The 56,402-nt window shown below is 69.5% G+C and carries 58 protein-coding genes and 3 tRNA genes (2 of these 61 running past the window's edge); 46 read left to right on the forward strand and 15 right to left on the reverse strand.

Going from position 1 to position 56,402, the window contains the following annotated elements; all coding sequences use genetic code 11:
- The 24 genes from HWX58_RS07950 to HWX58_RS08060 form a co-directional block, all read left to right on the forward strand.
- On the forward strand, positions 1-1,821 hold the 3' portion of the coding sequence (locus tag HWX58_RS07950) for an Ig-like domain-containing protein (RefSeq protein ID WP_175986758.1). It extends 4,263 nt beyond the left edge of the window; the window shows 1,821 of its 6,084 coding nt (coding positions 4,264-6,084); its start codon lies beyond the left edge, outside the window; its stop codon occupies positions 1,819-1,821.
- A gap of 26 nt (positions 1,822-1,847) precedes the next feature.
- Positions 1,848-2,819, forward strand: a complete 972-nt coding sequence (locus HWX58_RS07955) for an AAA family ATPase (protein WP_175986760.1) — start codon at positions 1,848-1,850, stop codon at positions 2,817-2,819.
- The gene (locus HWX58_RS07960) at positions 2,819-4,078 is read left to right on the forward strand and encodes a DUF58 domain-containing protein (protein WP_175986762.1); all 1,260 of its coding nucleotides are present in this window, start codon (positions 2,819-2,821) and stop codon (positions 4,076-4,078) included. Before HWX58_RS07955 ends, HWX58_RS07960 begins: the two co-directional genes overlap by 1 nt.
- The gene (locus HWX58_RS07965) at positions 4,075-6,474 is read left to right on the forward strand and encodes a transglutaminase-like domain-containing protein (RefSeq protein WP_175986764.1); all 2,400 of its coding nucleotides are present in this window, start codon (positions 4,075-4,077) and stop codon (positions 6,472-6,474) included. Before HWX58_RS07960 ends, HWX58_RS07965 begins: the two co-directional genes overlap by 4 nt.
- Complete coding sequence (locus HWX58_RS07970; RefSeq protein ID WP_175986766.1) at positions 6,471-7,769, forward strand: RDD family protein; 1,299 nt, start codon at positions 6,471-6,473, stop codon at positions 7,767-7,769. Before HWX58_RS07965 ends, HWX58_RS07970 begins: the two co-directional genes overlap by 4 nt.
- On the forward strand, positions 7,766-8,581 hold the full coding sequence (locus HWX58_RS07975) for a PP2C family protein-serine/threonine phosphatase (RefSeq protein ID WP_175986768.1): 816 nt from the start codon (positions 7,766-7,768) through the stop codon (positions 8,579-8,581). The genes HWX58_RS07970 and HWX58_RS07975 overlap by 4 nt, the downstream gene beginning before the upstream one ends.
- The gene (locus tag HWX58_RS07980; RefSeq protein WP_175986770.1) at positions 8,581-9,915 is read left to right on the forward strand and encodes an FHA domain-containing protein; all 1,335 of its coding nucleotides are present in this window, start codon (positions 8,581-8,583) and stop codon (positions 9,913-9,915) included. The genes HWX58_RS07975 and HWX58_RS07980 overlap by 1 nt, the downstream gene beginning before the upstream one ends.
- Positions 9,912-11,219 carry a serine/threonine-protein kinase gene (locus HWX58_RS07985; protein ID WP_250646150.1) on the forward strand — a complete coding sequence of 436 codons (1,308 nt, stop codon included), beginning with the start codon at positions 9,912-9,914 and terminating at the stop codon, positions 11,217-11,219. Before HWX58_RS07980 ends, HWX58_RS07985 begins: the two co-directional genes overlap by 4 nt.
- Positions 11,159-11,554, forward strand: coding sequence for a hypothetical protein (locus HWX58_RS15065; protein WP_250646151.1), 396 nt, complete (start codon positions 11,159-11,161; stop codon positions 11,552-11,554). Before HWX58_RS07985 ends, HWX58_RS15065 begins: the two co-directional genes overlap by 61 nt.
- A 35-nt stretch (positions 11,555-11,589) precedes the next feature.
- Complete coding sequence (locus HWX58_RS07990) at positions 11,590-12,864, forward strand: RDD family protein (RefSeq protein ID WP_175986772.1); 1,275 nt, start codon at positions 11,590-11,592, stop codon at positions 12,862-12,864.
- Positions 12,865-12,889: 25 nt separating this feature from the next.
- A complete protein-coding gene (locus tag HWX58_RS07995) occupies positions 12,890-17,449 on the forward strand; it encodes a type VII secretion EssC family protein (protein WP_175986774.1) in 4,560 nt (1,519 codons plus the stop codon).
- 81 nt (positions 17,450-17,530) lie between these two features.
- A complete protein-coding gene (locus HWX58_RS08000; protein ID WP_250646152.1) occupies positions 17,531-17,809 on the forward strand; it encodes a WXG100 family type VII secretion target in 279 nt (92 codons plus the stop codon).
- A 100-nt stretch (positions 17,810-17,909) separates the two neighbouring features.
- A complete protein-coding gene (locus HWX58_RS08005) occupies positions 17,910-18,134 on the forward strand; it encodes a hypothetical protein (protein ID WP_175986777.1) in 225 nt (74 codons plus the stop codon).
- A 10-nt stretch (positions 18,135-18,144) separates the two neighbouring features.
- Positions 18,145-19,821: a periplasmic substrate-binding domain-containing protein gene (locus HWX58_RS08010; protein ID WP_175986779.1), complete on the forward strand. Its 1,677-nt coding sequence runs from the start codon at positions 18,145-18,147 to the stop codon at positions 19,819-19,821.
- A gap of 91 nt (positions 19,822-19,912) precedes the next feature.
- The gene (locus HWX58_RS08015; protein WP_175986781.1) at positions 19,913-20,614 is read left to right on the forward strand and encodes a WXG100-like domain-containing protein; all 702 of its coding nucleotides are present in this window, start codon (positions 19,913-19,915) and stop codon (positions 20,612-20,614) included.
- Positions 20,614-21,198, forward strand: a complete 585-nt coding sequence (locus tag HWX58_RS08020) for a scabin-related ADP-ribosyltransferase (RefSeq protein ID WP_175986784.1) — start codon at positions 20,614-20,616, stop codon at positions 21,196-21,198. Before HWX58_RS08015 ends, HWX58_RS08020 begins: the two co-directional genes overlap by 1 nt.
- Positions 21,195-21,788, forward strand: coding sequence for a type VII secretion system-associated protein (locus HWX58_RS08025; protein ID WP_175986786.1), 594 nt, complete (start codon positions 21,195-21,197; stop codon positions 21,786-21,788). The genes HWX58_RS08020 and HWX58_RS08025 overlap by 4 nt, the downstream gene beginning before the upstream one ends.
- Positions 21,785-22,201 carry a hypothetical protein gene (locus tag HWX58_RS08030; protein WP_175986789.1) on the forward strand — a complete coding sequence of 139 codons (417 nt, stop codon included), beginning with the start codon at positions 21,785-21,787 and terminating at the stop codon, positions 22,199-22,201. Before HWX58_RS08025 ends, HWX58_RS08030 begins: the two co-directional genes overlap by 4 nt.
- 128 nt (positions 22,202-22,329) lie before the next feature.
- Complete coding sequence (locus HWX58_RS08035; protein WP_175986791.1) at positions 22,330-23,031, forward strand: WXG100-like domain-containing protein; 702 nt, start codon at positions 22,330-22,332, stop codon at positions 23,029-23,031.
- A gap of 2 nt (positions 23,032-23,033) precedes the next feature.
- Entirely contained in the window at positions 23,034-23,696 is a 663-nt protein-coding gene (locus tag HWX58_RS08040) for a hypothetical protein (RefSeq protein WP_175986794.1), read from the forward strand.
- Between the two features lie 124 nt (positions 23,697-23,820).
- Positions 23,821-24,492, forward strand: a complete 672-nt coding sequence (locus HWX58_RS08045; RefSeq protein ID WP_250646153.1) for a WXG100-like domain-containing protein — start codon at positions 23,821-23,823, stop codon at positions 24,490-24,492.
- Entirely contained in the window at positions 24,492-25,112 is a 621-nt protein-coding gene (locus tag HWX58_RS08050) for a DNA/RNA non-specific endonuclease (RefSeq protein ID WP_175986798.1), read from the forward strand. The genes HWX58_RS08045 and HWX58_RS08050 overlap by 1 nt, the downstream gene beginning before the upstream one ends.
- A 20-nt stretch (positions 25,113-25,132) precedes the next feature.
- Entirely contained in the window at positions 25,133-25,522 is a 390-nt protein-coding gene (locus HWX58_RS08055) for a hypothetical protein (RefSeq protein ID WP_175986801.1), read from the forward strand.
- Positions 25,523-25,680: 158 nt separating this feature from the next.
- Entirely contained in the window at positions 25,681-26,391 is a 711-nt protein-coding gene (locus HWX58_RS08060; protein ID WP_175987057.1) for an FHA domain-containing protein, read from the forward strand.
- 10 nt (positions 26,392-26,401) lie between these two features.
- Here HWX58_RS08060 and HWX58_RS08065 read toward each other — a convergent pair whose 3' ends face one another.
- Both HWX58_RS08065 and HWX58_RS08070 read right to left on the reverse strand, forming a co-directional pair.
- The gene (locus tag HWX58_RS08065; RefSeq protein ID WP_175986803.1) at positions 26,402-26,848 is read right to left on the reverse strand and encodes a recombinase family protein; all 447 of its coding nucleotides are present in this window, start codon (positions 26,846-26,848) and stop codon (positions 26,402-26,404) included.
- A 41-nt stretch (positions 26,849-26,889) separates the two neighbouring features.
- Positions 26,890-27,879 (reverse strand): malate dehydrogenase, encoded by a 990-nt coding sequence (locus HWX58_RS08070; protein WP_175986806.1) that lies wholly within the window; start codon positions 27,877-27,879, stop codon positions 26,890-26,892.
- A gap of 46 nt (positions 27,880-27,925) precedes the next feature.
- On the opposite strand from HWX58_RS08070, the gene ypfJ reads away from it, so the two are divergent.
- Together ypfJ and pip are read left to right on the forward strand one after the other, a co-directional pair.
- Positions 27,926-28,801, forward strand: coding sequence for a KPN_02809 family neutral zinc metallopeptidase (gene ypfJ / locus HWX58_RS08075; protein ID WP_175986808.1), 876 nt, complete (start codon positions 27,926-27,928; stop codon positions 28,799-28,801).
- A gap of 106 nt (positions 28,802-28,907) precedes the next feature.
- The gene (gene pip / locus HWX58_RS08080) at positions 28,908-29,873 is read left to right on the forward strand and encodes a prolyl aminopeptidase (RefSeq protein ID WP_175986811.1); all 966 of its coding nucleotides are present in this window, start codon (positions 28,908-28,910) and stop codon (positions 29,871-29,873) included.
- Positions 29,874-29,875: 2 nt separating this feature from the next.
- Here pip and HWX58_RS08085 read toward each other — a convergent pair whose 3' ends face one another.
- The 3 genes from HWX58_RS08085 to HWX58_RS08095 are packed head-to-tail and all read right to left on the reverse strand — an operon-like array spanning position 29,876 to position 32,125.
- Positions 29,876-31,624 (reverse strand): aldehyde dehydrogenase family protein, encoded by a 1,749-nt coding sequence (locus HWX58_RS08085; protein WP_175986813.1) that lies wholly within the window; start codon positions 31,622-31,624, stop codon positions 29,876-29,878.
- A 29-nt stretch (positions 31,625-31,653) separates the two neighbouring features.
- Positions 31,654-31,812: a hypothetical protein gene (locus tag HWX58_RS08090; RefSeq protein ID WP_175986815.1), complete on the reverse strand. Its 159-nt coding sequence runs from the start codon at positions 31,810-31,812 to the stop codon at positions 31,654-31,656.
- A 49-nt stretch (positions 31,813-31,861) separates the two neighbouring features.
- Positions 31,862-32,125 carry a glutaredoxin family protein gene (locus HWX58_RS08095; RefSeq protein WP_175986817.1) on the reverse strand — a complete coding sequence of 88 codons (264 nt, stop codon included), beginning with the start codon at positions 32,123-32,125 and terminating at the stop codon, positions 31,862-31,864.
- 187 nt (positions 32,126-32,312) lie between these two features.
- Between HWX58_RS08095 and HWX58_RS08100 the strand changes: the two genes are divergently transcribed.
- The 8 genes from HWX58_RS08100 (at position 32,313) to HWX58_RS08135 (ending at position 39,243) form a co-directional block, all read left to right on the forward strand.
- On the forward strand, positions 32,313-33,476 hold the full coding sequence (locus HWX58_RS08100; protein ID WP_438268249.1) for a glycosyltransferase: 1,164 nt from the start codon (positions 32,313-32,315) through the stop codon (positions 33,474-33,476).
- 240 nt (positions 33,477-33,716) lie between these two features.
- On the forward strand, positions 33,717-34,583 hold the full coding sequence (locus HWX58_RS08105; protein WP_175986822.1) for an intradiol ring-cleavage dioxygenase: 867 nt from the start codon (positions 33,717-33,719) through the stop codon (positions 34,581-34,583).
- A 30-nt stretch (positions 34,584-34,613) separates the two neighbouring features.
- Positions 34,614-34,865 carry a twin-arginine translocase TatA/TatE family subunit gene (locus tag HWX58_RS08110; RefSeq protein WP_175986824.1) on the forward strand — a complete coding sequence of 84 codons (252 nt, stop codon included), beginning with the start codon at positions 34,614-34,616 and terminating at the stop codon, positions 34,863-34,865.
- A 3-nt stretch (positions 34,866-34,868) separates the two neighbouring features.
- Positions 34,869-35,687, forward strand: a complete 819-nt coding sequence (gene tatC, locus HWX58_RS08115; protein WP_368356415.1) for a twin-arginine translocase subunit TatC — start codon at positions 34,869-34,871, stop codon at positions 35,685-35,687.
- Positions 35,668-36,090, forward strand: a complete 423-nt coding sequence (locus HWX58_RS08120) for a twin-arginine translocase TatA/TatE family subunit (protein ID WP_175986827.1) — start codon at positions 35,668-35,670, stop codon at positions 36,088-36,090. Before tatC ends, HWX58_RS08120 begins: the two co-directional genes overlap by 20 nt.
- 211 nt (positions 36,091-36,301) lie before the next feature.
- On the forward strand, positions 36,302-36,571 hold the full coding sequence (locus HWX58_RS08125) for a hypothetical protein (RefSeq protein WP_175986829.1): 270 nt from the start codon (positions 36,302-36,304) through the stop codon (positions 36,569-36,571).
- 208 nt (positions 36,572-36,779) lie between these two features.
- Positions 36,780-37,808: a fatty acid desaturase family protein gene (locus HWX58_RS08130; RefSeq protein WP_175986831.1), complete on the forward strand. Its 1,029-nt coding sequence runs from the start codon at positions 36,780-36,782 to the stop codon at positions 37,806-37,808.
- A gap of 28 nt (positions 37,809-37,836) precedes the next feature.
- A complete protein-coding gene (locus HWX58_RS08135; RefSeq protein ID WP_175986834.1) occupies positions 37,837-39,243 on the forward strand; it encodes an amidase in 1,407 nt (468 codons plus the stop codon).
- Between the two features lie 281 nt (positions 39,244-39,524).
- Here the strand turns inward: HWX58_RS08135 and HWX58_RS08140 are convergent, their stop codons facing one another.
- The 7 genes from HWX58_RS08140 to HWX58_RS08170 all read right to left on the reverse strand — a co-directional run bounded on the left by HWX58_RS08140 (position 39,525) and on the right by HWX58_RS08170 (position 43,574).
- The gene (locus HWX58_RS08140; RefSeq protein ID WP_175986836.1) at positions 39,525-40,925 is read right to left on the reverse strand and encodes a threonine/serine exporter family protein; all 1,401 of its coding nucleotides are present in this window, start codon (positions 40,923-40,925) and stop codon (positions 39,525-39,527) included.
- A 58-nt stretch (positions 40,926-40,983) separates the two neighbouring features.
- Complete coding sequence (locus tag HWX58_RS08145; RefSeq protein WP_175986838.1) at positions 40,984-41,403, reverse strand: DUF6630 family protein; 420 nt, start codon at positions 41,401-41,403, stop codon at positions 40,984-40,986.
- Positions 41,400-42,029, reverse strand: a complete 630-nt coding sequence (locus HWX58_RS08150) for a hypothetical protein (RefSeq protein ID WP_175986841.1) — start codon at positions 42,027-42,029, stop codon at positions 41,400-41,402. The genes HWX58_RS08145 and HWX58_RS08150 overlap by 4 nt, the downstream gene beginning before the upstream one ends.
- A 38-nt stretch (positions 42,030-42,067) precedes the next feature.
- Positions 42,068-43,168 (reverse strand): hypothetical protein, encoded by a 1,101-nt coding sequence (locus HWX58_RS08155; RefSeq protein WP_175986843.1) that lies wholly within the window; start codon positions 43,166-43,168, stop codon positions 42,068-42,070.
- A gap of 87 nt (positions 43,169-43,255) precedes the next feature.
- Positions 43,256-43,328: transfer RNA gene (locus HWX58_RS08160), tRNA-Phe, on the reverse strand.
- A gap of 72 nt (positions 43,329-43,400) precedes the next feature.
- Positions 43,401-43,474: transfer RNA gene (locus HWX58_RS08165), tRNA-Asp, on the reverse strand.
- Between the two features lie 27 nt (positions 43,475-43,501).
- A tRNA-Glu gene (locus tag HWX58_RS08170) sits at positions 43,502-43,574 on the reverse strand.
- A gap of 750 nt (positions 43,575-44,324) precedes the next feature.
- Between HWX58_RS08170 and HWX58_RS15390 the strand changes: the two genes are divergently transcribed.
- Positions 44,325-45,194, forward strand: a complete 870-nt coding sequence (locus tag HWX58_RS15390; protein WP_368356416.1) for a peptidoglycan DD-metalloendopeptidase family protein — start codon at positions 44,325-44,327, stop codon at positions 45,192-45,194.
- 58 nt (positions 45,195-45,252) lie between these two features.
- Here HWX58_RS15390 and ppa read toward each other — a convergent pair whose 3' ends face one another.
- A complete protein-coding gene (gene ppa, locus HWX58_RS08180) occupies positions 45,253-45,744 on the reverse strand; it encodes an inorganic diphosphatase (RefSeq protein ID WP_175986846.1) in 492 nt (163 codons plus the stop codon).
- Positions 45,745-45,891: 147 nt separating this feature from the next.
- Here ppa and tilS point away from each other — a divergent pair, with 147 nt between their 5' ends.
- Entirely contained in the window at positions 45,892-46,881 is a 990-nt protein-coding gene (gene tilS, locus HWX58_RS08185; RefSeq protein WP_175986848.1) for a tRNA lysidine(34) synthetase TilS, read from the forward strand.
- Between the two features lie 151 nt (positions 46,882-47,032).
- Here the strand turns inward: tilS and HWX58_RS08190 are convergent, their stop codons facing one another.
- The gene (locus HWX58_RS08190) at positions 47,033-47,608 is read right to left on the reverse strand and encodes a DUF937 domain-containing protein (RefSeq protein ID WP_175986851.1); all 576 of its coding nucleotides are present in this window, start codon (positions 47,606-47,608) and stop codon (positions 47,033-47,035) included.
- A 103-nt stretch (positions 47,609-47,711) separates the two neighbouring features.
- Between HWX58_RS08190 and hpt the strand changes: the two genes are divergently transcribed.
- From hpt to HWX58_RS08240, 10 genes are all read left to right on the forward strand, one after another.
- On the forward strand, positions 47,712-48,263 hold the full coding sequence (hpt, locus tag HWX58_RS08195) for a hypoxanthine phosphoribosyltransferase (protein ID WP_175986853.1): 552 nt from the start codon (positions 47,712-47,714) through the stop codon (positions 48,261-48,263).
- Positions 48,264-48,327: 64 nt separating this feature from the next.
- Positions 48,328-50,343 carry an ATP-dependent zinc metalloprotease FtsH gene (ftsH, locus tag HWX58_RS08200; protein ID WP_175986855.1) on the forward strand — a complete coding sequence of 672 codons (2,016 nt, stop codon included), beginning with the start codon at positions 48,328-48,330 and terminating at the stop codon, positions 50,341-50,343.
- A gap of 2 nt (positions 50,344-50,345) precedes the next feature.
- Entirely contained in the window at positions 50,346-50,933 is a 588-nt protein-coding gene (gene folE, locus HWX58_RS08205) for a GTP cyclohydrolase I (protein ID WP_175986858.1), read from the forward strand.
- Entirely contained in the window at positions 50,930-51,763 is an 834-nt protein-coding gene (gene folP / locus HWX58_RS08210) for a dihydropteroate synthase (RefSeq protein ID WP_175986861.1), read from the forward strand. The genes folE and folP overlap by 4 nt, the downstream gene beginning before the upstream one ends.
- Positions 51,764-52,132 carry a dihydroneopterin aldolase gene (gene folB / locus HWX58_RS08215; protein ID WP_175986863.1) on the forward strand — a complete coding sequence of 123 codons (369 nt, stop codon included), beginning with the start codon at positions 51,764-51,766 and terminating at the stop codon, positions 52,130-52,132. It abuts the gene before it with no gap.
- Positions 52,133-52,140: 8 nt separating this feature from the next.
- Positions 52,141-52,677 (forward strand): 2-amino-4-hydroxy-6-hydroxymethyldihydropteridine diphosphokinase, encoded by a 537-nt coding sequence (folK, locus tag HWX58_RS08220; protein ID WP_250646154.1) that lies wholly within the window; start codon positions 52,141-52,143, stop codon positions 52,675-52,677.
- A complete protein-coding gene (locus HWX58_RS08225) occupies positions 52,674-53,156 on the forward strand; it encodes a DUF3180 family protein (protein ID WP_175986868.1) in 483 nt (160 codons plus the stop codon). Before folK ends, HWX58_RS08225 begins: the two co-directional genes overlap by 4 nt.
- Entirely contained in the window at positions 53,113-53,700 is a 588-nt protein-coding gene (locus HWX58_RS08230) for a PH domain-containing protein (RefSeq protein ID WP_438268247.1), read from the forward strand. The genes HWX58_RS08225 and HWX58_RS08230 overlap by 44 nt, the downstream gene beginning before the upstream one ends.
- On the forward strand, positions 53,697-55,532 hold the full coding sequence (locus tag HWX58_RS08235; RefSeq protein WP_250646155.1) for a PH domain-containing protein: 1,836 nt from the start codon (positions 53,697-53,699) through the stop codon (positions 55,530-55,532). The genes HWX58_RS08230 and HWX58_RS08235 overlap by 4 nt, the downstream gene beginning before the upstream one ends.
- A complete protein-coding gene (locus HWX58_RS08240) occupies positions 55,522-56,211 on the forward strand; it encodes a Rossmann-like and DUF2520 domain-containing protein (protein ID WP_175986646.1) in 690 nt (229 codons plus the stop codon). The genes HWX58_RS08235 and HWX58_RS08240 overlap by 11 nt, the downstream gene beginning before the upstream one ends.
- Positions 56,212-56,238: 27 nt before the next feature.
- Here HWX58_RS08240 and HWX58_RS08245 read toward each other — a convergent pair whose 3' ends face one another.
- Positions 56,239-56,402, reverse strand: the end of a protein-coding gene (locus HWX58_RS08245; RefSeq protein ID WP_175986870.1) for a DUF2207 domain-containing protein. It continues 1,630 nt past the right edge of the window; only the last 164 of its 1,794 coding nucleotides appear in the window; the start codon falls outside the window, past its right edge; it ends in the stop codon at positions 56,239-56,241.

The following is a 56,402-nucleotide window of genomic DNA, read 5'->3' on the forward strand; positions in this document are numbered from 1 at the left end:
GTGGGCGACCAGGTGCAGGTCACACCGGGAGCGCAGTTCGTCGGGCAGCTCGTGCTCCGCTACACGATCGAGGACGCCACGGAGGACCCCGACCGCCACGTCGACGGCCGGATCGTCCTCACCGTGCAGGGCGTTCCAGACGCCCCGGGGCGGCCGCAGGTGACGAGCGTGCAGGACCGCACCGTCGTGGTGTCGTTCTCGGCACCGTCGAACAACGGAGCCGAGATCACCGGCTACACGGTCACGAGCACCTCGGGCAGCTCCTACAGCAAGGAGTGCGCGACGACCACCTGCACCCTGGACGGTCTGACCAACAACGTCGAGTACACGTTCCAGGTCACCGCGCACAACCGCGTCGGAGAGTCGGATCCGTCCGGTGCGTCGGAGGTCGCGCGCCCCGACGCGCGACCGGACACCCCGGTGCCGCCGACGCTCGTGTTCGGCGACAAGTCGCTCAAGGTGGCGTGGAAGACGCCGACGACGCCCGGATCCCCGGTCGAGTCGTACAACCTGCAGATCTCGCCGGCCCCGCCGTCCGGCGTCACCGAGAAGACCGGTGTGACCGGCAACTCGCTGACCTGGGAGGGGCTGGAGAACGGCACGTCCTACCAGGTGCGCGTGCAGGCGGTGAACCGCGCGCCGGAGCCGTCGAGCTGGAGCGAGTGGTCGCTGGCCGAGATCCCGGCAGGGCCCCCGATGCAGGCCGCCGCCCCCACGACGGCCGAGCTGACGCCCGTCGGCGACCAGGCGCAGATGCAGGTGAGCTGGGTCGCACCGAACAACAACGGAGCCCCGATCACCGGCTACCAGCTGCAGGTCCTCGAGGGCGGAACCACGGTGCGCACCATCCCGGTGCCCGCGGGGCAGACGAGCCAGGCGGTCGTGGTCCCCACGTCCGAGGCGGCTTACTCGTACATCGTCCGCGCTGAGAACAAGGCGTCGTGGGGCCAATGGAGCCCGGCGTCGGCCGAGCGTCGCGGTGCCATCCGACCGGATGCCCCGACCAAGCCGACGATCTCGGCCGGCGATCGGTCGATCACGATCACCTCGAACTACACCCTCACCGCCGAGCAGCGAAACGGCGCCAGGGCATCCGAGATCACGTATCAGTACCTGCTCAACGGCGGTGGCGGCTGGAAGAACCTCACCAGCAACACGATCGGCGGACTGAGCAACGGCAACGACTTCTCGCTGCAGATCCGGGCGCTGTCGAACACCGGCACCGGCAGCTACACCGGCGTCGCCTCTGCGGCGTCGAACACGGTGACGCCGTTCGGCATCCCGCCCACGCCGAACGCGAGTGCGCGCAACAACGGCGGCAACATCACGATGAGCTGGAGCAGCAACGGCAACAACGGTGCCGCGATCCAGATGCAGATCCGCATCCGCGACCACAACGGCAACTGGACGGGCTGGCAGGACGTCGCCAACAGCGGCAGCCGCAACGTCGGCGGCCAGTACTCGCAGACCTGGGTGATCGAGGCTCGCGCGACGAACAAGGCCGGCACGTCGGGCGTGGCCAGGGACTCGGCGACGACGGATGCCAAGCCGCAGCCGACGGCGAAGACGGGCAAGGGTGCAGGGGGCTACTGGCCAGGGGAGTGCACCCATTCCAGCTGCGCGTACCTGACGGTCACCGTGGCCAACTTCCCTGCGGGCGACTACCGCCTGTACTGCGACGACGGCGGGCGCTTCGGCGGGGCTCGCAAGTACGTTCCGGCCAACGGCACGGTCCAGCTCGGCTGCTTCTACGGCATGCCCGGCAAGTCGATCCGCGTGTACATCGAAGGCTGGGGCTACGCGGACCCGATCACCTGGTGACGGCGAGAGAGAAAGAGCATCACGACATGACAATGACCCCCGAACAGGCGAGCTGGTTCCAGGGCACCTTCACTCGCCTCGTCGAGAACATCGACAAGGCCGTGCAGGGCAAGCACGAGGTCGTCAGTCTCGTCCTGGCATCCATGCTGGCCGAGGGTCACGTGCTCCTCGAGGATGCGCCAGGAACCGGCAAGACGAGCCTCGCGAAGGCGCTCGCGGCGACCGTCCAGGGCACGAGCTCTCGCATCCAGTTCACGCCCGATCTGCTGCCCTCCGACGTCACCGGTGTGACGATCTACGACCAGCAGTCGCACAAGTTCGAGTTCCACAAGGGCCCGATCTTCGCGTCGATCGTGCTGGCCGACGAGATCAACCGCGCCTCCCCGAAGACCCAGTCGGCGCTGCTGGAGGTCATGGAGGAGTCCAAGGTCACCATCGACGGCGTCACCCACGAGGCCGGCCGCCCGTTCCTCGTGATCGCGACCCAGAACCCCGTCGAGCAGGCCGGCACCTACAAGCTCCCCGAGGCGCAGCTGGACCGCTTCCTCATCAAGACCTCGATCGGCTACCCCGACCTGGCCGTGACCGAGAGCATCCTCGCCGGGGCATCCGACCGCAACCCGTCGTCGCACCTGACCGCGATCATCACGACCGGTGCCGTCGCCGACATGGCCGACCTGGCCTCGACCGTCCACGTCGAGCCCGCCGTGCTGCGCTATGTCGCAGAGCTCGCCGAGGCGACGCGTGAGGATGCCGGCGTGCGACTGGGCGTCTCCGTCCGCGGTGCCATCGCGATGGTCCGTCTGGCGAAAGTGTGGGCGGCAGCGCGCGGGCGCCACTACGTCCTGCCCGACGACATCAAGGCGCTCGTCGCGCCGGCATGGCAGCACCGCCTGATGCTCGACCCCGAGGCCGAGTTCTCGGGTGTCACGGCCGACGTCGTCATCAGCCGTGTGCTCGAGCGCGTCGCTGCACCGCAGGCCAGAGCGGCGGCTTGATGACCGCAGAGGCGCTGCGCGTCGCACCCGAGACCGCCCGCGACGCCGGCTGGCGCGACATCGCGGCGCTCATCGCCGTGCGCATCGGCAACCGTCTCCGCAAGGTCGCGGCCGTCATCCGTCCGCTCGCCTGGATCCTCATCGCCCTCGCCGTCGTTTTCTGGATCGTGGGCCTGAGCCTCGGTTGGCGCGAGCTCATCGTCACCGCGGTCGTCGTCACGATCACGCTGCTCATCTGCTCGGTGTTCCTCATCGGCCGGACCGAGTACGACGTGAACCTCGACCTCGCGCGGACGCGTGTCGTCGTCGGGGAGCGCGCCGTGGGAGCGCTGACGCTGGCGAACCCGGGCAGCCGCGCGATTCTTCCGTCACGGGTCGTGCTGCCCGTCGGGAACGGGCGCGGCGAATTCGGCATCCAGCGCCTCGCGCCCGGAGAGAAGGCCGAGGAGCTGTTCGCGATCCCCACCCAGCGCCGCGGGGTCGTCCAGGTCGGTCCGGTCAGCGTCGTCCGCGGCGATCCGCTCGGGCTGTTCGAGCGCGCGCACCGCCGCGACGAACCCGTCGACCTCTTCGTGCACCCGCAGACCGTGCTCTTCGACGGCCAGTCGCTCGGCTTCCTGCGCGACCTGGAGGGTCTGCCCGCCGCGGACCTTTCGCGCGACGACGTCTCGTTCCACGCGCTGAACGAGTACCAGCCCGGCGACGACCTGCGCCACGTGCACTGGCGATCGACCGCGCGCACCGGCATCATGATGGTCCGCCAGTACGAGGAGACGCGGCGCTCCCACTTCGTGATCGGACTGTCCACCTCGACCGGCGACTACGCCGACCCGGCGGATTTCGAGTTGGGCATCTCGGCCGCCGGCTCGATCGGGCTGCGCGCCCTCCGCGACTCGCAGCGCGTCGACGTCCGCGTCCAGGGGCGCGCGCTGCGTGCAGACACCGGCAAGCAGCTGCTGGACTCGCTCGCGGCCGTCGACGGCAGCAGGCCGCGCGAGGGCGGCATCGCCGAGCTCAGCGGCGTGATCGCCGCGACCATGCCGCTGGCGAGCGTGGTCGTGCTCGTGTGCGGTTCCAAGGTCTCGAACGAGGATCTGCGGGTCGCCTGCTCTCGGCTGCCGTTCGGCGCCCGCGTCATCGCCGTCGTCACCGACACCGCCGTCGAGGTTCCGGCGCTGCGCCGCATCGGAGACGCCGACGTCGTCAGCGTCGGTGCGCTCGACCAGCTCCCCCTCGCACTCCAGAAGGTCCTCGCATGAGCGCCCCCGCACCGTCGGCATCGATCCGCGAGCTGCCCCTGCGCCGCTGGGGTCTCGACATCGCCGCCGTGCTCGTGCTGCTGGGAGCAGCGGCCGTCGGGTTCTGGCCGAGCTTCGCCGGCCCGAGCTTCCTGGGCGCTGCGATCGGTGGGGCGGTGATCGGCATCGCCATCGCGGTCGTCGCAGCCTGGCGCCGGTGGGGGATCCTCATCATCACCGGGCTCACCGTCGCGGCGTACTTCGTCTTCGGCGGCGCGCTGGCCCTGCCGCACACCGCGATCCTCGGGTTCATCCCGTCGCTGGAGACCCTGAAGCAGCTGGCATTGGGCGTCGTCACCTCGTGGAAGCAACTGCTGACGACCGTCGCGCCGGTCTCGGGCGCCGACGGGCACTTCATCGTCCCGTTCCTGCTCCTGCTCGTGACGGCGGTGCTGACCGCGTCCCTCGCGCTGCGGCTCACGCAGCCGGCGTGGGCGCTCATCCCCGCCGGCGTCCTGCTCGCCACCGTCATCGCACTCGGGACGCCCGACCCCGCCACGCCGTTGATCCAGGGAGCGGTGTTCGCCGTCGTCAGCATCGCCTGGCTCGCGGTGCGTCAGATCTGGATGCCGCAGAACGCCGCGGTCTCGGTCAGCGAGATCGACCCGGCGCGCGCGAACCACATGCGGATGCGCCGGATCGTCGCCGGCGGCATCGTCCTCGCCGCCGCCACCGGTGCCGGCGTCGCGACGACCGCGTTCACCGCACCGGGCGAGGTGCGCCACGTGCTGCGCGACACCATCATCCCGCCGTTCAACATCCGCGACTACCCGAGCGCCCTGCAGTCGTTCCGCGGAATCGTCCGCGACGACAAGGACTCCACGCTGTTCACCGTCCAGGGGCTCCCGGAAGGCGCCCGCATCCGCCTGGCGGGAATGGACGAGTTCGACGGCCAGGTCATCAACGTCGTCGACGGCGGGCCGGGCACCTCGAGCGCGTTCGCGCCGATCCGCTCCAACATGTCGCCGGATGCCGAGGGGCTGCCGGTGACGATGCAGGTCGACATCGGCGACTACACCGGCGTCTGGGTGCCTCAGGCCGGCCTCGTCTCCGAGATCCGGTTCGCGGGCGCCGACGCCGACGAGCTGCGCCGCGGAACGTACTACAGCAACGGCTCCGCGACAGCGGTCGCGACCACGGGCCTGCACAGGGGCGACAGCTACACCGTCCAGACCACGATCCCCGCCGAGGTCACCGACAAGCAGCTCGGCGACGCCGAGTTCGGCAATGTTCGGATGCCGAAGAACAAGAACGTCCCCGAGGAGCTCACGACGCTCGCCGGCGAGATCGTCGCCGAGGCCGAGACGCCTGCCGAGCAGGCGCAGGCACTCGCCGACTACCTGTCGGAGGAGGGCTTCTTCAGCCACGGTCTCGAGGGCGAGGTGCTCTCCCGCGCCGGCCACACCGCCGAACGCATCTCGACGCTCATCGGCGGCGACCAGATGGTGGGCGACGACGAGCAGTACTCCGTCGCGATGGCGCTGCTTGCCGGCGAACTGGGCATCCCGGCACGTGTTGTGATGGGCTTCTACCCCGATGAGAAGGATGCGGGAGCCTCGTCGTTCGTCGCGAACGGCGACAACCTGCGCGCCTGGGTCGAGGTGAACTTCGACGGGTTCGGGTGGGTGCCGTTCGACCCGACGCCGCCGGAGGACCAGGTCCCCAACGATCAGAACACCAAGCCGCGCGCCGACCCGAAGCCGCAGGTCCTGCAGCCGCCGCCCCCGCCGCAGGAGCCGGTCGACCTGCCGCCCACGCTTCCGGACGATCGCGAGGGCGAGGACGAGTCGCTGAACATCGGCGGCATCATCCTGGCGATCCTCGCCATCGGTGGCATCTCGCTGGCCGTCATCGCGCTGCTCATGTCACCGTTCATCGTGATCGGCGCGTGGAAGGCGTCGCGGCGACGTGCGCGCCGGTCGGCCGATCGCACGGCCGACCGGATCGCCGGCGGCTGGGACGAGCTCACCGATCGCGCGGTCGACTACGGCGCCCGGCTGACGCCCGGCGCGACCCGCGGCGAGGAGGCGGTGCTCGTCTCGGACGCGCTCGCCGTCCCGACGGTGACGGCGCTCGCCGACCGGGCGGACGCCGAGGTGTTCGGCCCGCACGACCCGAGTCAGGACGACGTCGACGCCTTCTGGAAGGAGGTCGACGGCATCGTCGTCGGCCTCGGTGCCGAGGCAGGATTCTGGAAGCGGATGAAGGCGCGGCTCAGTCTGCGATCGCTGCTGGGAGGGTCCGCGATCCAGTCCGGTTTCCAGGGACTGAAGGATGCCGCGGCCGCGCGCATCCGGCGAGAACCTGGCACCATCGACAACAGCACGACAGAAGCATCCGAGAGCGAGACATCATGACGCAACCGACATTCGGCACCGTCGCCCCGACCTCCCGTCGCGCCGTGGCGTACATCATCGATGCGGCGATCGCCGCGGGCATCGGGATCGTCCTGAGCATCCTGCTCGTCGTGTTCGCCGTCCTCGCCGGGACGGACGGGATGCTGGCCGTCATCGGCGTCGGCGCACCGCTGATCTGGCTCGTGCTGCTCGGCTGGTTCGTGTTCTACACCGTCATGCAGGTGGGCAAGGGCTCGATCGGCATGCGGGCGCAGGGGCTACGGCTCGTGCGCGAGGACGGTGCACCGCTCGGATTCTGGAAGGGTCTGCTGCGCAACATCATCTTCGGGCTCGCGGCATCCATCGTCGTGGGGTACTTCACGCCCCTGTTCGACGGATCAGGCCGGTTCCAGGGCTGGCCCGACAAGGTCGCCCGTTCGCTCATGCTCGACGCGCGCGCCGGCGCGCAGGCGAGCACGGTTCCGCCGACCGTGGACCTGCACGTGCCGCCGCGCCCCGGCACTCCGAACGGCGCACCGCCGATCCCCGGGCTTGCCACGCCCAGCGGATCCTCGTCGTTCGCCGCCCCGACCCCTGCTGCTCCGGGGCTCCGCGCGAACCCCGCGTTCCCGCCGGCTCCGGCCATGCCCGCGTCCTACGCGGCTCCGACCGCGCCGGCAACGCCGAGCGCGCCAGGCACGCCTGCTCCGTCGGTGTTCGACGAGACCGTGCGGGCGCCTGAGCCCGCCCGTCCGCAGGCGCCGTCGCACGCCGACCTCTCCGCCCCGGTCGCGGGAGAGGGATCGCTGATCGCGTTCGTCCCCGGCATCACGCAGGACGGCCCGCCCGAGCGCAGCGTCCAGGAGCCTGTCGTGCCGCCCGTGCCCGAGATCCCCGCGACCCCCGCTGCCGCGGCACCCGCTGAACCCGCAGAGCCGGCCCCCGCGTCCGATGACGCCGGTGATATCGAGGACACCAGGATCAGCATCCCGGGACACCGTCTCGTGTTCACCTGGGACGACGGCACGCGGGTGACGGTCTCGCGTCGCACGCTGTTCGGACGCAACCCGGCACCCGAGGACGGGGCGACCGTCGTGTCGGTCCGCGACGAGACGCTGTCGCTGTCGAAGACGCACTTCGAGGCGGTGGCCGAGACGTCCGGCGGCTGGATCATGGACCGGCATTCGACGAACGGGACTGCGATCGTGCGCGACGGCCACCGCATCGTCTGCGAGCCGGGCGAGCAGGTGCGCATCCGCCTCGGAGACGCCATCGAGATCGGCGACCGCATCGTCACGGTCGGGGGCTACGCATGACCGTACCGCTCATCGTCTCGGCGGGGTCGGCGACGCACGCCGGCCTGCGCCGCACTCTGAACGAGGATTCGCTGCTGGCCAGCGCGCCGATCTTCGTCGTCGCCGACGGCATGGGCGGCCACGAGGCCGGTGAGCGTGCGAGCGCAGCCGTCGTCTCGGAGTTCTCACGGCACATCGGACGCGAGAGCCTGGAACTCGACGACGTGCTCGACGTGCTCAGCCGCTCGCGCGACGCCGTCGATGCGCTCTCGGTCTCGGCGATGGGCCGCGCCGGCACGACCCTCAGCGGTCTCGTGCTCGCCGACGTGGACGGCATGGGCTACTGGCTCAGCTTCAACATCGGCGACTCGCGCACCTACCGGTTCGCGGACGGCGAGCTCGAGCAGATCAGCGTCGACCACTCGGTCGTGCAGGAACTGATCGAGTCCGGCGAGCTGAGCGTCCTCGAGGCCGCGTCCGACCACCGGCGCAACATCATCACGCGGGCGATCGGAGCGGGCAGCACCGGCGACGCGGACTTCTGGATGTTCCCGGCCGAGCTCGGCGACCGGATGCTGATCTGCTCCGACGGGCTCTCGTCCGAGGTGACGGATGCCAGGATCGCCGAGATACTGACCGCCGAATCCGACCCGCAGACCACCGCGTCCGCACTCGTGCACGAGGCCGTGAATGCCGGCGGGCGCGACAACATCACCGTGGTGATCGTGGATGCGATCTCGGTCGCATCCCGGCCCGGCGTGCGCATGCGCGCGGATGACGACATCGACGAAGACACCAGACCGCGTGAGGCGGTCGCCGGAGGGATGAGCTGATGCAGACTGCATATCGACCCGGGCAGTGGTACACCCTGGTGGCACCTGGCGCGCTCATCGCCCTGGCGCCCGAGGCGCCGGCCGAGCTCGTGCAGCGGCTCTGGGAGCGTCAGAGCGGCGGGGGCGACCTCGCAGCCGTCATCGATGCGCTGACCGAGCACGCAGGCGGCTCGTTCACCGCGATGCTCCCGTTCGCTGCGATCGTGCTCGAGGGCCCGAACGCCCGCATCGCGGTGCGCGGCGAGGTGACGGCGCGGGTCGAGGGCGAGGGCGGTGCGGAGAGCTTCACCGGCTCGAACGTCACCACCTGGAGCGAGCGCTTCGTCGAAGGCGCGAGCCGCATCGCCGTCGCCGCCGACGACGCCGACGACGTGTCGCTCCCGATCGCGGGCGGCATCGTGCGCGCAGCCGAGGCCACCGCCGAGATCGAGCCGTCCGACATCGCCGCGCTCGAGGCGGATGCTGCGCCCGAGATGGATGCTGCGCCGAAATCGGATGCTGGCATCGAGGCGGATGCCGCCGTCGCCGTGAGCGCCCCGGAAGCGATCGAGTCGGAGCCCGCTGAGGAGTCGGAGCCCGCTGATGTCGCCAAGCCGGTCGACGAGCCCGCGCCGGTCGACGAGCCCGCGGCCGAGCCCGAGACCGAGCCGATGGACAGCCCGGTCGCGGAAGCAGAAGACGCCGCCGAATCGGAGCCCGAGGTCGTGAAGGCGCCCGAGCCGGCCGATGAGGACGGCGCCGTGAACGGCGCCACGCTCACGCCCGACGAGGTGACCTACGCATCCGACGCCGACGAGTTCGAGCAGCTGTTCGGTGCGACGATCGCGGGCCCCCGCTCTCCCGCCGCACCGCCGATGCCCCCGGCGCCCGCCGCAGCGGCCGGCGACCACGACGGCGAGACCATCTCGGTCGCCGAGGCCCGTGCTCTGCGTCAGAGTGCACCCACCGCCGGCCCTGACGCGCCCACCGCTGTGCTCCCTGTCGTCTCCAGCGGCACGGGCCGTGTGCGCGTGTCGACCGGTCAGGTCGTGGGGCTCGACCGCACGGTCATCATCGGACGCCGGCCGCGCTCGACGCGCGCCAGCGGCGCCGACATGCCGCACCTCGTCGCTGTCGAGAGCCCCCAGCAGGACATCTCGCGCAGCCACCTCGAGATCCGTCCGGAGGGCGACACCGTCGTCGTCGTCGACCTGCACACCACGAACGGCTCGACGCTGCTGCGCCCCGGCGCCGACCCGCTGCGCCTGCACCCCGGCGAGCAGACGCTTGTGCTCTCGGGCGATGTCGTCGATCTCGGCGACGGCGTCACCGTCGTCTTCGAGGATCTCCCGTGAGCAGACCCCCCTCGCAGCCGCCGGAGCTTCCCGGCTTCACCTACATCGAGCCGCTGGGCGCCGGCGGCTTCGCCGACGTGTTCCTGTACGAGCAGCAGATGCCCCGGCGCCGTGTCGCCGTGAAGGTGCTGCTCGCCGACCGGATCTCGAGCGGGTCGGCGAAGGAGTTCGCCGACGAGGCGAACGTGATGGCGATGCTGTCGACGCATCCGGCCATCGTCACGATCTATCAGGCGGGCATGGCCGGCGACGGCAGGCCGTACCTGGTGATGGAGTACTGCCCGCGCCCGAACCTGCAGGTCCGCGCGCGCAAGGAGCCGTTCTCGGTCGCCGAGGCGCTGCGTGTCGGCATCCAGGTCGCGGGTGCCGTCGAGACCGCGCACCGCGCAGGCGTCCTGCACCGCGACATCAAACCGGCGAACATCCTCGTCACCGAGTACAACCGCCCCGCCCTCACCGACTTCGGCATCGCCTCGACGACGGGGGCCGTGAGCGAGGCTACCGGCATGTCGATCCCGTGGTCGCCGCCGGAGTTCTTCGCCGAGCCGCCGCAGAGCGGTCCGCGCTCGGACGTGTTCGCGCTCGGCGCGACGCTGTACACGCTGCTCGCGGGCCGGTCGCCGTTCGAGCGGCCCGGCGAGCGCAACACCAGCGCCGACCTCATCGAGCGCATCGAGCGCGCGCCGCTGCCGCCGGTGAACCGTCCCGACTCGCCGGGCAGCCTTCAGCAGGTCCTTGAGCGGGCGATGGCGAAGAGCCCCGACGCGCGCTACCCCAGCGCCGTCGCGTTCGCGCGCGCCCTGCAGAAGGTGCAGATCGAGCTGGCGCATTCCGTCACGCCGATCGACATCGTCGACGACCACCCACTCCCGGAAGACCTCGAGGACGAGGACGAGGGCCTGACGCGCGTCCGCGACATCGTCAGCATCGAGCCGGATGCCGGCAGCACCCGCCCGTCCGCCACGACCCGCCCGTTCGGCTCACCGCGCTACGCGCGTGCACCGGTGGGGACCCCGGCCCTCGCTTCGACCCGGGAACATCCACGTCGGCATCCGCGGTCGAGGACACCGTCATGCGACCCGGCGCGGCGGCGCCCGCTCCCGCACCCGTCGACGAGGACCGGACGGTCCTGCGCGGCCCGCGCACCCTCTCGCCGGAGGCGCCCGCGGTGCCGTTCCCGCAGACCGTCGGGGACGCACCGGAACCTGACCCGGCTGAGACGAAGCCGAAGCCGCGGGTGGGCATGTGGATCGGAATCGCGGCGGCCGCCGTCGTCCTCGTCGGCGGCACGATCATCGGCGTGAACCTGCTCCAGGGAACGGGCGAGCCCGACCCCGTGGCCACGCAGCAGGGGGCGGTCCCGAAGGATCCCATCTCCGACGCGGTGCCCGCCGTCGATGACCTCGCCGGCACGCGCGACGGCACGACCATCACCTTCACATGGACGAACCCGGCCGAAGAGGACGGCGACCTGTACCTGTGGAACACTGTGAGCCTCGACGGCACCGGGGTTCCCGAGTCGACCGAAGAGCCGACCGTGACGTTCGAGGGAGCCGCCACCGGACAGGTGTGCATCGATGTGCTGCTGCGCCGCGAGGACGGCCGTGCGTCGGAGCAGGTTCGGGGGTGCGTGGAGTGAGCTCACGCGCTGATCGGTCGACGTCCTCCGAGCGAATGATCTGGGAGATCGACGACGAGAAGGACGAGATCGAGGGCCTCGACGAGAGCGGACGCCCCGATCCGGCATACGCGGCCGCCCTCGGCATGCTGCGCGCTCCGTTCGGGCGCCGCGCGCTCGCGCTCGTCATCGACATCGCGCTCTGGCTCGTCGTGCAGCTGCCGTTCTGGCTGGGCGCCGTGCCGCTGCTGCTCAAACTCATGACCGGGTCCATCTCGGCATACGGGCTCGTCAACCACCCGTCGTTCGTCCTGGCCATCGTGACGACGGCGGCGACATTCGCCCTCACGCTGGTCCTGAGCATCGTCCAGCTGGTGATGCACGGTCGCGGGGGGCGGACGATCGGCAAGGCGATCGTCGGCATCCGCTCGGTCGACGTGCGCACCCTCGCCCGCCCCGGCGTCGGCCGGGTGCTGCTTCGCTACCTGCTCATGGGGGCGTCGGGCATCGTGCCCCTCATCGGCCCGGTGCTCATGCTGGTATCGCCCACCTTCGACCCGGATCGCCGCGGGCGGGGCCTGCACGACAAGGCGACCGGAGTCTGGCTCGTCGATATCCGGCGCGGTCTGAATCCGTACGACGACAAGCGCATGCGCGTGGCCCGCAAGCTCGTCAAGGCGGAACCGGCGCCCGAGCGCGTCGAGCTGCCGTCACTGGCGACACCGCAGGATCCCGCTGTCGCGCCCCAGTACCGTCCTGGCAGTCGTGTCAGCGCAGGCGTCATCGGCGTCGCGCGCCCGCACGCACCCGACTCCCGACCAGACATCGGAATCGGTCAGCCGGTCGCACCTGCCCAGGAGGCGGCCCCGGAGGCGGGCAAGCCCGTTTTCGGCGGGGATCGACCGGCCGGAGAGTCGGTTTCCGTTCCGCCCGCAGCGACGGCGCCGGAGCGGCCGGCCCCCGCTCCGGACCCCGAGCCGGTCGTCCCCGCCGAGCCCGCCTCGGTCGCCCGCTTCGGCCTGAACCTCGACACGGGCGTGAACATCCCCGTGGAGGGGCCGCTCCTGCTCGGACGCAACCCGGACGCGAGCGGCCACCCCGGCGCTCAGACGATCCCCGTGGACGATGAAGCCCGATCGCTGTCGAAGACGCACCTGCTGGCGCGTCCGGTGGACGGCGGTCTCGAGGTGACGGACTGCGGTTCGACGAACGGGTCGGGACTGATCCGTGAAGGCATCGAGTACACCCTCGCCGCCGGTTCGCCGGTGATGGTCGTCGAGGGTGACGCGGTCCGGTTCGGAGACCGGCTGGCCGTGGTCGTCCGGATCTGACGGCGCGTGTGACGGAGAGAGACGAATGAGACTGAAACTGACCCTGCATCGCCCGGTCGGCGACCCCGTCGACATCGTCGTCACGACGGACTCCACGGCCACGGCGGCCGATGTCGCCCGGCACATCGCCGAGGCCGACCCGACCCGTTCGATCCCCGTCACCGAAGGCGACGTCCTCACCCTCGCCGTCGCCCCGCCGACCGCCGATCGGCTCGTGCCGCTCGATCCCGAGCTGCCGATCGGCGAGGCGCCGATCGGCTCCGGGTTCGCGGCATCCATCCTCAATCACGGCCCCGACTACGTCGGCTCCGGCCAGCGCGAGATCGTCGGCGTGCTGCACGTGACCGCCGGCCCCCTGACCGGGCAGGAGTTCCCGATCAGGGCGGGGCAGATGGTCATCGGGCGCGATGCGGCAAGCGACGTCGTGCTCGCCGATCCGATGGTCTCGAAGCGGCACGCCCGCATCGAAGTCGGTCAGCACATCGATGTCGTCGACCTGAACTCCGCCAACGGCGTGCTCGTCGACGGCGTCCCGGTCGGCCGCATCCGCCTCGAAGAAGGCACGCCGTTCGTGATCGGCTCGACGACCCTCGTGCCGCGGCTCGCGCGCTCCTTCGACGGCAGCGCATCCGAGGAGCCGATCATCGAGCGCGGAGGGGGACTGCTGTTCAACCGCAGCCCTCGCGTCGAGGTGCGCTATCCCGGGACGGCGTTCAAAGCTCCGCGCATCCCGACCGAGAAACTCGGCAAGATCTTCCCCTGGCCGATCCTCGTCGCACCGGTCCTCATGGGCGTGGCCCTGTACATCATGAACGAGAACCCGCGATCGCTGCTGATGATCGTGATGACGCCGCTGATGGCGCTGGGCAACATGATCAACCAGTCGCGGTCGGCGAAGCAGAGCTCCAGCCACGAGTACAAGCTCTTCGAGAGGCAGTACGAGCAGCTCGAAGAGGACTTCTTCCGCGGCAAGCCCGAGGAGGAGGCGGCCCGCAACGCCGAGACGCCGCCGGTCGCCGAGGTGTTCGATCACGCGATGCGGCTGGGGCCGATGCTGTGGACGCGCCGGCCCGAGCACTGGAACTTCCTCGCCGTGCGACTGGGCACCTGCACCCTCCCCGCGCGCAACACGATCGCCGAGATGGACACGCCCGAAGGGCTCCCCGAGTTCATCGAACGCGTCGACCGGCTCCAGGAGCGGTACGCGCAGGTCGACGATGTTCCGATCTTCGAGCTGATGGCGGATGCCGGATCGATCGGCATCGCGGGCCCGCAGCAGCTGGTGGCCGACGCGATGCGCGGCATCGCCGTGCAGTTGTTCGGCCTGCACGCGCCGAACGACGTCGTCAGCGTCGCGTTCGCCGACTCCGCGTGGACCGCGGAGCTCGACTGGCTCAAGTGGATGCCGCACACCTCGAGCGAGAAGAGTCCGTTCCGCGACGTCGCCCTCGCCGACTCGGCCCCCACCGGGGCAGCGCTGCTGAGCATGCTGGAGGACTACGTCCAGCGCGCGGCGTCCGGCGGTGCGGAGAGCCGCGAGCCGCGCGGGCCGTTCAAGGACGAGTGGAACCCGCTGCTGTACGGCACCGACGTGTCGCGGGCGGCCGGAGACCACAAGCGGACGCCTGCGGTGTCGGTCATCGTCTTCGTCAGCAGCGAGGCGCCGGTCGACCGCGGGCGTCTCACCGACGTGCTCGACCGCGGCGCGGACCACGGTGTGCACGCCGTCTTCGTCTCGCCGACCGTGGAATCGCTTCCGGCGGTGTGCCGCAGCTACATCGACGTGACGAACGGACTGGAAGCGGCCAATGTCGGGCTCGTCCGCACCGGCCACAGCTTCGAGGGCGCGCGCGTCGAGGGCGTCTCCAACGCGTACATGCACATGCTCGCGAGGCGCATGGCCCCGGTCGTGGATGCCAGCACGGTCGTGCACGACGCATCCGACATCCCGAGCACGGTGGGCTTCCTGCAGCTCGTGGACCCCGCGATCGCAGAGGACCCGCGGGTCGTGATCGAGCGGTGGCGGCAGAACAACACGATCGTCGACCGTTCCCCGACTCCCCGTCCCCGTCTGAAGAAAGCCGGCAACCTGCGCGCGATCATCGGTCAGGGCGCCAGCGACGCCATGGCCCTCGACCTGCGCACGCACGGTCCGCACGCCCTCGTCGGCGGAACGACCGGCGCCGGAAAGTCCGAGTTCCTGCAGGCCTGGGTGCTCGGAATGGCCGCGGCGCACAGCCCGGACCGGGTGACGTTCCTGTTCGTCGATTACAAGGGCGGATCCGCGTTCGCCGACTGCGTCGAACTACCGCACTGCGTCGGCCTGGTCACCGATCTGAGCCCGCACCTCGTGCGCCGCGCGCTCACGAGCCTCAGGGCCGAGCTGCAGCACAGGGAGCACCTGCTCAACCGCAAGAAGGCGAAGGACCTGCTCGAGCTCGAGAAGCGGCAGGACCCGGAGTGCCCGCCCGCTCTCGTGCTCGTGATCGACGAGTTCGCGGCCCTCGCCTCCGAGATGCCCGAGTTCGTCGACGGCGTCGTCGACATCGCACAGCGCGGCCGCTCGCTCGGCATCCACCTCATCATGGCGACGCAGCGTCCCGCCGGCGTCATCAAGGACAACCTGCGCGCGAACACGAACCTGCGCATCGCCCTGCGCATGGCCGACGAGGCCGACTCACGCGACGTCGTCGACGACCCGGTGGCATCGACCTTCCCGGCATCGATCCCCGGCCGTGCGATCGCGAAGACCGGGCCGGGTCGGCTCGTGCCGTTCCAGTCCGCGTACGCGGGCGGATGGACGACGGAGGACGAAGCCGCCGTCGAGGTCAGCGTGTCCGAACTGCGTTTCGGCGCCACCGCGGAATGGGAGCCCGAGCGCCCCGCCGAGGCCGAGACGCACGAGGAGGACCTCGGGCCCAATGACCAGAAGCGGATCGTGTCGACGCTGATCCGCGCGAGCGAGGTCGCCAGCCTGCCCGCTCCGCGCCGTCCGTGGCTCGACGATCTCGCCCCGGTGGTGGAGCTCGCCGATCTGCCCAACGACGGCGACACCCGCATCCCCCTTGCGCTCATGGACGTGCCGGAGAAGCAGAAGCAGGAGCCCGCGGTCTTCGTCCCGGACCGCGACGGATCGATGGTGGTCTACGGCACCTCCGGTTCGGGCAAGTCCACGGTGCTGAAGACCATCGCGACCGCGGCCGGAATGCAGCCCGATCGCGGCCGCGTGCAGGTGTACTGCCTGGACTTCGCCTCCGGCGCGCTGGGACCCCTCGCCGACCTGCCGCACGTCGGCTCGGTCGTCGACGGTGCGGATGCCGAGCGCATCCAGCGCCTGTTCCGCACTCTCGATCGCGAGATGGACCGCCGCGCGGCCTCGTTCTCGGCGGCGAGCGCTGCGACCGTCCAGGAGTATCGCGAGATCGCGGACCCGAGCATGCCGCGCATCCTGCTGCTCATGGACAACTTCCCCGAGTTCAAGAAGGACTGGGAGTACGCGCCGGGACGCGCGCCGTTCTACCGCACCTTCATGCGCATCCTCGGCGAGGGGCGGACGCTCGGCGTGCACATGGTCATCACGGCCGATCGCGGCAACGCCGTCCCCAGCGCCGTCGCGTCCAACATCTCCCGCCGGGTCGTGCTGCGCCTGGGCGACCCCGGCCAGTACATGCTGCTCAACGCTCCGCGCGACATCCTCGACGAGCAGTCGGCGCCGGGGCGAGCCATCATCGACGGCCATGAGGCGCAGATCGCGGTCCTCGGCGGCACGCCGAACGTGGTGGAGCAGACCAAGGCCCTCACAGCCCTGGCCAAGACCCTCCGGGAGCAGGGTGCGCGGGACCTCCCGGAGATCGGGGCCCTGCCGACCATGGTGCCCGCCGCGGACATGCCGGCGATGGTCGACGGGATGCCCGTCTTCGGCATCGCCGACGACACGCTCGCGCCGCGCGGCTTCGAGCCGATCGGCTCGTTCGTCATCTCCGGACCGCCGGCTTCCGGGCGCACGAACGCGCTCAGGGCCCTGGTCATCGCGATGGAGCGGTTCGATCCGAACGTGCGGATGTACCACTTCGGCAACCGCCGCTCGCAGCTCAAGGACTTCCGTCCGTGGGTGCGTAGCGCGATAAAGCCGGAGGAGGAGAAGGAACTCGCCGAGCAACTGACCGAGCTGGTCACGAGCGATACGACGGAGGGCCGCATCCTCATCGTGATCGAAGACATCCCCCACCTCGCCGACGGTCCCGCCGATCGGCAGATGCGCACGCTGCTGCAGGCGATGAACAACAGCGATCACATGCTGATCGCCGACGCCGAGATCAGCCGCGCCAGCGGAAGCATCGGTGTGCTCGGCGAGTGGAAGACGGGTCGTCAGGGCATCATCCTCAAGCCGGACACGTACGACGGCGAGTCGATCTTCAAGACCGCGTTCAGCCGGATCAAGAGAAGCGACTTCCCTGTGGGGCGCGGCATCTTCGTGCAGGCCGGCCGCCTGGTCACGATGCAGATGCCGTTCGTCCCGGAGGCGCCGGCGGTGGGCAGGACTGACATGGGTACCGCTCCCCGTTTGCGGGAGCGGGTTCGTTGACTAACCTCGTTCCAGGAGGCCGCAGGGGCCTGACGAGGGCCACACAGGCCGGAAACACCACGAACGCGGAGGGCAGTTCTCATGGCACATGACTTTGGTGCAACGTACAGCGAGATGGAAGACGCGGCACAGCGTCTGCGCGACGGACGCACGTCGATCGGTGACGCGCTGAAGGACCTCCAGGGCGTCATCGACGACCTGGTCCAGGACGGCTTCAAGACCGAGAACGCGTCGGAGCAGTACTCCACCGCTTACAACGACCTGACCACCTCGCTGGATGACGCCACCGAGGCCGTCAACGACATGGCGACGGCGCTGGACCAGATGGCGGACAAGATCCGCGACACCGACCAGCTCTGATCGGTCGCACCGGAGGCCGTGGGGCCAGTTCGACAGGACTGGCTCCACGGCCTTCGTCGTTCCCCCTGATCGCGCAGAAGCAACGAATAGAATCGGGACCATGACCGGACAGCAGAGCTACTGGTACAACCTGTCGACCCAGTCCGTGGTGCGCGCCGACGAGCGCCCCTCCGAGGACACGATCGGCCCGTTCGCCACGGCCGCCGAGGCCGAGGACTCGCCTGCGGCGCTGCTCGAGCACGCGCGGGCGTGGCTGGAGAGCGAGGAGAGCGAGCCGTTCCGGGCGATGGCCGAGGAGAGCGGCGAAGACACCGACTACGTGTGACGGCCGGGGAATGAGGGGAAGACGCCGCGTCGCGGCACTGACCGCGCTCGCGCTCGCTGCGGGGCTGACGGCCTGCGCGCCGGCCATGCCGGAGTCTGTGACCCCCGGAACGAAGGTCGTCGTCGGGTGGACGGGGTCGTTGACCTCGACCAACGCGGCCGCATCCCCGACGAGCGGCAACCTCGACATCGCCGCGATGACGCGAGCGCGATTCGGCGACGTGATCGACGGCGACTTCGTCGCGGACGAGAGCTTCGGCACGGTGACGATCCTCGAGGAGGAGCCGTTCACCGTGCGCTACGACCTCACCGAACCCTCGTGGTCTGACAGCATCCCCCTCGATGCCGCGGACCTGCTGCTGGGCTGGGCAGGAGCTGCGGGGTACTTCCCGTCCGATGAGGCATCGGTCGTGGATGCTCCGATCCCGGTCGTGGACGAGTTCGCGCGGTCGATCGATGTGACCTTTGCGCAGCCGGTGAGCGACTGGCAGAGCATCGTGACCGTGCCGGTGCCCGCGCATGTGCTGGGCGAGCGCGCACTGGGCATCGACGATCCGATGGAGGCCAAGCAGGCGGTCATCACCGCGATACGCACCGGCGACGGCAGCGCGCTCGAGAAGATGCGCACCGCGTGGAACGAGGGCTTCGAGATCGGCGAGGGAGCGGTCGCCGCCGACCTCCTGCTCTCGAGCGGGCCGTTCATGGTCGATCCGGACGGAGCGGATGCCGAAGGGGCAGTGGCGCTCGTCCCGAACTCCGCGTTCCGTGGAGCTGTCACGCCCCAGGTCGCCCGCATCGAGCTGACGCCGCCCGGTGAGGATCCGCTCGCCGCCGTCGGAGATCAATTGGATACCGTGCAGGTGCGTCCGGTCGCGGAGAATCGCGACGCCGTGCGCGAGCTCGAACGCAAGGACTTCACCGTCCAGATGACGAACGACGGCACACTCTGGTCGATGCTCCTCCCGCCGCACGGCGTGTTCAGCGATGTACGTGCGCGGACGTCGTTCATCCACTCCGCGCCGGCGCGCGACCTCATGGATGCCGGTGCGGGGGACTGGGCGACTGCGTACGCCCCGAGCACCTCGATGACCGCGATCCCGAACTCGCGCGCGTACGACATCGTGAACGAGGACTCCGGGTTCATGCAGACGCTCGGTGCGGCCGACGCCGACCCCGCGGCGGAGCGGGCGGCCGCGGGCATCCCCGCCGACACCCGCGTGTGCGTGCTGTACGACCGGCGCAGCGAGTTCGCGACGGGCGCCTTCGCCGCGCTGCGGACGGCCGCTGCGGAGGCCGGCTGGCGAGTCGCGGACTGCGGCAGCGACGACCTGTCTGCGGCGTTGGACAAGCGCGACTGGGATGCGGTGATCATGCGCGCGCCCATCCCGCGGTCCCCGGCCCAGCTCGCGGCGCAGTGGGGCACCGGAGGTGCCTCGTCGATCACGGGGCAGGCCGACCCCGCCCGCGATGAGTTGATCGCCCAGCTCGCGCAGACCACCGATGTGTACGAGGCGCGTGAGATCCAAGCGCAGATCGAGGCGACGATCGTGAGCGCAGCCGTCGCATCCCCGATCGCCGCGAATCCCGTCGTCACGATCACCGACCGCGACGTGTCCGGTGTCTCTGTTCGCGGCGGGGCGTCGGCACCGCTGATGTCGGATGCCGCGCAGTGGGCGGTCGTGCCGTGAGCGGTCCTCGCACGGATTCGTGGGGTGTTCTCCCCATCGCGAGCGCATCCGCGAGGCCTCTAATCTCTTCAATGGAGGTTGTGCCGTGGGAATGATGTTGCCGAACGAGCTGATCTGGGTCATGGAGAAGCTGGGGTTCGATTGGCCCGATATCGATGAGGACGAAGTCCGCAAGGGCGCGACCCTCGTACGCAACCTCGGCACGGACCTCGAAACCGTGATTCAGGCGGTCGACCGCAGGATGAACGGGGACATGACCGTGGCGATGCGAGGTCAGACGGGGCCTGCGACGGTGAGCGCCTGGAACACGAACCGATCGACCAATCTGCAGAAGCTGGTGGACATCATGCCGCCGGCAGCGACGGCCATGGATATCGGGGCCGACGTCGTCTTCGGTCTGAAGATGAAGGTGATCTTCGACGTCACGACGACGATGATCGCCCTGGTGGGAATGCTGACGAACCCGATCACGGCTCTGGGCGCGGGGCCGATGCTGCTCATCAAGAAGAAGCTCCTGAACGCCGCGGTCGACATCGCGGTCGAGCAGGTGCTGGAGCAGTTGCTGCCGATGGCGGTCCAGCCGATGGCCGAGCAGCTGCCCGCTGTGCTCGACGCGATCCTGGATGCGCCGATGGTCGAGGGTACGGTCGGTGACACGGATGAGTTCTATGCGGATCTGCAGGCGCTCGAGGACGCGCAGTCGGCGATGCGGCTCCACGGTGAGGACATCTCGACCTTGACGGCGACGTTCTTCACGGAATTCTCTGCCCTTGACTTCGGAGGGGACGCCTGATGGGCAAGTTCGGCAATGCGTTCAGCGATCTCTGGCGCGCGATGACGAAGGGCGGTAAAGACGCGAACGTCAGGCTGCCCGAGCTGACGCGCAGGCTGGATGATCATTTCGAAGACGTCAAGCAGAAGGTCAAGCTGCTCGACGGCACCGAGGCCCCAGACCTGACCGGGAGCCACACCGATCGGGTGGATCGAACGAGTACCGAATTGCTCTATCGATCGGACGGCCGCTCTCCCGACGTGATCTTCGCCGAGGGCTTCCAGGTCAGAGATCCGTCGAACAACGATCTCAATACGTTCGTGCACACCAACGGGTCATCGAACTTCGTGAGCACGACGAGGGACCCGGATCTATATCAGCGCTGGGGATCGCCCTACCGCTACACCGTCGATGCTCCGGGCGGAATCGATGTCGACGCCACCATGCCGGACGGTCCATACGCGCCGCACATGCCCAACCCCGAGCACGAGATCGCCTTCCAGGGCGGCATCCCCGCCGAGAAGATCGTCGGCGCGCACCCGGTGCTGCCCGACAACACATTGGGTGAGTGGATCCCGAACCCGATCTACAGTGGTAGGCGATGAACGAGAACGATCAGCAAGAGGAAGACCGGAACTCGGCGACGGCAACATCCGCACCGCCCGTCACGGACGACCTCCGGGCCGAGGCGCGAGCGAACCCCGGCGGATGGGTATACGCCGTCGACCCGGGATTCGAGGGATCCGCCGAAGTGCCGCCTGAAGGCATCGTCGGCGCGTGGAAGGTGGATGAGAACGGCGAACTCGAAGACGCCTTCATACCGAATCCCCGGTACCGTCCAACCCCGCAGGCTCGAGGGTGGTCACCGCCGAAGACGCCGCTCGAGAGGGTGCTACAGCTCGTGCTCGCCGGTTATCTGCCCGATGACCGGCTCGGTCGCGCTTTCGCCGAAGCGGAGGTGTTCATCTTCAGTCGTGCAGAGGGCGGCATCTTCGTCGCACCCGCCGAGGACGGTGGAAAGCTCGTCTACGCGTTCACCGACATCGACAAGGCCACGGCCCCGGGATACGACGAGCACGTGTCGATGAAAGGCGTCGAACTCGCCTCAGCATTGCCCGAAGGCGTTCGGATCGCGCTGAACGCCGGGGACAGTGTGTCGGCGATTATCGATCCCGCCGACGTGAAGACCGAATGATCCCGAGCCCGCAGACCGTGCGTGTCGCCCGGGACGATATCACCCGTGAGGCGGAAGTGACGTGGAGTTTCGACGACGTTGCGTGGACGGTGGAGATCCGGTCAGCCGGGTTCGGCGCGGAAGTGGCGCGCGCCGATGATGCGTTCGAGGCCCTGTGCCGTATTCGCGAGAAACTCGAGCCCTACGGCTGGCGCATCGGCGTGGCCGGGGCGCTCCCGAACGTCTGGCCGAGCGGAATGGCCCGCGATCAAGGCGGCGGACTCCGCGCCTACCGGCTCTCGATCCGCGGTGGGGAGGACCTCGTCGACACGTTCGAACCGGTGGACCCCTCGTCGACGGTCACGCTTGCCGAGCAGCGGGCCGAGGTCGATCGACTGCACGAGCAGGCGCGACAGCACGCACGCCGGCCATGAACCCGACGCGTAACTGATCACCTGACCGCGCCGGAGAGCATCCGAAGCCCCTAGGGATGGGCTGATCTCACCATCGCGCGAGGCGCGGCTCTCTTAGTAGCGTCTCCGACGGAGGTGCCGACGTGGGAATGATGCTGCCGAACGAGCTGATCTGGGTCATGGACAAGCTCGGCCTGGAATGGCCCGATATCGATGAGGACGAGGTCCGGAAGGCCGCGCAGCTGGTGCGCACCTATCGCGACGACATGGAGACGCTCGTCCAGGCGGCCGATCGCCGTATCAACGGCGACATCGCCGCGTCGATGAGAGGGAACATCGGCACCGGCCACGTCGCCGCGTGGAACCGCAACCGATCCGAGAACGTTCAGCAGCTGCTCGACATCCTGGGCCCGGCGTCGACGGGGATCGACGTCGCCGCAGACATCGTCCTCGCGCTCAAGATCAAGGTGATCGTCGAGGTCACGCTCACGCTCGCCCAGCTCATCCCCCTTCTCGCCGCCGGGCCGTTCGGCGCCGGCGGGGCCGCCCTTCTGATCCTGGCTCGCAAGAAGCTGTTCTCGATGGCGATGGAGGCCACTGTGGAGCAGGTGATCAATCAGGTGCTGCCGCTCGCGCTCGACCCCCTGGCCGAGCAGGTGCCGGGGCTCGTGCTCCGGCTGCTCGAGGCCCCGGTCGTTGCAGAGAACCTCGGCGACGTCGACGAGTTCTACGCCGACCTCCAGGCGCTCGATCAGGCCGCGGACGACATGGACGGCGTCGCGACGGACGTCGAGGACCTCACCGACCGCCTTCTCGCCGACCTCGCCAACCTGCAGATCTCAGGAGACTGACCGTGCAACTGAAGAAGCTGATGAAGGACCTCGTCGATGCCGTCGACGGAGCAGGGCGCGAGTTCAAGACCGGATTCTCCGGCGCTTTCCGCAAGCGCGGCGGCCGGCACCGTGCCGATGCAGATCGCGTGCGGCGGACCGATCGCGACGGGGCCGACAGCGTGCCCACGCATCGCGACGGGGCCGACAGGGTGCCCACGCATCGTGCCGAGAAGCCGACATCGCACGCGAAGAAGTACGACATCCTCACGGACGTCTCCCGAGGCATCGAGACGCACGGACATGTGCCCCGTCACGCCAAGCCGGACTACAACCTCATGCAGGACCTCGGCCGGTCCGTGGGCAAGAGCATCCGCGACATCCCTGGAGACATCGTCGACGAGGTCAAGGGCGTGCCGAAGAAGGTGCCGGGTCAGCTCGTCGAGGAACTCTACGAGGATGCCATCGGGCAGGACAGCCCCGACAAGTACGGCCGGCAGGGCGGCGACATGCGCTTCCTCGCGCCGGCGAGCGAGGCGAGCGACCTGAGCGGACTCGGCCAGGGCGACCTCGAGACCCGATTCGGGATGAGATCAGGTGCCCTGGACGGCGCCACCATCGAGATCGAGGAGATCCCGGACTCGCGCTTCGTCAGCGTGAAGATCGACTACCCGGGGCGCGACTGAAGCATCCGGGCAGATCCACCCGGGAAGCAGTACCCATCGTGTTCTCGATGATCGTTGCTTACAGTCGTCTGCAGGAGGGGGTGCCACCGTGGGAATGATGTTGCCGAATGAGCTGATATGGGTGATGGAGAAGCTGGGATTCGACTGGCCGGACATCGATGAGGACGAGGTTCGCAAAGGCGCGACGCTGGTCCGCGATCTCGGGACCGATCTGGAATCGGTCGTCCAGGCGGTCGATCGGAAGATGAACGGCGACCTGGGCGTCGCGATGCGAGGACAGACCGGACCCGCGACACTGAGCGCCTGGAACACCAATCGTTCGCAGAACCTGCAGAAGCTGATCGACATCATGCCGCCCGCGGCGACGGCGATGGATGTGGGCGCGGAAGTGATCCTCGGGTTGAAGATGAAGGTGATCTTCGACGTCACGACGACGATGATCGCCCTGGTCGGGATGCTGACGAACCCGATCACCGCCGTGGGTGCCGGCCCCATGCTGCTCATCAAGAAGAAGCTCCTGAACGCGGCGGTGGACATCGTGGTGGAGCAGCTGATCGAACAGCTCGCGCCGATGGTGATCGAGCCGATGTCCGAGCATCTGCCGGCGGTCATCGACGCGATCCTGGACGCGCCGATGACAGAGAGCGCGGTCGGCGACACCGATGAGTTCTACGCTGACCTGCAGGCCCTTGAGGATGCGCAGACGGACATGAAGCTTCACGGCACCGACATCTCGACGCTGACATCGAACTTCTTCACGGAGTTCTCCGCCCTCGACTTCGGAGGAGACGACTGATGAGCAAGGCCGCACGCGAGGTCATGCGCAAGGTGAAGAACTCGGTTGACGACGCCGGTGGCGACCTCAATCTCAGGCTCGCCCAGCTCACCGACCGGATCAACGAGCACCTCGACAGTGTCGTGAAGAAGGTGCGCGACACGGACAACTTCGACAGCATCGACACGACGCGAGGCAGGAACTCCAAGACGACGCACTTCGATCCGGAGAACCGGCGGCCGGTGCAGGAGAACGGCACCATCCTCGACGACTTCGGCAGCAGTGACCGCGGCGACAACGCGACGGCGATCGGGCAGCTCGGTCGGGACGGCGACGACGGCGGTCACCTCGGCGCTCATCGCTTCTACGGAGACACGCCCGACGAGGGAATCGTGCCGCAGGCCGCGAACCTCAATCGGGGGGCCTGGAAGAAGATGGAGAATGAGTGGGCTGACTGGGCGGCGGAGGGCTGCCGGGTCGACTACCGCATCGCCATCGACCCTCCGGGCGCCGTGCGGCCTGATAGGTTTCAGGTGGCGTACGTGGTGTCGGATCCTTCGACCGGCGAGATTCTCGAGACGCGCAGCCCGTCCTTCGATAACATCACCGGCGAGATATTCCACCGCATCAACCAGCGCTGAACCTCGTCGAAAGGAATCTCGTGTCAGAGAACGTGACCGCCGATCTTCTCCACGCCCTGGTGGACCACATGGATGGACCGGACATCGACCGGGAGGGCTGGGCATCCTTGGCGATGATCCTCGAGTTCCCCGACGGGGCGTTCAACGAGGCGCACGGCTACCTCTACTCCCCGGATGGCACGATCTCCGCGGTGGCTGCGGACGCCTGGGCGGTCAAGCCGGCAGTGGACGCGTACATGGGAAGCTACTTCAAGGACGGCGACGCGTTGCCCGTGCAGGTGCTCGTGCAGCTCGACCGCACGAACGGGAAGTACAACGTGACGTTCGAGGACACCGATGAGACGCGGTGGAAGATGACCCCGCGGAACCGCAAGGTGTTCCGCGAGGAGCTCCGGCCGACGTTCGACTGACGGCCGCCGCCCTCCTGCGCTCGAACCGGGCCTGGCGCGCATTCGGCCCTTCGCATGGCAAGATGTTCGCCGAGGGGGTTCGATACGTGACTGAGCTGAAGCCTGCCGCGACGGTTGAAGGGGGTGCCCAGGCGAAAGGCGTGAACGGCGCTGCGCCATTGCGTCTCGAGTTCGCGGGGGAGTGGCACGAGCTGCCCTCGGACCAGCCGTTCATCATCGGCCGCGAGGGCGACCTCGAGATCGACGACAACCCGTACCTGCACCGGCACTTCCTCGAGCTTCAGCATCATGACGGCCTGTGGTGGCTGGCCAATGTCGGAGTGCGTCTGGCCGCGACGGTCTCCAGCGCGGGAGGCGCTGTGCAGTCGTGGCTGTCGCCCGGCGCGCGCATGCCGCTCGTGTTCGAGCGCAACGTCATCGTGTTCACGGCAGGGCCGGTCACCTACGAGCTCAGTCTGCACACCGAAGAGGCGCCCTACGAGGTTTCCAGTCAGGTCGAGGCGTCGATGAGCGGCGAGACGACGGTGATGCCCGTGAGCTTCACCACCATGCAGAAGCAGCTGATCGTCGCCCTCGCCGAACCCATGCTGCGCCGGGAGGGCGTCAGCATGAATGAGCTGCCGTCGTCGAGCGACGCAGCGGGGCGCCTCGGCTGGAGCATGAGCAAGTTCAACCGCAAGCTCGACAACGTCTGCGACAAGCTCGACCGCATGGGCGTGCAGGGGCTGCGCGGGGGACCGGGCAAGCTCGCCACCAACCGTCGCGCTCGCCTCGTCGAGTACGCCGTCACCTCGCAGGTCGTCACCCGTGCCGATCTGCCGCTCCTCGACGACGAGGCGCTGCGGAATCAGAGCGACGCGGACGACTGAGTCGCAAGCGTCAGCGCGCGGCGTCGGCGAGGTGCCGGGCGTGATGCCCGAGCACCTTGACCATGATCCCGCGGCTGCGCAGAGCCGCGGCGGTGCGGGTCTCCTCGTCGCGGTCGCGCCCGAGAGCGTGCACGTTCGCGACGACGAGCACATCTCCGCGCCGCAGGGTGTCGAGCAGGCGCCGGACGCGGTCCTCCCACGACTCGAGGATGTCGGGCGCCGGATGCCGGAACCCCTCGATCGGCACGCCGAAGCGCGTGAGGTCCTCGCGCTGCTCGGTGACCGACGGCATCCCGTCGCGGGCTACGACGAGCCCCACCAGGCGCGCGCCCTCCGGGCGGGCCGACCACCAGTCGTGGTCGAGGTTCGCCAGGCACTTCGGACAGTCGGCTGCCGCGTGCGGCAGGTGCAGCGGACTCGTCAGCGCGGCATCCATCGTCTCGTTCACGTCGTTCATCCCCGAACCTCCGGCATCCATTCTGCCCTGACCCGGTGACATCACAGCACGCCGAGCGCGCGCACCGCGTCGCGCTCGGCGACCAGCTCCGCGACGGACGCGTCGATCCGCCCGCGGGCCCATGCGCTCAGCTCCAGCCCCTCGACGATCTGCCAGCGGCCGTCGACCGAGCGCACCGGGAACGAGGAGACGAGGCCGGCGGGCACACCGTACTCGCCGTTCGAGACGACACCGGCGCTCGTCCAGTCGTCCGTGCCGTGCACCCAGTCGCGCGCGTGCTCGATGGTCGCGTTCGCGGCGGATGCCACGGACGACGACCCGCGCACCTCGATGATCTCCGCACCGCGCTTCGCGACCCGGGGGATGAAGGTCTGCTCCAGCCATGCCTCGACGTCGTCGACGCGCTCGGCGAGAGCCTCGAGCACGGGGCGGCCGTCGACCGTCGCATGCGTCACGTCGGGGAACTGCGTGGCCGAGTGATTGCCCCAGATCGGCACGCGCCGGATGGCTGACACCGGAGCATCCAGTGCGGCGGCGAGCTGCGCGCGGGCGCGGTTCTCGTCGAGGCGGGTGAGCGCGGTGAAGCGCTCCGCGGGGATGCCGTCGGCGGCTGCCGCGGCGATCAGCGCGTTCGTGTTGGCGGGGTTGCCCACCACGGTCACGCGCACGTCGGATGCCGCGGATCCGGCGATCGCGGCCCCCTGCGGGCCGAAGATCCCGGCGTTGGCGGCGAGGAGGTCCGCGCGCTCCATGCCGGGGCCGCGCGGGCGGGCGCCGACGAGCAGGGCGAGGTTGCAGCCGTCGAACCCGGTTGCTGCGTCATCGGTCACCTCGACGCTCTCGAGCAGGTCGAACGCGCAGTCCTGGAGCTCGAGCGCCGCCCCTTCGGCGGCTTTCAGGCCCTGCGGGATCTCGAGCAGTCGCAGCCGCACCTTCTCGTCCTGTCCGAGCATGTCGCCCGCGGCGATGCGGAACAGCAGCGCGTATCCGATCTGCCCGCCCGCACCCGTGATCGTGATCGTGGTCGCCATGGGTATGAGCCTACGTCGGCCGCTGGTGCGGGGGTACCCTCATCCTATGACGTTCAACCCTGACGCCGACATCTCCGGAAACCGCACCCGTCGCCCCGGTCGCACCGCCGCTATCGCCGGCGGCGGTGCCGGCGTGCTCGGCCTCGTGGCGCTCGTGGTCGCCATGCTCGGCGGTCCCGACCTCACCGGTCTGGTCGGCGGAGCGTCCGGAGGCGAGCAGCAGCCGGCATCGGGCGGCACGAGCACCCTCGCCGAATGTCAGACCGGCGAGGACGCCAACACGCAGGACGACTGCCGGATGGCGGGCGCCCAGGTGCTTCTCGACGACTACTGGGCGCAGCGCGTCGACGGGTACATCCCGCCGCAGCTCTACGTGTTCGAAGGGCAGACGACGACGCAGTGCGGTACGGCATCCAACTCGGTCGGCCCGTTCTACTGCCCGCCCGAGCAGGGCGTCTACATCGACCCCGACTTCTTCCAGATCATGCGGCAGCAGTTCGATGCGTCGGCCGGCGAGCTCGCGCAGCTCTACATCGTCGGGCACGAGTGGGGCCACCACATCCAGAACATCACCGGGATCATGCAGGATCACCCGAACAACGGCTCGGGGCCCGACAGCAACAGCGTCCGCACCGAGCTGCAGGCCGACTGCTACGCCGGGGCGTGGCTGGCCGATGCCGCCTCGCTCACCGACGAGAACGGTGTCGCGTACCTCGAGACGCCCACCGACGCGCAGCTCAAGGATGCCCTGAACGCCGCGTTCGCCGTCGGTGACGACCACATCCAGGAGCAGGCCGGCTTCAACAACCCCGAATCCTGGACGCACGGCTCGAGCGAGCAGCGGCAGTATTGGTTCGCGAACGGCTACCAGAACGGTTTGGGCAGCTGCGACACCTTCTCGGTCGACGGCGCAGACCTCTGACTCCGGAGCCCCTCCCAGCACTGTGGTTCCGCGGGAGAACGGCCTCTCCACGGTACGGTGAATGAGGCGTCGAGCGCGACGCGAGCGTTATCCACGGGGGACGAACATGAACACGGATGCACTGTATCCGCCGATCGAACCGTACGACAGCGGAATGCTGCTCGTCGGTGACGGTCAGCGCATCGCCTGGGAGGTCAGCGGCAACCCCGAAGGCAAGCCCGTCGTGTTCCTGCACGGCGGCCCCGGCGGCGGCACCGCGCCGTGGCACCGACGGTTCTTCGACCCCGAGAAGTACCGGATCGTACTGTTCGACCAGCGCGGCTGCGGACGCAGCACTCCGCACGCGAGCGCACCCGACGCCGACCTGCGCTTCAACACGACCGCGCACCTCATCGCCGACATCGAACTGCTGCGCAAGAACCTGGGCATCGAGGCCTGGCAGGTCTTCGGCGGATCGTGGGGCAGCGCGCTCGCGCTCGCCTACGCGCAGGCCCACCCGGGCGCCGTCACCGAACTCGTGCTCCGGGGCATCTTCACGCTGCGCCGCGAAGAGCTGGAGTGGTTCTACGAGGGCGGCGCCGGGGCACTGTTCCCCGACCTCTGGGAGGGGTTCATCGAGCCGATCCCCGTGCTCGAGCGCAACCGCCTGATCGACGCGTACCACCGGCGCCTGTTCGACCCGGACCCGGCAGTGCACGTGCCGGCGGCCCGCGCCTGGTCGAAGTGGGAGGGGTCGACGATCACGCTCCTCCCCGACGAGGACACCATCGAGCGGATGACCGAGGATGCCACCGCCGTGGCCTTCGCGCGCATCGAGAACCACTTCTTCGTCAACCGCGGCTGGTGGACCGAGGGTCAGCTCATCGCCGGCGTGGAGGCCATCCGGCACATCCCCGCCGTCATCGTCCAGGGCCGCTACGACATCTGCACACCGATGATGACCGCGTGGGATCTGCACCGGGCGTGGCCGGAGGCCGAGTTCGTCGTGGTGAACGACGCCGGGCACGCGGCATCCGAACCGGGCATCCAACAGGCTCTCCGCGACGCGACTGACCTCTTCGCCGGCGACTGAGATCAGGCGCGCAGCGCCTGCAGCAGCGTCTTGACGAGCCCGATCGCGCCGCCGTTCGCACGGAAGCGCGTGAGGCCCTCGCTGACGACGGCACCCGTGCGCGCGGTCACGAACCACGGCGGCTTCGGCAGGATCGTGAACCGCCCGCCGCCGCCTGCGCCGGGAAGCGACCGCGGGAAAGGGCGGAACGGCCCGCGCAGCACCGTGCGCTCGACGCGGTCGAGCAGCAGCGCGTTGTGGACGACGCCGATGCCGCTACCGACGTCCTGCAGCGTGTTTCCGGGGAACGCGCCCCACGTCAGCGTCGGGGTGATGAACCCGAAGGCGGTCCAGGCGTTGATCGCGATCGAACCGTAGCGCAGCGCCGTGATCGCACGGTCGAATCCGGCACCGAGGGAGCGCTCCGTGGCCGGATCGATCAGAAGGTTCGCGCCCAGGGTGCCCTGGAGTCTGTCGTTCGCGTGCGCGACAGCGGCATCCAGGAAGTCCTGGCCCGTTCCGGGAAGAGCGACGACGCCGAGCACCGGCGCGAAGTACTCGGTGGTCTCGAGCGCGGTGGCCTCGTCATCCGCCCCGAGCTCGACGAGCAGGCGGTCGCCGAGCACGAGCGCGTCGGGGTAGTCGTCGTTCGCCTGCTGCATCCGTCCGTCAGAATGCGGGTACCAGATGGGACGCTCCGGAGCCTTCGCATAGGCGCGACGCAGCGCCGCGCGGAACGCGTCTGCCTGAGCCCACTCGGACGACATGATCACGACCTGCCCGGCGATGCAGTTGTGCCCGCTGTTCTGCAGTCGCATCGTCGCGATGTGCTCTGCCTGGAACGTCAGGTCGGCGTCGGTCCACTCGCCGGGGACGACGATGATGGGCGAGACCCCGCCGAGCTCGGCCGTGATGGGCTTCTTCAGCAGAGGCCGGTTCTCGCGGCGCCGACGAGTGGTCGCGCTGCCGGGCGCACCCCACGTGATCGCATCGAACGTCGCGGCCGACCCGGTGATGTGCACGTGGGCGATGCTCTTGTGTCCGGTGAGATAGGCGCCGACATCGCCGCCGCCGCGGACGATGCGCAGGAACCCGGGTTCGATGAGCGCCGCGAACGCGTGCTCGAAGACGGGAACGAGGGCGTCCTGCGTGGGATTGACCTTCAGCAGCACGGTGCGGTTGTACGCGAGCAGCTCGTAGAGCACGTCGAGCACCGGGATCGAGGTCACGTTTCCGGCACCGAGAACGAGGCCGACCCCGCCCGGTTCGGCAGGGGTGCGCTGCGCGAGTCCGGCCGTCGCACGCGCGATGCGCGGCGTCGTCCCCGGCTCGAGCCACACCTCGCCGGTGAACCCCGACAGCAGCACCTTGTCGAGCCCCGTCAGCGGGAACGCGTGCACGCGGGCGCGTCCGCCGGGGGCGCGATCGATGCGGATGCCCTCGAGCGGGTTGCGGCCCGAGGCCAGGCGCGAGAGCGTCTCGGCGTACGCGTCGAGGGCGCCCAGGACGCTGTACGGGCCCGACAGCCACTCCTCGCCGCGGAGGGGATGGCTGCCGTTCAGACCCTTGGACGCGGCCGCCGTGTGCGCCCACTCCTCGGCGGATGACGCCACCGCGGTGCGCACCACGCGCAGGAGCTTGGCCCGCTGCCCGGCATCCAGCGCCGACCACGTCCGCGAACCAGCCTCGAGGGCGTCGATCGCCCCGTCGAGTCGCTCGCGCTGTTCGTCATCGAGGTCGGTCGTCGCGGTCGCGGTGGCAGCAGTCGTCATCGGCGTCTCCTTCGTGCGGGAACTCCAGCCTATGCGGGCGCTCCTGGGGGCGGTCCGACCTCGGCGCGCTCGATGTCGGTGCGGCGCAGCCGATAGCGCGAGAGCGGCAGGATGCCGAGCACGACGCCCGCGACGACGCCCATCAGCAGGTATCCGCTCACCGGATCGCCGGTCGCTCGGCGCAGCAACAGCCGCACCGAAGAGCAGGCCGCTGAGCCTGCCGAAGCGTCCGGAGCGTCAGATCAGCGAGAGCTCGCGGAGCTTCGCGGCGACGTCGTCGTTCGACGGCTCGACGTGGTGCGTGGCGTCGGGGTAGACGACGACGGGGATGTTCGTGCGCCCCGAGATCTCCTTCGCGACGTCCGCGGCGGCGGGGTCCGCGACGAGGTCGACGTAGGTGTACTCGATGCCGAGCTCGTCGAGCTGCTTCTTGGTGCGGATGCAGTCGCGGCACCAGTCGGCGCCGAACATCGTGATCGTGTCCCGAGCGGTTTCAGTCATGCATCCAGGATATGCGCGTCTCGATGGGGAAGGGGCGATCGCGACCCCCTCGGCATGGCCGCGCGCAGCTTCCTCGGGGTGCAGGCTCCGCCCTCGTAGCGCCTGTGGAATCCGTGCATGTCCCATAGCAGGACATGGGACGATGGATGCCGTCGTCCAGCGAGCACGGAAGGGGACGCGCGTGGGCATCGCCATCACCGTCATCGTCCCCACCTTCAACGAGCGGGGCAACGTCGAAGAACTCGTCGAGCGCACGGCTGCGGCGCTCGACGGGCGCGACGCCGAGATCCTGTTCGTGGACGACAGCACCGACGACACCGCCGCCGAGGTCGAGCGGGTGGGCTCCACGGCGTCGATTCCGGTGCGCGTGATCCACCGAAGCGCGAACACCGGCGGGCTCGGCGGCGCCGTGGTGCTCGGTATCGCTGAGGCGCACGGAGACGTCTGCATCGTCATAGACGGCGATCTGCAGCATCCCCCTGAACTCATCCCGGCCATGCTCGACCGCTTCGCGCAGGGCGATGCGGATGTCGTCGCGGCGTCGCGCTACGTCGGCGGCGGCGACTCCACCGGGCTCGGCACGACGCTGCGGTTCGGCGTCTCGCGGGCATCGACCTGGCTGACCAAGGCGATGTTCCCCCGTCGCCTTGCGAACGCGACCGATCCGATGACCGGGTTCTTCCTCGTCGACCGGACGCGCCTGGACGTCGCAGCGCTCCGCCCGCAGGGGTTCAAGATCCTGCTCGAGATCCTCGCCCGCACCGATGTGCGCGTCGCCGAGGTGCCGATGGAGTTCTCGGAGCGGCGCAGCGGAACGTCGAAGGCGTCGCTGCGGCAGGGGGCGACGTTCATCGCCCACCTCGCCCGGCTACGGTTCGGCAAGATGTCGCTGTTCGCGGTCATCGGGGCGATCGGAGCGCTCGCGAACCTCGGCATCATGTGGCTGCTCACGGCAGCGGGCATGCCGTACGTCTGGGCGGCGATCATCGGCGCCGAGGCCACGATCATCGGCAACTTCCTGCTGCAGGAGCGGTTCGTGTTCGGCGACATGCGCACGGACGCCCGCGGCGTGTGGGCGCGGTTCGCGGCATCCTTCACGTTCAACAACGTCGAGGCGGCGCTGCGCATCCCGATCATGGTGCTGATGGTCGAGACGTGGCACATCTCGAGCGTGCTGGCGACCGCGATCTCGCTCGTCGTCGCCTTCTTCGCGCGCTTCCTCTTCCACTCCCTGTTCGTGTACGCACCGCGCCGCGATCGCCGCCGGGAGCGGGCGCCGAAGGCCGACACGGCCGCGCAGCGCATCATCCGCGCGATCGACGCCGAGGCCATGCGTCCCGGCGAGCTCTGATTTGAGCATAGGAAACCAATAGTCGCTCAATAGGTTCCGCATGGAAGCGGCATAGTCTTCGCTCGGGTCGGACGGTCACTCTGGGTTCATCAACGAAACCGGACACGACCGAAGGGCCCGACATGACCCGCATTCCCGAACCCGAGACCACCCCGAGGGCCCCGCCTACGAGGGCCGGCTCTCGACCGCCCGGACGAAGAGGTCGTCGACCAGGGCGCGCCCTTCGACATCGGCACGCTCATGACCCGCCGCGGCATCATCAGCATCGCCGCACTCGGCGTCGGCGCGGCCGTGCTCGCGGCCTGTGCGCCGGCGGCGAGCACGAACAGCGGATCCGACTCGACCTCGACCTCAGGATCGAGCGACTCGTCCGAGAGCTCGAACACCACTGGCAGCTCCACGAGCGTGACGGCAGAGGGCGAGATCCCCGACGAGACTGCCGGTCCGTACCCGGGCGACGGGTCCAACGGGCCCGACGTCCTCGAGGAGTCCGGGATCGTGCGTCAGGACATCCGCTCGTCGATCGACGGATCGGCGACCGCAGACGGCGTGCCGCTCACGTTCCGCCTCGAGGTCCTCGACATGGCGAACGGCGACTCACCCTTCGAAGGGGCCGCGGTCTACGCCTGGCACTGCACGGCCGACGGCGAGTACTCGATGTACTCCTCCGGCCTCGAGGACGTCACGTACCTGCGCGGTGTGCAGGTCGCGGATGCCGACGGGATGGTCTCGTTCACGTCGATCTTCCCCGGCTGCTACTCGGGCCGGTGGCCGCACATCCACTTCGAGGTGTACCCGGATGCCGCGTCGATCAGCGACTCCGCGAACGCCATCGCGACCTCCCAGATCGCCTTGCCGGAAGAGACCTGCAACGCCGTCTACACCGACTCGAGGTACAGCTCGTCCGTGCAGAACCTCGCCGGGATCACGCTCGCCAGCGACAACGTCTTCGGCGATGACAGCGGCGCGCTGCAGCTGGCGACCATGACGGGGGATGCCGCCAGCGGCTACACCGCCACCCTCCAGGTGCGGATCGACACCACCACGACACCGTCGGCCGGCTCCGCGCCGAGCGGCGGAGGCCCCGGCGACCGGCCCGGATCCTGACCATCGCGACCTCTTCGAAAGGACCTCATCATGCTCCAGAACCTCACCGGCTGGCACGCTCTCATCATCCTCGGCATCGTCATCCTCATCTTCGGGGCGGCGAAGCTCCCGGCGCTCGCGCGCAGCGTCGGTCAGTCGCTGCGCATCCTCAAGGCGGAGGCGCAGACCGTCGAGGCCGAGGCGCCGGTCGCGGCCTCCAGCGCGCCGGACAGCGCGTCCGCGAACACGGCGCCTGCTTCTACGGCCCCGGCGCCCGCCAGCGCCGCACTCGGAGCGGACTGAGCCGTGACGGCTCTCGTCGACGCGCCGGCGCCCGCGGACGCGCAGGCGGATGCCGCACGCATGCCGCTGTCCTCGCACCTGCGCGAGGCGCGGCGGCGGGCGGTGCGGGCGACCGTCGCGGGCGTCGTCGCGATCGTGGCCGGCTACGCGCTCGCCCCGCACATCCTCGATGCGCTGCGCGCGCCGATCGAGGAGCTCGCCGCATCGCGTGACGCGAGCCTGAACTACGACAGCATCACCGGTGCCTTCGATCTGCGGCTCACAGTCGCCCTCTACACGGGGATCGTGCTGTCGAGCCCGGTGTGGCTGTACGAGCTGTTCGCCTACCTCGCACCGGGCCTGACCCGGCGCGAGAAGAAGCATGCGTACGGGTTCCTGGGGGCGGCGGTCCCGCTGTTCCTCGCGGGCTGCACGACCGGCGCCCTGCTGTTCCCGCACATGGTGGAGCTGCTCGCCGGGTTCGCGGACACCGAGGACAGCACGCTGCTGCAGGCCTCCGACTACGTCGACTTCGTGCTCAAGATCGTCGTGGCGACCGGCATCGCCTTCGTGCTCCCCGTCGTCCTCGTAGCGCTGAACATGCTCGGGATCCTGTCCGCGGCGACGATCGCACGCAGCTGGCGCATCGTGCTCGTCGCGATCGTCGTCTTCAGTGCCGTGGTGACACCCGCCGCCGACGTGCTGTCGATGTTCCTCGTGGCCGTGCCGATGGCTCTGCTATTCGCTGCCGCGCTCGCCGTGACCTGGTGGCACGACCGGTCGATGCGTCGCCGCGATCGGGCGCAGAAAGAAGAGGTGAGAGATGTTCGGCCTGACCATTGAGAAGCTCGTCCTGGTGGCGATCTGCGCCGCCGTCATCATCGGCCCGCACCGCCTGCCGGAGTATGCGCAGCGATTCTCCGCGGCCGTTCGACGACTGACGCTGGCGGCGGCGGAGGCGCGCACGCGCACGATCGACGACGCCGGGGTCGCTCTCGTACGGGCGGACTGGCAGGCGCTCGATCCCCGGCAGTACGACCCGCGGCGGATCATCCGGGACGCGCTGCGCGAGGCCGATGCTCCGCCGCCGGTCGCGGAGGGCGATGCAGGGATAGTCGCTGTCGGTGAGCCGGACACGACTCCACTCACGCCGCGTGCGGGGCGCTGGGTGGTGGAGGGATCCTCCGCTCATCCCCGGCGCATCTGGGTGCCGGACGAGGAGGTCGTCGCAGCGGCGTCGAGCTGATTCTGGAGCCGTTGTCGCCGTCACTGCTACAATAGGTGGTGCAACGTGAATGATTCGCCGCGATTTCGGCGCGCACGATGCCACTGATCAGGGCCCATCCAAGGACCGCGCACACCGACGCGCGCGGCATCCGCTCTCGATCTCCAGAAATTCTGGATGCGCTTCGTGCGCGTCCGCACAGCAATGTGTGAACCAAGCAATGAGCAACACCATGAGCAACACCACCACCACCCATCCACCAGTACCCCTGACCTGGAAGCAGGCCGACGAAGACGTTCACGTCGCGACGCGAGCCGGCGAATACGCCGGATTCGTCGAACTCGACGTCGAAGGACACGTCGTCCGCGACAACCACGGCACCGAGCTCGGATCGTTCGCGACCCTCGCCGCCGCGCGCCGCGCGCTCGAAGGATCGACGCAGCGGCGTACGCGTTCGTTCGTGCAGACCGTGCGCAGACACCTGGGCAAGGTGCGCGGCTGACCATCGGCTGAACAACTCCGATGTATGCGCAGTGTCGTATACGGCCCGGGTTAGCCTGAGACGAAGCGATCGGCAGCTGCCCTTGGCTTCACAGCTCAAGGGCTCCGATCGACAGGAGAGCAAGATCTCCATTGCACAGGTCGAACAGACCACAAGCACTCTTGGCCGCGTACGTCAGACTTACGCAGGCAACGCCGACTTCCCTCCGATGGCGAAGGCGTATCAGAACGTCTCGCAGGTCGTCCGCGAGATGGGGCTGCTGCAGCGCGCGCCCCGCTTCTACAGCTTCGTCGCCGTCGGCATCGCGCTCGCCCTCGGTGGCGCGATCACCGGATTCATCCTCTTCGGCGACAGCTGGTACCAGCTGCTCATCGCCGGGGCCCTCGGCATCATCTTCACGCAGATCGCCTTCCTCGCCCACGAGGCGGCCCATCGCCAGATCCTGTCGTCCGGGCCGGCGAACTTCCGTCTCGCGCGGATTCTCGCCGGTTCCATCGGCATGAGCTACTCGTGGTGGGACTCCAAGCACACCAAGCATCACGGCAACCCGAACATGGTGGGCCGCGACCCCGACATCGAGGTCGACACCATCTCGTTCCTCGAAGAGGATGCGGCCAAGTCCCGTGGCATCATCCGGCTGATCACACGCAAACAGGGCTGGCTGTTCTTCCCGCTGCTCACGCTCGAGGGCCTCAACCTGCACTACCTGAGCATCAAGTACCTCCTCACCGAGAGGAAGGTCAAGGGCCGCTGGATCGAGCTCGGCATCATCGCGCTGCGCTTCGCACTGCTGCTGGCCCCTGTGTTCCTCTTCCTTCCGCTGGGCATGGCGTTCGCCTTCATCGGCGTGCAGATGGCGGTCTTCGGTGTCTACATGGGGGCGTCGTTCGCCCCGAACCACAAGGGCATGCCGATCATCGAGCCCGGAGCACGGCTGGACTTCTTCACGAAGCAGGTGCGCACCTCCCGCAACATCTCCGGCGGATGGTGGGCGACCTGGCTCATGGGCGGCCTGAACTACCAGGTCGAGCACCACCTCTTCCCAAGCATGCCTCGCCTGCACCTGTCCCAGGCCCGCGGCATCGTCCGCGATTACTGCGCGGCGAACGACGTGCCGTACACCGAGACCTCGCTGATCCGCTCCTACCGCATCGTCATCGAGTACCTCAACCGTGTGGGACTCGCCGCGGGCGACCCGTTCGACTGCCCGGCGGCAGCTCAGCTCCGTCGGGCGTAGGCCGCGCGCGCGGCCATAGGCTCGAACCATGTCCGAACTGCACGACCTGACCGCGACCGACCAGCTCGCCGCACTTCGCGCCGGCGAGATCGGCCCGGTCGACCTCGCGAAGCACTACCTCGACCGCATCGCCCGGCTCGACGGCGGGCTGGGTGCGTTCGTCGAGGTGACGGCGGATGCTGCGCTCGCCCGCGCTGCGTCGCTCGGCGGCCGGGAACCCGAGGGTGCACTGTGGGGCCTGCCGTTCGCCGACAAGGACTTGGTGCCCCGCGCCGGCGTGCCGACGCGGTTCGGGTCGCGTCTGCATCGCGAGCACATCCCGGATGCCACCGCGGATCAGGCCGCTGTGCTCGACGAGGCCGGAGGTGTGAGCCTGGGCAAGACGAACACGCCGGAGTTCGGCCTCACCGGCTACACCGAGACGCAGATCGCGCCGCCCGCGCGCGACCCATGGAACACCGCGAACGGCGCGGGAGGATCCAGCGGCGGGGCGGCGACCGCGGGGGCGGCAGGGCTCCTGCCTCTCGCCCCCGCATCCCATGGCGGCGGGGCGATCCGCATCCCCGCCGCGACCGTCGGCGTCGTCGGAATCAAGCCCTCGCGCGGGCGCGTGCCCTTCGCGTCGGGGCAGGACAGCCCGGGCGGACTCTCCGTCGCCGGGCCCATCGCGCGGACGGTCGCCGACGCCGCGCTGCTGCTCGATGTGCAGGTCGCGGGTCGCTCGCATCCGTTCGCGACGGCGGCTCTGGGCGCCGGGCCGTTCGTCGATGCGGTCACCGACGGCGCGGCATCCCTGCGCGTCGGCGTGACGACCGTCTCGCCGTGGGACGACGCCGACGACATCCGACTCGACCCGGATGCGGCGCGCGCCGTAGAGGTCGCGGCCGGACTGCTCACGGATGCCGGCTCCGCGGTCGACGCGTTCGACTGGCGCCCCCACGGCTACGCCGAGCTGTTCATGACGCTCTGGCGCACGAGCGCCGCACGCATGGCCCTCACCGACGCCGAGCTCGACCTCGTCGAACCGATCACGGCCTGGCTCGTGCGGGAGGGGCGCCGGCTCACCGGCGTGCAGGTGCTCGACGCGCTCGCCGCGGCGGCGGTGTTCGAGCGCGACACGATCTCGGCGTTCGCGCCTTTCGATGCGGTGCTCACTCCGGCGCTCGCGCTGCCGCCGCAGCCGATCGGCTGGTTCGATGCGTCGGATGCCGCGCGGAGCTTCTCGCAGCAGGTGCGGTACGCGCCGTACTCGAGCTTCGTGAACGTCGCCGGCCTCCCCGCGATCGTCGTTCCGGTGACCGTCGACGGAACGGGTCACCCCGTGAGCGTGCAGCTGATCGGCCGACCCGGTGGCGAGGCGGCGATCATCGCACTCGCCGCGACCTTGGAGGAGCGGCGCGGCCCGCTGCCGCATCCGCCGGCCTGGCGCGCGTAGCCCGGTCACCTGGCCGACGAGGAGTCGCACTTCACGAAAGGGTCGCTAACGGCTGTCTTGTGGCGCCGATGGCGACCACATGCGACCCCTGCCCTTGCGTGATGGCTCGGCGTGCGCCGTGAGGGGCCTCAAGCGGCTGCCACGTGGCGCGGGTGGCGACCATATGCGACCCCTGCCCTTGTGCGATGGCTCGGCGTGCGCAGGGAGGGGTCGCGAACGGCTGCCACACGGCGTCCATGGCAGCAACATGCGAATGCGACCGTGCGATCCGCAGCGCGGCCTCAGCGCCGCAGGCGGGCGCGCGACTTCGAGACTCCGGCGAGCGTGGCGCGCAGTGGGGTGCCGAGGTAGAGGCCCAGGGACGCTCCGGCCGCGAGTCCGATGCCGATGGAGCCGGCGAGTACGAGCGGGGCGACGCCGTCCAGCATCCCCTCGGCCGTCCCGTCCGAGTGGACGACGCCGAGCAGGCCGCGGAAGACCGCGGTGCCCGGCACGAGGGGGACGATCGCGGCCGTCGTGACGGCCACGGAGGGCACGTGCACGCCGCGGGCGGTGAGGATGCCGATGAAGCTCGCCAGCAGCGCGCCGATCGCGCTCGCCGCACCCGCGTGCACGCCGAGCGTGAGCGTGAGGCTGTAGGCGACGATCGCGATCGTGCTGAGCACGGCGCTGACGAGGATGATGCGCAGGCCCGCACCGTTGAAGAGGGCGACGGCGACGGCGATGATGATGGCACCGGCGATCTGGGCCAGCATCGATCCGAACGGGATCGCGTCGGTCGGGAGAGGGATGCTCACGCCGACGAGGCGCGCGAGTTCGAGTCCGATGAGGATGCCGAGCACGACGCCGAGCGTCTGCATCGTGAGGTCGAGGATGCGGCCGCCCGCGGTCAGCGCGAATCCGTCGATGGCGTCCTGCGCGGCGCCGACCACGGTGAGGCCGGAGAGCATGAGGACGATTCCGGATGCCACAATGATCGACGGCTGCACGTCCGTGAACAGCGGGATGCCCGCGGCGCCGAGCGCGGAGACCACGGTCGTTACGGCGGTGATGACGAATCCACCGGCGATCTGGCTGAAGAACAGCGGCACCTGCAGGCGCGCGAGGCCCGCCTGCGTGAACGCGGCGCCGAGTGCGGCGAGGAAGCTCAGGAGGATGATCAGTGGGGATGCGTCGTAGAGGATCGCGACGCCGACCGCGAGCAGCGCGCGGGCGATGATGACGACGATCGGCCGGTAGAGGAAGGGCGTGCGGCGGATGACACGAAAAGCCAGGCGGGCCTCATCCAGGTCCATGCCGTCCGTGATGTCGACGACGAGCGCCTGCAGTCGCTGCAGCTTGGCGTGGTCGGGGGATGCCGCGCGGACGACGCGGATCATCGTCGTCGGCCAGTCCTCCTCGCCGCGGTGGTACGAGACGCTGATGGCGTTGAAGTTTACGTCGACGTGGACGCCGGAGAGCCCGTACACCTTGGCGACGCGGATGATCGCGAAGGTCACGTCGTGCGCGGACGCACCCGTGGCGAACATGGCCTCGCCGATCCGCAGGGCGAGGTCGAGGATCTTCACGACGACGGTCTCGTTCATGACCGTGTATGCCTCGGTGAGCGCGACTTGGGCGGGGTCGGTGCGGATCACCCGGCGCATCGAGTCGAGCAGGCGCGATCGTCGTTCGGTGGCCATGTCTCCATTGTCTCGAGTCGTGGCGGTGGTGCGGGCATCCGTCCGGGGATGCCGGGAATCAGGCGGTGAGCTTCGCGATCAGGGTGCCGATCTCGTCGACGTTCGCGGTCGAGACGGCGACGAGCGGATGCGCGTCCTCGTCCTCCGGATCCTCGATGTGGACGAGGTGGAGGAGGTGAGAGGCGAGGAGCTGGTCGGCCTTGGCGATCGCGGCATCCAGGTCGTCGACGTCCCCGACCGGGTCGAGGTCGACATCGGCGCGGAACACACGGGGGAGCCCGGCGAGGGCGTCGGCGAGTTCGACGCCGGTGTCGCTCCGGTCGAGGTAGGCGAGGGCGCCGGCGTCATCGAGGGCGTCGATCAAGGCATCCCAGGGGTCGTCTCCCGCCTCGACGGCGTCGAGCACCGCCGGGGCGAACTCGGGATCGTCGTCGAGCAGGACGCAGAGGCGGGTCCAGTCGTCGGTGGTGCCGGTCATGTCTCCTCATTCTCCTCGGACCAGAAGGGGTGCGCCCGCGAGGCGAGCGCGATCATCTCGTCGGTGTCGAGCGTCATTCCGCTCTCCTCGATGCCCAGCGCGGGCCACTGCATCACGAGTTCGAGCGGGCCGGGCGGCGGCGCGGGCCACAGCCATAGGCGGTCGGTTCCCGAGAAGAACCGGCCACCGCCTCCGCTTCCGCCGCTGCTGCGGTTGAGGCGGTGTCCGCGCGGCGGATCCTCGCCGGGGCGTTCGAACGGGAATCCGTCGGCGACCAGCTGCTGGCCGTCGCCGAGAAGCACTCCGAAGCGCAGGCGCTCGGCGGTGTCGGCTGTGCGACCCCAGGGGTGGTGCTGCTCCATGAACGCGGCGGTCATGTCGTGCCAGGCATCCGACGGGAGACCGTTCCTGCGGAGCCGTCGTGAGATCTGGAACTCCACGCCTTCGCGATACACGGCGACCCCGATGAGGGCGATGGCCGTGTACTCGGTGCGGGCGAGGATGGCCGCCGCAGGGTGGAGAGCCGGTAGCTCATCCTCGGGTGCCGAGACCCACGGCGGCTGCACGTACTCGTTCTCGTCGTGGTCGGGATCGGGGATCTCCGGATCGGGCGGGAAGAAGGCCATACCGCCAGACGATCACACGGCGCCGGTGAACACAAGGTTCACGTACCGGGGTCGTGCGGATCGGGCGCGCTCCGTGCCCAAGCGTCGTGTCTGGACCCATCGGCGTCGCGCCGTCGAACCCAGTGCTGGCGGGGTCCGTCCCATTCACGGGCGACGTCGGTGAGCCAGATGGTGGAGTCCGGCGCCCATCCGCCTATGACAGAGGCGTACTCGTCGTCGACCTCGATCAGCGCGGTCGCGCTGCGCAGGTATGCGAGCGTGCTCAGGTGCACGGCATCCCATTCGTGCGCCACGCGCGACCAGTCGGGGATGAGCCAGCGGCCGGCGCGTCCCGTCACGCGATACCAGTCGTGGCGGGCGGATGCGGTCACCTCCAGCGGGTACGCGCGGCACAAATCAACCCAGTGCTCCGGGGATCGGATCTCGAGCGTCCGACCGGCGCCGCGAACGGGGATGAGGGTGGCCTCCTCCCATCCGAGGGGGTCCTCGACGAGATCGAGGGCGCCCACGATGGTGCCGCGAGTCGTCAGGGTGAACACCGGGACGGACCACCAGGTGCCCGTCCACATCGCGCGCGGATCCGCCGGCCGCTCGCTGTGCGCCTCGGTCTCTTCGGTGCGGCGTTGATCCGACCATGTGGCGACGACCGTCTGTGGCGTCGGGAGCGGTGCGGCGTCATCAGGAGAGCGCCAGTCGACGGCCCATTGCTCGGTCGTGCGGGGCGCATCCCACGTGCGAGCGGAATCGGATGCCGCGATCATTTCGGCGATCGGGCGCAACGCAGCGACGAGCTCGGGCCGGCATGCGACCACGTCGGTGCCGTCGGGTTCCTGCCAGTACATCGCGGTGTCGACGGATGCGCGCAGGGCGGCTTGCACAGCCGCTTCATCGACGGGCGCGCTGCCGACGGGCTCGAGGCGCGCGACGAGGTCAGCCGTCGCCGGGTCGGGCTCCTCGTATTCGGATTCATCACCGTCGCCGGTGCCGATCGTGATCAGCGTCCCGGGGTTCCGGTCTGCGCGATGCGCGAGCCAGAACAGAACCTCGCCCACGTCGGACGAGACGGTGCGCGCATACTCGAGACAGAGCCTGCGGCCGCGGGGGCCAGCGAGGAGTGCTTCCGCGACGTCGTCGGTCATGAGTCCATCATGGCCCGGGCAAAGCAAAACCCCCGCGATGTAGAAGCTACGCGAGGGTTTCTGGGATGACTGTAACGGTCATCCTTGTGGCTCCGACGGGCGTCGATCCCGTGACCTCACGATTTTCAGTCGTGCGCTCTACCAACTGAGCTACAGAGCCATGCGGCACATCGTAAATCCGCCGCATCCTAGACGAAAGGCCCTCTTCGAAAAAAGGGCCCGTCGCTTAGAGCGACCCTGACGGGACTTGAACCCGCGACCTCCGCCGTGACAGGGCGGCACGCTAACCAACTGCGCTACAGGGCCATAACTTTTCAATTGTATCGGATGGAGTGACCCCAACGGGATTCGAACCCGTGCTACCGCCGTGAAAGGGCGGCGTCCTAGGCCGCTAAACGATGGGGCCGAAGGGTGTCCCGGGGGACTTCCTTGCCGACGCTCAAGCATAAGGGATGTTTCGACGAAAACACGAATCGAGGGCGAGCCTGCCGGTACCCCGGGCGTTTCGGGAGGACGATGAATGCAGGGCCGTGCCCTCATCCGCAGACGTCAACCTGTTGCGGATGTTAAGGATGTTGTTACTGTGGCATGAGTGAATTCGGCGAGAGGGGCCGTGTGGACGTCGAGCAGTCCCCGATGGATGCTGCGCTCGAAGCAGGCGACTCCTGCAACTGCGCGCCCAGCACCGCCGAGCGTCGTACCCTCTGGGACAAGAGCGGGCTGACGCGCCGCAACGCCCTCGGTGTCGGCGTCCTCAGTGTCGCCGCTCTCAGCGCCTTCGGCATCGGCTCCGGCGTCAGCGCCGCCTATGCCGCGTCGTACCCGAGCTGGGACGACGTCCAGCGCGCCAAGCAGAACGAGGCGGCGAAGGCATCCGAGGTCTCCCGTATCCAGGGCCTGATCCAGTCGCTAACCCAGAAGGTCGCCGAGACGCAGGCGGCCGCCGAAGCCGCCGGCAACGAGTTCTACGAGGCGCAGCAGGCCTACTTCGAGGCCATCGCCGAGGCGGAGGCGCTCCAGGCGCAGGCCGACGAGCAGGCGCAGATCGCCGACGAGTCCGCGCGCAAGGCCGGTCAGGTCGCCGGGCAGCTGTACCGCAATGGCGGCGATGACACCGCCCTGGAGCTGTTCTTCTCAGGCTCGGCCGCGAACGCCGATGAGCTCCTCTCGCGTCTGGGCACGATGGACAAGCTCCTCGGCTACAACCAGTCCGTCTACGACAAGGCCGTCGCCGCGCGCAACTCCGCGCAGTCTCTCAGCGACCAGGCCGCCGTCGCACGCACCGAGCGCGACCGGCTGCAGAAGATCGCCGAGCAGAAGATGCTCGCCGCCCAGCAGGCGGCCACCGCCGCCCAAGCCGCGCTCGACGAGCAGACGGAGTACCTGGGCACCCTGCAGGCCCAGCTCGCCGCGCTCAAGGACACGACGGCCAAGACCGTGTCCGACTACCAAGAGGGAGAGCGCGTCCGCAAGGCCGCCGAGGAGGCGCGGCGGAGGGCCGCCGAGGCGGCGCGCAAGGCGCCGAGGAGGCGCGCAGGGCTGCCGAGGAAGCCGCCAAGAACAACAACAGCGGCGGTGGCGGTGGCGGTGGCGGCGGCGGTGGCGGATCGGCCGGTACCGGCGGCTGGGTGCGCCCCACGGCGGATGGCGAAGTGCCGGGTTCGGCTGGCGTCCCAGGCCGTGCTCCACGTGCTCCAGCTACCACTACGGCGTCGACCTCGCCAACGGCTGCGGCGCTCCGATCTTCGCCGCCCACTCGGGCACGGTCGACTACGCGGGCCCCAACGGCAACTACGGCAACTACATCCGCATCCAGCACGGCGGGGGCGTGGCCACGGGGTATGCGCACATCGTGAACGGCGGCTTCGCCGTGCGCAGCGGCGCCAGCGTCAGCGCGGGCCAGGTCATCGCCTACGCCGGCAACACCGGTGCGTCCGTCGGCTGCCACCTGCACTTCGAGGTCTACATCAACGGCGGCTACACGAACCCCATCGCCTTCCTGGCGGCGCGCGGCATCTCGGTCTGACCGCAGACGCCCGAGACGCGAGAAAGCCCCGGCCGCAGCCGGGGCTTTCGTCGTCAGATCAGTGCTGCTGTTCGCCGAAGCGCGCGATCGCCTCGTCGAGGATGCGCTGCGCCTCAGCGGCGTCGCCCCACTCGTCGACCTTGACCCACTTGTTCGGCTCGAGGTCCTTGTAGTGCTCGAAGAAGTGCGCGATCTCCTTCTTCGTGTACTCGGCCAGGTCGCCGACATCCTGGATGTGCGCCCAGCGGGGGTCCTTGGAGAGCACGGCGACGAGCTTGTCGTCTCCGCCGGCCTCGTCGCTCATCTTCAGGACGGCGACGGGGCGCACCTCGACGACGACGCCGGGGTAGATGGCGTGGTCGAGCAGGACGAGGACGTCCAGCGGGTCGCCGTCCTCGCCGAGCGTGTTGTCGAAGTAGCCGTAGTCGGCCGGGTACCCGAAGGTCGTGTAGAGAACGCGGTCCAGGTGGACGCGGCCGGTCTCGTGGTCGACCTCGTACTTGACGCGGCTGCCGCGGGGGATCTCGATGACGGCGTCGTGTGCGCCCATGCGTGTGCTCCTCGGAAATCGGTAGGGATGCCGGAGCAAGCTTACCCGCGCGCCCCGACGAGCCTGTTCAGCGGTCTGGCGAGAGCCCGGTCAATGCCAGCAGGAACAGCGCGAACGCGCTGAACGTCCAGCGGCTAGCGTGGTGAGGTGCCATCACTGAGCCCCGCTATCGCCGAGATCCGCCTGGCCGTGCGCACCGCGCTGGGGAGCCTCCCCGAGGGGGCGACGGTGATCGTCGCCCTCTCCGGCGGTGCCGATTCGCTCGCGCTCGCGGCGGCCACCGCATTCGAGGCGCGCTCGCGCGGGATCGAGGTCGTCAGCGTCACGATCGACCACGGCCTGCAGGAGGGCTCTGCGGATGCCGCGGCATCCGCCGCCGCGAAGGCCGCGGCGCTCGGCAGCCGCGCGGTCGTGGAGCGCGTCGACGTCGCCGCTGACGCGAACGGACCGGAGGCCGCGGCGCGCGACGCGAGGTACGCGGCTCTCCGCGCTGTCGCGGCCAGGGAGCGCGCCGCCGCCGTGCTGCTCGGTCACACGCTCGACGACCAGGCTGAGACGGTGCTGCTCGGGCTGTCCCGCGGGTCGGGCGCCACGAGTCTGCAGGGCATGGCGCCGCGCCGCGAGGACGAGGACGGCACGATCTGGATGCGCCCCATGCTCGCCGTGCGTCGGGCGACGACTGAGGCATTCTGCGCGGCATCCGATCTCGAGCCCTGGAACGACCCGCACAACCGCGACCACCGCTTCACCCGCGTGCGGGTGCGCGAGAACGTGCTGCCCGTGCTCGAGACGGAGCTCGGGCCCGGGATCGCCGAGGCCCTGGCACGCACCGCCGAGCAGCTGCGCGAGGACGCCGAGGCGTTCGAAGAGATGATCCACGAGACGATCGAGGACATCGTCGAGCACGCCGAAGCGGGCATCTCTGTGAGCGTCGCAGCGCTCGCTGCGAATCCGGCCGCGCTGCGCAACCGGATCATCCGCCTCGTCGTCGACAGCGAGTTCGGCGTGAGCCTGACGCGATCGCAGACGCTCGAGGTCGCGCGGCTCGTCACGGACTGGTCGGGTCAGGGCCCGATCGACCTGCCGGGATGCTCGGCAGCGCGCCGCGGAGCGGGGATCGTCTTCACGGCGAAGTAGGCGGCTTCGACTCGCTCCGCTCGCTCAGCCCGTTTCGTCTTCGGGCTGTGCCCTTCGCTCAACGACCCGCGGGTGAGGCGTTGCGGGTCGCTGAGCGAGCGCAGCGAGACGAAACGCGGTGAGCGACGAGCGCAACGAGGAGTCGACGCGGCTACTTCTTGCCGCCGAACAGGCCGCCGAGGATGTCGCCGACCCCGCCGGCGCCCGAGGACGAGCCGCCGCCGAGGACGCCGCCCAGGATGTCGCCGAGGCCACCGCCCGAGGATGCCCCGCCCGCATTCCCGCCGCCGAGCAGCCCGCCGATGATGTCGCTGAGTCCGCCGCCGGAGGAGCCGTCTGCCGACTTGTTCTTGTTCGCGATCAGGCCCATGATGATCGGCGCGAGGATCGGCAGAAGCTTGCCGAAGTCGATGCCGGGCGTCTTGTCGGAGGAGTTCAGTTTCGCAGCCACCTGCTCGGCGTCGTCGCCGAGCACGTGCTTGACGATCTTCCCGCCGTCGGTCTGGTCGACGTCGTCGACCTTCTGCACGGACGTCGCACCTTCGTGACGGCGGAGTGCGCTCTGGATCGCAGCGGACCCCTCCTCGGTCTGCGCGTTCTTCGCCAGTCCGCTCAGCAGCACCGCGCCGCCCTGCTCGACGGCCTTCGAAGCCTCGGCGGGTGAGACGCCGAGCTTGGCGGCGATGTCGTCGATGGGCACCTGCTTGAGGATGTCGTCAAGAGCCATGGGAGATCCTTCCGTCGTGGGCGTCCGCCCGCTCGATGATCACAGTATGCCGAACGCCCAGCATCGGTCACCTGAACCAGCATCGGTCACCTAAAATCGATGCATGCGCGCGGCTGAGATCCAGGACGACCTTGCAGACATCCTCGTCACCGAGGAGCAGATCAGAGCGAAGCTCGATGAGCTCGCCGCCCGGGTGGCGAAGGACTACGAGGGCAAGGACCTGCTGCTGGTCGGCGTCCTCAAGGGCGCCGTCATGGTCATGGCCGACTTCGCCCGCGCTCTGCCGTTCCACGCGCCGATGGACTGGATGGCCGTCTCCAGCTACGGCTCCAGCACGAAGTCGAGCGGTGTCGTCCAGATCCGCAAGGATCTCGACACCGATCTGCACGGCAAGCACGTGCTCATCGTCGAAGACATCATCGACTCCGGCCTCACGCTCAGCTGGTTGCTCGAGAACTTCGAGTCCCGCGGCCCCGAGTCGATCGAGGTGCTCGCGCTGCTGCGCAAGCCCGAGGCGGCGAAGGTCGAGATCGACTGCAAGTACGTCGGCTTCGACATCCCCACCGACTTCGTCGTCGGCTACGGTCTGGACTACGACGAGCGCTACCGCAACCTGCGTGATGTTGCCGTGCTCGCACCGCACGTGTATTCCTGACGCCGGTACGCCGTGGGCGAATCACAGCGGGGGCCTAGGGCGCGCGCGATACGCTGAACGCATCATGGACGTGAAGAAGATCACCCGGAATCCACTGCTCTACGTGGTGCTGATCGGTGTTTTGCTGTTCGGCGGGTTCCTGCTGATCTCGAACCTCGGTGCTCCCAAGCAGATCACGACGCAGCAGGGTCTCGACCTGCTCGGCGGATCGACCGTGACCGAGGTGACCACGACCGATGGCGACCAGCGCGTCGACATGACCCTGTCGAAGGCCTTCGAGGGCTCGGAGCAGGTGCAGTTCTACTACGTCGAGGCGCGCGCGGATGAGGTCGTGAAGGCCGTGAACGCCGCCGAGCCCAAGGACGGGTTCAACGACGTCGTGCCCCGCGCGACCTGGTTCGACGGGTTCCTCTCGCTGCTTCTCCCGCTCGTGCTGCTCGGCCTGCTGTTCTGGTGGCTGCTCTCGTCCATGCAGGGCGGCGGCGGCAAGGTCATGCAGTTCGGCAAGTCCAAGGCGAAGCTCGTCAACAAGGAGACCCCGACGGTCACCTTCGCCGACGTCGCCGGCGCCGACGAGGCGATCGAGGAGCTCGAGGAGATCAAGGAGTTCCTCCAGGACCCCGCCAAGTTCCAGGCGATCGGCGCCCGCATCCCGAAGGGCGTGCTGCTGTACGGCCCTCCCGGAACCGGCAAGACGCTGCTCGCCCGCGCCGTCGCCGGCGAGGCCGGCGCCCCCTTCTACTCGATCTCGGGCTCGGATTTCGTCGAGATGTTCGTCGGCGTCGGAGCATCCCGCGTCCGCGACCTGTTCAACCAGGCCAAGGAGAACGCCCCGGCCATCATCTTCATCGACGAGATCGACGCCGTCGGCCGCCACCGCGGCGCCGGCATGGGCGGCGGCAACGACGAGCGCGAGCAGACGCTCAACCAGATGCTTGTCGAGATGGACGGCTTCGACCCGAACGCGAACGTCATCGTGATCGCGGCGACGAACCGTCCCGACATCCTCGACCCCGCTCTCCTGCGCCCCGGCCGCTTCGACCGTCAGATCGGCGTGGACGCGCCCGACCTCAAGGGGCGCCTTCACATCCTGCAGGTGCACTCCAAGGGCAAGCCGCTCTCCAAGAGCGTCGACCTCGAGGTCGTCGCGCGAAAGACGCCGGGCTTCACCGGCGCCGATCTCGCCAACGTTCTCAACGAGGCGGCGCTCCTGACCGCGCGCTCGAACGCCCAGCTCATCGACAACAGGGCGCTCGACGAGGCCATCGACCGCGTGATCGCCGGACCCCAGCGCCGCACCCGCGTCATGAAGGACCGCGAGAAGCTCATCACCGCGTACCACGAGGGCGGTCACGCGCTCGCCGCCGCGGCCATGAACTACACCGACCCGGTCACGAAGATCACGATCCTGCCGCGCGGCAAGGCCCTCGGCTACACGATGGTCATGCCCGTCGACGACAAGTACTCCGTGACGCGCAACGAGCTGCAGGACCAGCTCACCTACGCCATGGGCGGCCGCGTCGCGGAGGAGCTCGTCTTCCACGACCCGACCACCGGCGCCTCGAACGACATCGAGAAGGCCACCGGCATCGCCCGCAAGATGGTCATCGAGTACGGCATGACCACCGAGCTCGGCCCGGTCAAGCTCGGCTCCGAGGGCGGCGAGCCCTTCGCCGGGCGGGACTACGGCCGCGGACGCGAGTACTCCGAGTCGATCGCCGAGCGCGTCGACGTCGAGGTGCGCGGCCTCATCGAGCAGGCGCACGACGAGGCGTACAAGGTGATCAGCGACAACCGCGACATCCTCGACCGCCTCGCCCTGGCCCTCCTCGAGGAGGAGACCCTCGACCACAACCAGATCGCCGAGATCTTCAAGGACGTGCGCAAGCTCCCCGAGCGCCCGCAGTGGCTCTCCAGCGACGACCGCCCGGTGTCGGATCGCCCGCCGATCGAGGTGCCCAAGCGCGTCATCCCGGCCGATGCCGCAGCGTCGGTCGAGGCGCCGGCTGACGCCCAGGCCGCACGCGGAACTGCCGGCAGCGCTCCCGCTTCGGGGCAGGCTCGACCGGCGACGGCCTGATCGTGGCCGTCGACCGGGAACGGATCGAGCGGCTGACGCGGGAGCTGCTCGAGGCGATCGGTGAGGATCCCGATCGTCCGGGGCTGCGCCAGACCCCTGGCCGTGTCGCCGAACTGTACGACGAGTTCTTCGCAGGCGTCGGCCAGGACGCTGCGGCGCCCCTCGCGCACACGATCAGCGTCTCGCGCGGCCCCGCGCCCGAGACCCTGCCGTCGGGGGCGGTGCTGCTGCGCGACATCCGCTTCCGCTCGGTCTGCGAGCATCATCTCCTGCCGTTCGCAGGTCATGCGCACATCGCGTACCTGCCGGGCGAGAAGGTCGTCGGCCTCGGCGCTCTCGTGAAGGTCGTCGAGACCCTCGCGGCCCGCCCGCAGGTGCAGGAGCGGCTCGGCGAGCAGATCGCCGACACGATCGCCGAGAATCTCGACAGCCGCGGCGTGCTCGTCGTGCTGGATGCTGTGCACGGCTGCGTCACGATGCGCGGCGGACGCCAGGCGGATGCCTCGACCCTGACGATCGCCGCACGCGGCGAATACACCGAGCCCGCGGCCCGGGCGGAGCTCATCACGCTGATCGGGGGAGCGTCGTGACCGGCATCTGGGGCATCGTCAACGTCACGACCGACTCGTTCAGCGACGGCGGGCGATATCTCGATCCGGATCGTGCGATCGCGCACGGCCTGGAGCTGCGGGATGCCGGCGCCACGGTGCTCGACGTCGGCGGGGAGTCCACTCGCCCCGGCGCCGAGCGCGTCGACCCTGCGGTCGAGGAGCAGCGCGTGATCCCGGTGATCACCGAGCTCGCCGCTCGCGGGATCGCCGTGAGCGTGGACACGCTCAACGCCTCCACCGCAGCGGCCGCCGTCGGCGCCGGTGCGCGCATCGTGAACGACGTCTCGGGCGGACTCGCCGACCCGGACATGCTCGCCGCGGTCGCGGCGTCCGGGGCCGACTACGCGATCGGCCACTGGCGCGGTCCGTCCGACGACATGTACGCGCGCGCCGACTACCTGCGCCCCTCGCGCGAGGTCGCCGGAGAGCTGCGCGAGCGCATCGGCGAGGCGGCGGCCGCCGGCATCGCGCCGTCGCGCATCATCCTCGATCCCGGCATCGGCTTCGCCAAGGCAGGTGCCCAGAACTGGGACGTGCTGCGCGGCCTCGGCGACATCACGGCGCTCGGATACCGGGTGCTCATCGGCACGTCCCGCAAGCGGTTCCTCGTCGAGACCCTTCGCGCAGCTGGCGCCGACCCTTCGACGAGCCCAGGGAGCGGCGCAGACGACGTCTCCGTGGAGCGCCGGGATCTCGCGACCGCCGTGACGAGTGCGCTCGCCGTCCGCCACGACGTGTGGGCGGTGCGGGTGCACGACGTCGCCGCGACCCGCGACGCGCTGGCCATCGCGCACGCCTGGGAGGGCTGAATGGACGAGATCACCCTCACCGGCCTGACCGTGTTCGGGCGTCACGGCGTCTTCGCGCACGAACGCGAGGACGGGCAGGACTTCGTCATCGACCTGCGTCTGCACCTCGACCTGTCGGCGGCCGCCGCATCCGACGACGTCCACGACACCGTGCACTACGGCGAACTCGCCGAACAGGTCGCCGCGGTCGTCGCCGGCGACCCCGTCGACCTCATCGAGACCCTCGCGCAGCGCATCGCCGACGTCGCCCTCGCCGACGAACGGGTGCGGACCGCCGAGGTCACGGTGCACAAACCGCACGCGCCGATCCCGCTGACGTTCTCCGACGTCGCCGTGACGATCCGCCGCGACCGGGATGGAGCGCTCTGATGGTGCGGATGCCGCCGATCCCCGCCCGCGACCCGCGACCCGGTCGGGACGCCGTCACCGCCGTCGTCGCCCTGGGCGCCAACCTCGGCGAGCGGAGCAGGACGATCCGCAACGCCGCCGAGCGCATCGCCCGCCTGCCGCTCGTCGACGACGTCCGGCTGTCCGACCTGCACGAGACCGTCGCCGTGCGGCTGGACGGACCCGATCCGGAGGCCCCCGGCTATGTGAACGCCGTCGCGCTGATGACCACGCGGCTCGCACCGCAGGTGCTGCTGGGACTCCTGCACGCGATCGAGGAGGAGCACGGCCGCGAGCGCCGGGAGCGGTGGGGCGACCGCACCCTCGACCTTGACCTCATCGCCTACGGCGATCTGCGCTCGGACGATCCGCATCTGCTGATCCCGCATCCGCGGGCCGCCGAGCGGCTGTTCGTCCTCGAGCCGTGGCTCGAACTCGACGCCGAGGCCGTGGTCCCCGGTCGCGGTCGCGTCGCCGATCTCGTCGACGATTTGCGCTGCGGCGAGGGGAGGGCGGCGGGCGGATGAAGCGCACATCGCCTCTGATCCTCGTCCTCCTGGCGCTCGCCGGAGGCGGAGCCGGATACCTCGTGGACCACCTCCTCACCGCGGGCGGACGGGCGACCTTCGCGCCGTCGGGGTTCCTGCCCGTGCTGCTCCTGCTGCTCGCGGCGGCCGCCCTGGGGCTCGCGTGGCCGGTGCGCCGCAGCGTCCGCGGGCGGTCGCGCACGCGCGTGGATCCGTTCAGCGCGATGCGCGCGGCGACGCTGGCACGAGCATCCAGCCTGCTCGGAGCGCTCGTCGCCGGGTTCGGTGCCGGGCTGCTCGTCTTCCTCCTGTCGCGCCCGGTGGCACCCCAGGTAGGGTCGACTGTGGCGATGGCCGCACTCATCGTGAGCGCTCTCGTGCTCGTGGTCGCGGCCCTCGTCGCCGAACAGTTCTGCACCCTGCCGAAGGATCCTGATGACCGACAGCCAGATGACCCCGCCGGAGCCGACGGGAGCTGATCGGCCCGAAGCGCCCTCCGTGCTCGATGAGGGCACCTACGACCGGCTGCGCGAACCGCGAGGTGCAGGGCGCCTCGCGCTCGACGGCACGTGGCACCAGATCTCCCCCCGCTACGTGACTTCGCAGTTCGTGCAGGACGGCATCCTGCTCGCCGTGCTCGTGGTGGTCGTGCTGGTCGTCGCCTTCGTGTTCGACCAGTCCTGGGTCTGGATCCCTGGCGGCATCCTCGCCGCGGCCACCCTCATCACCCTCGCGATCCTCCCGCGACAGGCGAGGGCGATCGGCTACATGCTGCGCGATGACGACATCGTCTTCCGCAAGGGCATCCTGTGGCAGCGCATCATCGCCGTCCCGTACGGCCGCATGCAGCTCGTCGACATCACGCACGGTCCGCTCGATCGCGCGTTCGGGGTCTCGCAGTTGAAGATGGTCACAGCCGCGGCGACCACGGGCGTGCAGATCCCCGGCCTCACGCAGGCGGCCGCCGAGGCGCTGCGCGACACGCTGATCGACGTCGCCGAGACCCGCCGGACCGGCCTGTGAGCACCCCCGAGCAGCCGGGAGCACCCGCCGATCAGGTGCACGGCGAGCAGCTGCAACCGCTGCCGCCGATCCCCGCGGCGCCGCCCGCCGAGGAGTCCCTGGCCGACGGGGAGTGGCACCGCCTGCACCCGCTGACGCCGCTGTTCAAGGGCGGGCTGGTGCTCATCATCGCCGCCGGCATCGTTCTCAACAGCTTCCGCGACCGGATCATCCACTGGCTCGTGAACGCCTTCGCCCCCGAGGCGCACGTCGAGGACTACTCGGCCGGCGACCCCGTCGACTGGGTGCTGTCGAACAACCTCATGCTCATCGCGCTCGGCATCGTGCTGGGAGTGCTGGTCGTGCTCATCGCGGCGTTCTGGCTGGTGTGGCGATTCCAGCAGTTCCGCATCTCGGACGAGCACGTCGAGGTGCGCAAGGGCATCGTCTTCCGCTCGCAGCGGCGGGCGCCCCTGGATCGCGTCCAGGGCGTGAACCTCACCCGCCCGTTCCCGGCCAGGCTCATCGGCATGGCCAAGCTCGAGGTCGTGGGTGCGGGCACCGACGCGAACGTGCCGCTCGAGTACCTCTCGACAGCCAAGGCCGAGGGCGTGCGAGCCGACATCCTGCGGCTGGCATCAGGAGCACGCGCCGCGCGCGCGGCCCGGCAGGCGGGCACGGGACCGGCCGCAACCCGCAGGGCGCAGCTCGTCGGATCGATGAACACCGGCGTCAGCGGTCTGATCGAGGGGGTCGACCTCGCCGATGTGGCACCCGAGAGCGTCGTGAAGATCCCGACGGGCAGGCTCGTCGGATCCCAGCTCCTGTCGGGCGTGCTGTGGCTGCTGTTCTTCCTCGTGCTGTTCGGCATCACGATGGCGTTCACCGTTCCGGCGATCCTCTCCGACGGAGGCCCGGATGCCTGGTTCGGGGTGCTCGGCGTCTCTCTCGGCATCGGCATCCCGTTCGTGATCGCCGCCGTCGCGATCACCTGGGCGCAGATCTCGAAGTCGCTGCGCTACTCGATCGCGCCGACCCCGGACGGCGTGCGCATCACCTACGGCCTGTTCACCACGATCACCGAGACGATCCCACCCGGCCGCATCTTCGCGGTCGAGGTCACCCAGTCGCTGCTGTGGCGGCCGTTCGGGTGGTGGTCGATCAAGATCAATCGGATGAGCGGCAAGAGCGCCTCGCAGCAGCAGTCGAGCACCGCCCAGCAGTTCAACGTCGTGCTGCCCGTGGGCGTCGCCTCCGACGTGCAGCGCGTGCTCGGGCTTATCCTGCCCGGCCTGCCCGCAGAGGACCTGCCGCTCGTGTGGGAGCACGGCATCCAGGGCCCGCAGGAGCAGGGCGACCCCTACCGGGTCATGGCCGGGCGCGCCTGGTGGCGCCGGCCGTTCTCATGGAGGCGGCACGGCTTCGCGGTCACCGACTTCGGCCTGCTGCTGCGCCGCGGCGTCATGTGGCGCAAACTCGCGGTGTTCCCGTTCGCGCGGATGCAGGGCATCTCGTCGCAGCAGGGGCCGGTCGACCGCCTGCAGCGCGTGGCCTACCTGAAGGCGCACAACGTCACGGGCCCTGTCCTCGGCGAGGTCGTCGGCATCGACAGCGCGATCGTCAACGAGTCGCTGAGCGACATCGCCCGGCGTGCGTCGGCTGCGGTGCAGCGCGATCACGGCCATCGCTGGGCGGTGGAGGACGACGAGGATGCCGCCGGTTCGACCCCGCCCGCCGGTTCGACCCCGCCCGAGGGCTCGCCGGTGCCCGCTGGGACCTCCGCTCCCGGTGTGCCGGCCGTTCCACCCCCGCCGCCGGGCTGGATCGGCACTGAGGAGTCGCGTGAGGCGTGACGGTCGCCTCGGCGTCGGCATCATCGGCGCGGGGCGCGTCGGACCGGTGATCGGTGCCGCTCTCGGCGGAGCCGGGCATGCGGTCGTTGGGATCACGAGCGGATCCGACGACGACCGCGTCGCCGGCATCCTGCCCGGAGTCCCCGTCCTCGACGCCGAGGAGGTGCTGCGGCGCAGCGAGCTCGTGATCCTCGCGGTGCCGCATGACGAGCTGCCGGGCCTCGTCGGCGGGCTCGCCGAGCTCGGTGCCTGGCAACCGGGCCAGCTCGTCGTGCACACCGACCCCGCCTTCGGCATCGGCGTGCTCGAGCCGGCTCAGCGGTCCGGCGCGATTGCCCTGGCAGTGCATCCGGCGATCTCGTTCACCGGCACCTCGATGGATCTGCGGCAGCTGCAGGCCAGCTTCGCCGCGGTCACGGCGCCCGCCGCCGTTCTGCCCATCGCGCAGGCGCTGGCCGTCGAGCTCGGCTGCGAACCGGTCGTCATCGACGAGGAGGACCGCGCGGCGTACGCCGAGGCGATCTCGACGGCATCCGAGTTCTCCCGGGCCATCATCGGTCAGTCCACGTCGCTGCTGCGCGGCATCGGGATCGAGAACCCCGGCGGATACCTGTCCGCGCTCGTGCAGTCGACGATCGAGACGGCGTTGCGCGACGCATCCGGCCCTCCCGCGCTCTGAGTCGCGCTCGACGCCGGATGCTGCCGCTCAGCGCCCGCCGGAGAAGCCTCCACCGCCCCCGCCGCCGGAGAATCCGCCGCCGGAGGATCCGCCGAAGCCCGATGAGCTGCCGCTCGACGGCGACGAGTACGTCGACGAGGTGCGGGTGGCACTGGAGAGCAGCGCGACGCGCGAGACGATGTAATAACTGT

The organism is Microbacterium tenebrionis (genome assembly GCF_903645325.1).
Classification (GTDB): Bacteria; Actinomycetota; Actinomycetes; order Actinomycetales; family Microbacteriaceae; genus Microbacterium; species Microbacterium tenebrionis.

Coding starts and splice junctions, on each gene's coding strand:
- hpt (WP_175986853.1), top strand. CDS start 47,712: ATGCGCGCGGCTGAGATCCAGGACGACCTTGCAGACATCCTCGTCACC.
- ppa (WP_175986846.1), bottom strand. CDS start 45,744: ATGGGCGCACACGACGCCGTCATCGAGATCCCCCGCGGCAGCCGCGTC.
- HWX58_RS08045 (WP_250646153.1), top strand. CDS start 23,821: ATGGAGAAGCTGGGATTCGACTGGCCGGACATCGATGAGGACGAGGTT.
- folB (WP_175986863.1), top strand. CDS start 51,764: ATGGACGAGATCACCCTCACCGGCCTGACCGTGTTCGGGCGTCACGGC.
- HWX58_RS07960 (WP_175986762.1), top strand. CDS start 2,819: ATGACCGCAGAGGCGCTGCGCGTCGCACCCGAGACCGCCCGCGACGCC.
- folK (WP_250646154.1), top strand. CDS start 52,141: ATGCCGCCGATCCCCGCCCGCGACCCGCGACCCGGTCGGGACGCCGTC.
- HWX58_RS08000 (WP_250646152.1), top strand. CDS start 17,531: ATGGCACATGACTTTGGTGCAACGTACAGCGAGATGGAAGACGCGGCA.
- HWX58_RS08190 (WP_175986851.1), bottom strand. CDS start 47,608: ATGGCTCTTGACGACATCCTCAAGCAGGTGCCCATCGACGACATCGCC.
- ftsH (WP_175986855.1), top strand. CDS start 48,328: ATGGACGTGAAGAAGATCACCCGGAATCCACTGCTCTACGTGGTGCTG.
- HWX58_RS15065 (WP_250646151.1), top strand. CDS start 11,159: ATGTGGATCGGAATCGCGGCGGCCGCCGTCGTCCTCGTCGGCGGCACG.
- HWX58_RS08020 (WP_175986784.1), top strand. CDS start 20,614: ATGGGCAAGTTCGGCAATGCGTTCAGCGATCTCTGGCGCGCGATGACG.
- HWX58_RS15390 (WP_368356416.1), top strand. CDS start 44,325: ATGAGCTCCTCTCGCGTCTGGGCACGATGGACAAGCTCCTCGGCTACA.
- HWX58_RS07955 (WP_175986760.1), top strand. CDS start 1,848: ATGACAATGACCCCCGAACAGGCGAGCTGGTTCCAGGGCACCTTCACT.
- HWX58_RS08025 (WP_175986786.1), top strand. CDS start 21,195: ATGAACGAGAACGATCAGCAAGAGGAAGACCGGAACTCGGCGACGGCA.
- HWX58_RS08155 (WP_175986843.1), bottom strand. CDS start 43,168: ATGACCGACGACGTCGCGGAAGCACTCCTCGCTGGCCCCCGCGGCCGC.
- HWX58_RS08230 (WP_438268247.1), top strand. CDS start 53,113: ATGACCGACAGCCAGATGACCCCGCCGGAGCCGACGGGAGCTGATCGG.
- HWX58_RS07970 (WP_175986766.1), top strand. CDS start 6,471: ATGACGCAACCGACATTCGGCACCGTCGCCCCGACCTCCCGTCGCGCC.
- HWX58_RS08050 (WP_175986798.1), top strand. CDS start 24,492: ATGAGCAAGGCCGCACGCGAGGTCATGCGCAAGGTGAAGAACTCGGTT.
- HWX58_RS08135 (WP_175986834.1), top strand. CDS start 37,837: ATGTCCGAACTGCACGACCTGACCGCGACCGACCAGCTCGCCGCACTT.
- HWX58_RS08035 (WP_175986791.1), top strand. CDS start 22,330: ATGATGCTGCCGAACGAGCTGATCTGGGTCATGGACAAGCTCGGCCTG.
- HWX58_RS08030 (WP_175986789.1), top strand. CDS start 21,785: ATGATCCCGAGCCCGCAGACCGTGCGTGTCGCCCGGGACGATATCACC.
- HWX58_RS08015 (WP_175986781.1), top strand. CDS start 19,913: ATGATGTTGCCGAACGAGCTGATCTGGGTCATGGAGAAGCTGGGGTTC.
- ypfJ (WP_175986808.1), top strand. CDS start 27,926: ATGACGTTCAACCCTGACGCCGACATCTCCGGAAACCGCACCCGTCGC.
- HWX58_RS08140 (WP_175986836.1), bottom strand. CDS start 40,925: ATGGCCACCGAACGACGATCGCGCCTGCTCGACTCGATGCGCCGGGTG.
- HWX58_RS08070 (WP_175986806.1), bottom strand. CDS start 27,879: ATGGCGACCACGATCACGATCACGGGTGCGGGCGGGCAGATCGGATAC.
- HWX58_RS08150 (WP_175986841.1), bottom strand. CDS start 42,029: ATGGCCTTCTTCCCGCCCGATCCGGAGATCCCCGATCCCGACCACGAC.
- HWX58_RS08225 (WP_175986868.1), top strand. CDS start 52,674: ATGAAGCGCACATCGCCTCTGATCCTCGTCCTCCTGGCGCTCGCCGGA.
- HWX58_RS08085 (WP_175986813.1), bottom strand. CDS start 31,624: ATGACGACTGCTGCCACCGCGACCGCGACGACCGACCTCGATGACGAA.
- HWX58_RS08110 (WP_175986824.1), top strand. CDS start 34,614: ATGCTCCAGAACCTCACCGGCTGGCACGCTCTCATCATCCTCGGCATC.
- HWX58_RS08065 (WP_175986803.1), bottom strand. CDS start 26,848: ATGAACGACGTGAACGAGACGATGGATGCCGCGCTGACGAGTCCGCTG.
- HWX58_RS08125 (WP_175986829.1), top strand. CDS start 36,302: ATGAGCAACACCACCACCACCCATCCACCAGTACCCCTGACCTGGAAG.
- HWX58_RS08145 (WP_175986838.1), bottom strand. CDS start 41,403: ATGACCGGCACCACCGACGACTGGACCCGCCTCTGCGTCCTGCTCGAC.
- pip (WP_175986811.1), top strand. CDS start 28,908: ATGAACACGGATGCACTGTATCCGCCGATCGAACCGTACGACAGCGGA.
- HWX58_RS07980 (WP_175986770.1), top strand. CDS start 8,581: ATGCAGACTGCATATCGACCCGGGCAGTGGTACACCCTGGTGGCACCT.
- HWX58_RS08120 (WP_175986827.1), top strand. CDS start 35,668: ATGTTCGGCCTGACCATTGAGAAGCTCGTCCTGGTGGCGATCTGCGCC.
- HWX58_RS08130 (WP_175986831.1), top strand. CDS start 36,780: ATGGCGAAGGCGTATCAGAACGTCTCGCAGGTCGTCCGCGAGATGGGG.
- HWX58_RS07990 (WP_175986772.1), top strand. CDS start 11,590: ATGATCTGGGAGATCGACGACGAGAAGGACGAGATCGAGGGCCTCGAC.
- HWX58_RS08095 (WP_175986817.1), bottom strand. CDS start 32,125: ATGACTGAAACCGCTCGGGACACGATCACGATGTTCGGCGCCGACTGG.
- HWX58_RS07995 (WP_175986774.1), top strand. CDS start 12,890: ATGAGACTGAAACTGACCCTGCATCGCCCGGTCGGCGACCCCGTCGAC.
- HWX58_RS08105 (WP_175986822.1), top strand. CDS start 33,717: ATGACCCGCCGCGGCATCATCAGCATCGCCGCACTCGGCGTCGGCGCG.
- HWX58_RS08005 (WP_175986777.1), top strand. CDS start 17,910: ATGACCGGACAGCAGAGCTACTGGTACAACCTGTCGACCCAGTCCGTG.
- HWX58_RS07965 (WP_175986764.1), top strand. CDS start 4,075: ATGAGCGCCCCCGCACCGTCGGCATCGATCCGCGAGCTGCCCCTGCGC.
- HWX58_RS07975 (WP_175986768.1), top strand. CDS start 7,766: ATGACCGTACCGCTCATCGTCTCGGCGGGGTCGGCGACGCACGCCGGC.
- HWX58_RS08010 (WP_175986779.1), top strand. CDS start 18,145: ATGAGGGGAAGACGCCGCGTCGCGGCACTGACCGCGCTCGCGCTCGCT.